Annotated in this window: 52 protein-coding genes and 9 pseudogenes (2 of these 61 cut by a window edge); 16 read left to right on the top strand and 45 right to left on the bottom strand. The window is 32.6% G+C overall.

The window, feature by feature from the left end; translation table 11 throughout:
* Positions 1-58, bottom strand: partial view of a luciferase domain-containing protein gene (locus JFU23_RS27665; protein ID WP_002085572.1) — the start only. It extends 248 nt beyond the left edge of the window; 58 of the gene's 306 nt are visible here — the first part of the coding sequence; its start codon is at positions 56-58; its stop codon lies off the left edge, out of view.
* Positions 59-263: 205 nt separating this feature from the next.
* Here JFU23_RS27665 and JFU23_RS27660 point away from each other — a divergent pair, with 205 nt between their 5' ends.
* Together JFU23_RS27660 and JFU23_RS27655 are read left to right on the top strand one after the other, a co-directional pair.
* Positions 264-1,652 carry an HD domain-containing protein gene (locus tag JFU23_RS27660; protein WP_201033233.1) on the top strand — a complete coding sequence of 463 codons (1,389 nt, stop codon included), beginning with the start codon at positions 264-266 and terminating at the stop codon, positions 1,650-1,652.
* Between the two features lie 293 nt (positions 1,653-1,945).
* Positions 1,946-2,578: a cupin domain-containing protein gene (locus JFU23_RS27655; protein WP_063219359.1), complete on the top strand. Its 633-nt coding sequence runs from the start codon at positions 1,946-1,948 to the stop codon at positions 2,576-2,578.
* Positions 2,579-3,197: 619 nt separating this feature from the next.
* Here JFU23_RS27655 and JFU23_RS27650 read toward each other — a convergent pair.
* Entirely contained in the window at positions 3,198-4,499 is a 1,302-nt protein-coding gene (locus JFU23_RS27650; RefSeq protein WP_201033232.1) for an exosporium glycoprotein BclB-related protein, read from the bottom strand.
* Positions 4,500-4,988: 489 nt separating this feature from the next.
* Between JFU23_RS27650 and JFU23_RS27645 the strand changes: the two genes are divergently transcribed.
* Complete coding sequence (locus JFU23_RS27645; RefSeq protein WP_201033230.1) at positions 4,989-5,285, top strand: DUF4183 domain-containing protein; 297 nt, start codon at positions 4,989-4,991, stop codon at positions 5,283-5,285.
* A gap of 62 nt (positions 5,286-5,347) precedes the next feature.
* Here JFU23_RS27645 and JFU23_RS27640 read toward each other — a convergent pair whose 3' ends face one another.
* Positions 5,348-6,628, bottom strand: coding sequence for a DUF4183 domain-containing protein (locus JFU23_RS27640; protein ID WP_201033228.1), 1,281 nt, complete (start codon positions 6,626-6,628; stop codon positions 5,348-5,350).
* 323 nt (positions 6,629-6,951) lie between these two features.
* On the opposite strand from JFU23_RS27640, the pseudogene JFU23_RS27635 reads away from it, so the two are divergent.
* Positions 6,952-7,386 (top strand): annotated as a pseudogene (locus JFU23_RS27635) (BclA C-terminal domain-containing protein).
* Between the two features lie 322 nt (positions 7,387-7,708).
* Here the strand turns inward: JFU23_RS27635 and JFU23_RS27630 are convergent.
* A pseudogene (locus tag JFU23_RS27630) lies at positions 7,709-8,324 on the bottom strand (helix-turn-helix domain-containing protein).
* Between the two features lie 59 nt (positions 8,325-8,383).
* Between JFU23_RS27630 and JFU23_RS27625 the strand changes: the two are divergent.
* From JFU23_RS27625 to JFU23_RS27610, 4 genes are all read left to right on the top strand, one after another.
* A complete protein-coding gene (locus tag JFU23_RS27625) occupies positions 8,384-8,968 on the top strand; it encodes a LysE family translocator (protein WP_002141751.1) in 585 nt (194 codons plus the stop codon).
* A gap of 142 nt (positions 8,969-9,110) precedes the next feature.
* Entirely contained in the window at positions 9,111-9,872 is a 762-nt protein-coding gene (locus JFU23_RS27620) for a glycosyltransferase family 2 protein (RefSeq protein ID WP_201033226.1), read from the top strand.
* Positions 9,873-10,053: 181 nt separating this feature from the next.
* Positions 10,054-10,914 (top strand): exosporium protein D, encoded by an 861-nt coding sequence (locus tag JFU23_RS27615; protein WP_201033225.1) that lies wholly within the window; start codon positions 10,054-10,056, stop codon positions 10,912-10,914.
* Between the two features lie 1,182 nt (positions 10,915-12,096).
* On the top strand, positions 12,097-12,552 hold the full coding sequence (locus tag JFU23_RS27610; protein WP_201031127.1) for a TspO/MBR family protein: 456 nt from the start codon (positions 12,097-12,099) through the stop codon (positions 12,550-12,552).
* Positions 12,553-12,671: 119 nt separating this feature from the next.
* Here the strand turns inward: JFU23_RS27610 and JFU23_RS27605 are convergent.
* Positions 12,672-13,048, bottom strand: a pseudogene (locus JFU23_RS27605) (carboxymuconolactone decarboxylase family protein).
* A 272-nt stretch (positions 13,049-13,320) separates the two neighbouring features.
* On the opposite strand from JFU23_RS27605, the gene JFU23_RS30690 reads away from it, so the two are divergent.
* The 3 genes from JFU23_RS30690 (at position 13,321) to splB (ending at position 14,957) form a co-directional block, all read left to right on the top strand.
* Positions 13,321-13,494, top strand: coding sequence for a hypothetical protein (locus JFU23_RS30690; RefSeq protein ID WP_000354585.1), 174 nt, complete (start codon positions 13,321-13,323; stop codon positions 13,492-13,494).
* A gap of 174 nt (positions 13,495-13,668) precedes the next feature.
* Entirely contained in the window at positions 13,669-13,932 is a 264-nt protein-coding gene (locus tag JFU23_RS27595) for a transcriptional regulator SplA domain-containing protein (protein ID WP_201031128.1), read from the top strand.
* Complete coding sequence (splB, locus tag JFU23_RS27590) at positions 13,929-14,957, top strand: spore photoproduct lyase (RefSeq protein WP_201033223.1); 1,029 nt, start codon at positions 13,929-13,931, stop codon at positions 14,955-14,957. Before JFU23_RS27595 ends, splB begins: the two co-directional genes overlap by 4 nt.
* Before the next feature lie 334 nt (positions 14,958-15,291).
* On the opposite strand, the pseudogene JFU23_RS27585 reads toward splB, so the two are convergent.
* The 12 genes and pseudogenes from JFU23_RS27585 to gabT form a co-directional block, all read right to left on the bottom strand.
* Positions 15,292-15,504 (bottom strand): annotated as a pseudogene (locus JFU23_RS27585) (spore coat protein); the annotation flags it as partial.
* Positions 15,505-15,554: 50 nt separating this feature from the next.
* Positions 15,555-15,795 (bottom strand): annotated as a pseudogene (locus JFU23_RS27580) (holin).
* A 32-nt stretch (positions 15,796-15,827) separates the two neighbouring features.
* Positions 15,828-15,977, bottom strand: a pseudogene (locus JFU23_RS27575) (hemolysin XhlA family protein); the annotation flags it as partial.
* A 37-nt stretch (positions 15,978-16,014) separates the two neighbouring features.
* Positions 16,015-16,251 carry a hypothetical protein gene (locus JFU23_RS27570; RefSeq protein WP_207200020.1) on the bottom strand — a complete coding sequence of 79 codons (237 nt, stop codon included), beginning with the start codon at positions 16,249-16,251 and terminating at the stop codon, positions 16,015-16,017.
* A gap of 62 nt (positions 16,252-16,313) precedes the next feature.
* Positions 16,314-16,796: an ArpU family phage packaging/lysis transcriptional regulator gene (locus JFU23_RS27565; RefSeq protein ID WP_201033215.1), complete on the bottom strand. Its 483-nt coding sequence runs from the start codon at positions 16,794-16,796 to the stop codon at positions 16,314-16,316.
* Positions 16,797-16,823: 27 nt separating this feature from the next.
* Positions 16,824-16,994 (bottom strand): hypothetical protein, encoded by a 171-nt coding sequence (locus JFU23_RS27560; protein WP_170972783.1) that lies wholly within the window; start codon positions 16,992-16,994, stop codon positions 16,824-16,826.
* A 115-nt stretch (positions 16,995-17,109) separates the two neighbouring features.
* Entirely contained in the window at positions 17,110-17,190 is an 81-nt protein-coding gene (locus JFU23_RS31265) for a DUF3983 domain-containing protein (protein ID WP_137059908.1), read from the bottom strand.
* A gap of 99 nt (positions 17,191-17,289) precedes the next feature.
* Entirely contained in the window at positions 17,290-19,086 is a 1,797-nt protein-coding gene (locus tag JFU23_RS27550; RefSeq protein ID WP_201033213.1) for an ABC transporter ATP-binding protein, read from the bottom strand.
* Entirely contained in the window at positions 19,079-20,833 is a 1,755-nt protein-coding gene (locus tag JFU23_RS27545) for an ABC transporter ATP-binding protein (protein WP_016092610.1), read from the bottom strand. The genes JFU23_RS27550 and JFU23_RS27545 overlap by 8 nt, the downstream gene beginning before the upstream one ends.
* A gap of 344 nt (positions 20,834-21,177) precedes the next feature.
* Entirely contained in the window at positions 21,178-22,062 is an 885-nt protein-coding gene (locus tag JFU23_RS27540; protein ID WP_201033211.1) for a GNAT family N-acetyltransferase, read from the bottom strand.
* Between the two features lie 262 nt (positions 22,063-22,324).
* A complete protein-coding gene (locus JFU23_RS27535) occupies positions 22,325-23,017 on the bottom strand; it encodes an MOSC domain-containing protein (RefSeq protein WP_201033209.1) in 693 nt (230 codons plus the stop codon).
* An 11-nt stretch (positions 23,018-23,028) separates the two neighbouring features.
* Positions 23,029-24,354 carry a 4-aminobutyrate--2-oxoglutarate transaminase gene (gabT, locus tag JFU23_RS27530; protein ID WP_201033207.1) on the bottom strand — a complete coding sequence of 442 codons (1,326 nt, stop codon included), beginning with the start codon at positions 24,352-24,354 and terminating at the stop codon, positions 23,029-23,031.
* A gap of 129 nt (positions 24,355-24,483) precedes the next feature.
* Here gabT and JFU23_RS27525 point away from each other — a divergent pair, with 129 nt between their 5' ends.
* A complete protein-coding gene (locus tag JFU23_RS27525; RefSeq protein ID WP_201033321.1) occupies positions 24,484-25,386 on the top strand; it encodes a LysR family transcriptional regulator in 903 nt (300 codons plus the stop codon).
* A gap of 101 nt (positions 25,387-25,487) precedes the next feature.
* On the opposite strand, the gene JFU23_RS27520 is transcribed toward JFU23_RS27525, so the two are convergent.
* The 4 genes from JFU23_RS27520 to JFU23_RS27505 all read right to left on the bottom strand — a co-directional run bounded on the left by JFU23_RS27520 (position 25,488) and on the right by JFU23_RS27505 (position 28,456).
* On the bottom strand, positions 25,488-25,751 hold the full coding sequence (locus tag JFU23_RS27520; RefSeq protein ID WP_201033205.1) for a hypothetical protein: 264 nt from the start codon (positions 25,749-25,751) through the stop codon (positions 25,488-25,490).
* 275 nt (positions 25,752-26,026) lie between these two features.
* Positions 26,027-26,632: a PRK06770 family protein gene (locus JFU23_RS27515; protein ID WP_002085644.1), complete on the bottom strand. Its 606-nt coding sequence runs from the start codon at positions 26,630-26,632 to the stop codon at positions 26,027-26,029.
* A gap of 256 nt (positions 26,633-26,888) precedes the next feature.
* Complete coding sequence (locus JFU23_RS27510) at positions 26,889-27,530, bottom strand: AAA family ATPase (RefSeq protein WP_201033203.1); 642 nt, start codon at positions 27,528-27,530, stop codon at positions 26,889-26,891.
* A gap of 17 nt (positions 27,531-27,547) precedes the next feature.
* Entirely contained in the window at positions 27,548-28,456 is a 909-nt protein-coding gene (locus JFU23_RS27505) for a CPBP family intramembrane glutamic endopeptidase (protein ID WP_201033202.1), read from the bottom strand.
* Between the two features lie 384 nt (positions 28,457-28,840).
* Here JFU23_RS27505 and cspD point away from each other — a divergent pair, with 384 nt between their 5' ends.
* Positions 28,841-29,044: a cold-shock protein CspD gene (gene cspD, locus JFU23_RS27500; RefSeq protein WP_002012849.1), complete on the top strand. Its 204-nt coding sequence runs from the start codon at positions 28,841-28,843 to the stop codon at positions 29,042-29,044.
* Between the two features lie 86 nt (positions 29,045-29,130).
* The gene (locus JFU23_RS27495; protein ID WP_000286202.1) at positions 29,131-29,316 is read left to right on the top strand and encodes a cold-shock protein; all 186 of its coding nucleotides are present in this window, start codon (positions 29,131-29,133) and stop codon (positions 29,314-29,316) included.
* Between the two features lie 43 nt (positions 29,317-29,359).
* On the opposite strand, the gene JFU23_RS27490 is transcribed toward JFU23_RS27495, so the two are convergent.
* On the bottom strand, positions 29,360-29,911 hold the full coding sequence (locus JFU23_RS27490) for a GNAT family N-acetyltransferase (RefSeq protein WP_002031946.1): 552 nt from the start codon (positions 29,909-29,911) through the stop codon (positions 29,360-29,362).
* A gap of 230 nt (positions 29,912-30,141) precedes the next feature.
* On the opposite strand from JFU23_RS27490, the gene JFU23_RS27485 reads away from it, so the two are divergent.
* Complete coding sequence (locus JFU23_RS27485) at positions 30,142-30,690, top strand: hypothetical protein (protein WP_016102030.1); 549 nt, start codon at positions 30,142-30,144, stop codon at positions 30,688-30,690.
* Between the two features lie 65 nt (positions 30,691-30,755).
* Here the strand turns inward: JFU23_RS27485 and JFU23_RS27480 are convergent, their stop codons facing one another.
* The 4 genes from JFU23_RS27480 to JFU23_RS27465 form a co-directional block, all read right to left on the bottom strand.
* A complete protein-coding gene (locus JFU23_RS27480) occupies positions 30,756-32,156 on the bottom strand; it encodes a protoporphyrinogen oxidase (protein WP_201033200.1) in 1,401 nt (466 codons plus the stop codon).
* Between the two features lie 158 nt (positions 32,157-32,314).
* Positions 32,315-32,464 carry an aspartyl-phosphate phosphatase Spo0E family protein gene (locus JFU23_RS27475; protein WP_002012842.1) on the bottom strand — a complete coding sequence of 50 codons (150 nt, stop codon included), beginning with the start codon at positions 32,462-32,464 and terminating at the stop codon, positions 32,315-32,317.
* Positions 32,465-32,704: 240 nt separating this feature from the next.
* Positions 32,705-33,655, bottom strand: a complete 951-nt coding sequence (locus JFU23_RS27470) for a hypothetical protein (protein ID WP_002031955.1) — start codon at positions 33,653-33,655, stop codon at positions 32,705-32,707.
* 459 nt (positions 33,656-34,114) lie between these two features.
* Positions 34,115-34,732, bottom strand: coding sequence for an XRE family transcriptional regulator (locus JFU23_RS27465; protein ID WP_201033320.1), 618 nt, complete (start codon positions 34,730-34,732; stop codon positions 34,115-34,117).
* Between the two features lie 114 nt (positions 34,733-34,846).
* Here JFU23_RS27465 and JFU23_RS27460 point away from each other — a divergent pair, with 114 nt between their 5' ends.
* Positions 34,847-35,737, top strand: coding sequence for a DMT family transporter (locus tag JFU23_RS27460; protein ID WP_201033198.1), 891 nt, complete (start codon positions 34,847-34,849; stop codon positions 35,735-35,737).
* 201 nt (positions 35,738-35,938) lie between these two features.
* Here the strand turns inward: JFU23_RS27460 and JFU23_RS27455 are convergent, their stop codons facing one another.
* From JFU23_RS27455 to JFU23_RS27380, 19 genes and pseudogenes are all read right to left on the bottom strand, one after another.
* Entirely contained in the window at positions 35,939-36,844 is a 906-nt protein-coding gene (locus tag JFU23_RS27455; protein WP_002141730.1) for a DUF2935 domain-containing protein, read from the bottom strand.
* 59 nt (positions 36,845-36,903) lie between these two features.
* Entirely contained in the window at positions 36,904-37,107 is a 204-nt protein-coding gene (locus tag JFU23_RS30310; RefSeq protein ID WP_003189162.1) for a hypothetical protein, read from the bottom strand.
* 294 nt (positions 37,108-37,401) lie between these two features.
* Positions 37,402-37,638, bottom strand: a complete 237-nt coding sequence (locus JFU23_RS30685; RefSeq protein WP_242483541.1) for a hypothetical protein — start codon at positions 37,636-37,638, stop codon at positions 37,402-37,404.
* Positions 37,613-39,151 (bottom strand): TnsD family Tn7-like transposition protein, encoded by a 1,539-nt coding sequence (locus JFU23_RS27450; protein WP_242483540.1) that lies wholly within the window; start codon positions 39,149-39,151, stop codon positions 37,613-37,615. The genes JFU23_RS30685 and JFU23_RS27450 overlap by 26 nt, the downstream gene beginning before the upstream one ends.
* Before the next feature lie 161 nt (positions 39,152-39,312).
* A complete protein-coding gene (locus JFU23_RS27445; protein ID WP_201033197.1) occupies positions 39,313-40,953 on the bottom strand; it encodes an ATP-binding protein in 1,641 nt (546 codons plus the stop codon).
* Positions 40,946-43,099 carry a Mu transposase C-terminal domain-containing protein gene (locus tag JFU23_RS27440; protein ID WP_207200018.1) on the bottom strand — a complete coding sequence of 718 codons (2,154 nt, stop codon included), beginning with the start codon at positions 43,097-43,099 and terminating at the stop codon, positions 40,946-40,948. The genes JFU23_RS27445 and JFU23_RS27440 overlap by 8 nt, the downstream gene beginning before the upstream one ends.
* Positions 43,071-43,910 (bottom strand): annotated as a pseudogene (locus JFU23_RS27435) (TnsA endonuclease N-terminal domain-containing protein). Before JFU23_RS27435 ends, JFU23_RS27440 begins: the two are co-directional and overlap by 29 nt.
* A gap of 233 nt (positions 43,911-44,143) precedes the next feature.
* A complete protein-coding gene (locus JFU23_RS27430) occupies positions 44,144-45,349 on the bottom strand; it encodes a macrolide family glycosyltransferase (RefSeq protein WP_201033190.1) in 1,206 nt (401 codons plus the stop codon).
* Positions 45,350-45,624: 275 nt separating this feature from the next.
* A complete protein-coding gene (locus JFU23_RS27425) occupies positions 45,625-46,464 on the bottom strand; it encodes a YitT family protein (RefSeq protein WP_374101396.1) in 840 nt (279 codons plus the stop codon).
* A gap of 122 nt (positions 46,465-46,586) precedes the next feature.
* Positions 46,587-47,198: a GTP pyrophosphokinase gene (locus tag JFU23_RS27420; protein WP_201033319.1), complete on the bottom strand. Its 612-nt coding sequence runs from the start codon at positions 47,196-47,198 to the stop codon at positions 46,587-46,589.
* 35 nt (positions 47,199-47,233) lie between these two features.
* Positions 47,234-47,855 (bottom strand): annotated as a pseudogene (locus JFU23_RS27415) (TetR/AcrR family transcriptional regulator).
* Between the two features lie 179 nt (positions 47,856-48,034).
* Positions 48,035-49,882 carry an ABC transporter ATP-binding protein/permease gene (locus JFU23_RS27410; RefSeq protein WP_307838479.1) on the bottom strand — a complete coding sequence of 616 codons (1,848 nt, stop codon included), beginning with the start codon at positions 49,880-49,882 and terminating at the stop codon, positions 48,035-48,037.
* A 749-nt stretch (positions 49,883-50,631) separates the two neighbouring features.
* Positions 50,632-52,488 carry an ABC transporter ATP-binding protein gene (locus JFU23_RS27405; RefSeq protein WP_201033187.1) on the bottom strand — a complete coding sequence of 619 codons (1,857 nt, stop codon included), beginning with the start codon at positions 52,486-52,488 and terminating at the stop codon, positions 50,632-50,634.
* A complete protein-coding gene (locus tag JFU23_RS27400; RefSeq protein ID WP_201033185.1) occupies positions 52,475-54,244 on the bottom strand; it encodes an ABC transporter ATP-binding protein in 1,770 nt (589 codons plus the stop codon). Before JFU23_RS27400 ends, JFU23_RS27405 begins: the two co-directional genes overlap by 14 nt.
* 132 nt (positions 54,245-54,376) lie before the next feature.
* Complete coding sequence (locus JFU23_RS27395) at positions 54,377-54,787, bottom strand: MarR family winged helix-turn-helix transcriptional regulator (RefSeq protein WP_201033183.1); 411 nt, start codon at positions 54,785-54,787, stop codon at positions 54,377-54,379.
* A gap of 392 nt (positions 54,788-55,179) precedes the next feature.
* Positions 55,180-55,395 (bottom strand): hypothetical protein, encoded by a 216-nt coding sequence (locus tag JFU23_RS30680; RefSeq protein ID WP_242483539.1) that lies wholly within the window; start codon positions 55,393-55,395, stop codon positions 55,180-55,182.
* A gap of 541 nt (positions 55,396-55,936) precedes the next feature.
* Positions 55,937-56,449, bottom strand: a complete 513-nt coding sequence (locus JFU23_RS27390; protein ID WP_060751767.1) for a GNAT family N-acetyltransferase — start codon at positions 56,447-56,449, stop codon at positions 55,937-55,939.
* A gap of 186 nt (positions 56,450-56,635) precedes the next feature.
* Positions 56,636-57,532, bottom strand: a complete 897-nt coding sequence (locus JFU23_RS27385; protein ID WP_201033178.1) for a GNAT family N-acetyltransferase — start codon at positions 57,530-57,532, stop codon at positions 56,636-56,638.
* Between the two features lie 54 nt (positions 57,533-57,586).
* A pseudogene (locus JFU23_RS27380) lies at positions 57,587-57,671 on the bottom strand (GNAT family N-acetyltransferase); its annotated part runs 14 nt beyond the window's last position; the annotation flags it as partial.

Below are 57,671 nucleotides of genomic sequence, written 5' to 3'. Positions count from 1 at the left end.
TTTCAGAAACACCTGCCCAGCCAAGTACTTCATTTCTAATCATTTCACTAAATGACATGAACCTTCACCCCTTTTTAATGATTGATGTAATATTAAATTAACACGTTCATTACTTTTTTCCATCAATCCAAAGTATGAATGGATATACGAATATAGTTTAATCTCAATATCTTTATTTTTTTACACACTTAAAACAATTTCAAAGGGTATTTATTCTATTATATAGAATTATTATTAAAAATAAATTTAAGGGATGGATATATATGAGCAAGGTATTATTACAAAAGGCAAATTATCTACGATCTGATGAATTAAAGCTTTTGAAAAAAGCTATACATTTTGCAGAGCAAGCACATGATGGACAATACCGTCAAACTGGAGAACCATATATTATTCACCCTTTCGCGATTACAGAAATACTGCTAAATTATAAAGCTGACATTACAACATTGATTGCTGCTTTATTACACGATGTTGTAGAAGATACCGAATACTCTCTAGAAGAAATTGAATCACATTTTGGTGCGACTATTCAATATATTGTAAATGGATTAACAAAAGGAAAAAAACTACAAGATCAAAATAAAGTATTATACGAAGCAATTAATTTTAAAAAATTACTAGTATCCTCTCAACAAGATATACGTGTTGGCATTATTAAAGTTATAGATCGCCTTCACAATATAAAAACATTGAGTGTTAAAAAACCCGCAAAACAAGTAGCTTATGCGAATGAAACATTAACACTATTTGCGCCACTTGCAAAGCGATTAGGGTTATATACAATCCAGCATGAATTAGAAAATCTTGCTTTTCAATATCTACATAAAGAAAGATATACTGAAGTACATAAATTTTTAACCGAATATGTGCCACACCTTCAAAAAAATATAACTCATTTAAAAAAAGGGATACATTCTTTTTCTAATACAAACCTTTCATTTGAAATAAACTATGAGTTTCCCCCAGTATATACTGCATACTCACAATTACAAGAAATACAAAATGTATCAGGTATTTCACAAATTTGTATTACAACTACAAGTGTACTAGATTGCTATAAAATTCTTGGAATAATACATCAATTATATAAACCAACTATAAACTATTTCGAGGATAATATAGCACTTGAAAATAGCCATTTTAATAACAACTTAAAAACTAAAGTCAATATGAATGATGCTGAACAAACAATTATCATTCAAACACAAATAGCAAAAACGTTGAAAGATAACGGTATTTTTTCTTTATTGAATGATAGAACTGCAAATATTCAAGCAATATCTTATAAAATAATGGATGATACAATTGTGAATAACAATTTATTAACTACAGATCCAATCACTTTCCGTAGTTTAGTATCGTATGAACTATTTGAAAATACTATTACAGCTTATACTACAGATTTACTACCAGTTTATTTACCTGATGGTGCTACAATCATTGATTTTTCTTTCTCTGCATTTCCAAAAATTGCACATAGCATGAAAAAAGTAAAAGTAAATGGGATGCCTGTTCCACTTAAAACAAAGATATCTCATTTTGACGTAATTGAAATCCATTTTGATTCAAAACAAAACTTGGTAATAGAATGGCTAAATTACGCCAATACTGCTAAAGCACAATTAATGATTCATCAAAAACTATCTTAAATAAAAGGCCAATTCCTTTCTATAAGGCATTGGTCTTTTCATATAACGTAACCATTAAAATATACGAAATAAATTTCAATATTTTTACTCCTAACCTAACATCAATAATTCCGACTTTCATTAGTTCGCTCTAATTTTTATCCGTATTTACATTATGAGAAATAAGAAGCACAACCTATATTCTTTATAAAACAGGTGAATTTATTATGATACAGACAAATGCACATAACTAACACTAGGTACATATCCTAAAGTTGTATCCATACTTACCTATAGAAAGGCGGGTAATACAATTGACTTCTAATATCGACTACACTTCCCCCTCAACTAATTTCACTCATGATTTAAGTAAAAGTAATTTTTTTAAGAAAGATGCCCAAAATTATATAAATGTACTTGGCATAAAACAATTAAACACTTTAGAAAATACTTCTTTATTAGATATTTATTTAAGTACAGGCAACGTTGTAGAACCACATATTCATCAAAATGCAGCTGAACTTGTTTACTGTATTTCAGGATCTGCTGTTGTTTCTTTACTTAATCCATTTACGAATCAAATATTAAACTTACCGATAAAACCAGGGCAAGTTGCCAACATTCCACAAGCGTGGTGGCATTATGAAATTGCTTCAGCAGATAATACTCATTTATTAGCTATATTCGACGCCCCAACCCCAGAAGTTGTTTTTGGTTCTGATATTTTAAGATTAACTCCCGCTAATATGATGGCTCATACTTATTGCCTCAATGAACAACAATGGAAACAAGCCGTATCCCCAATTCAATCCACTACGGTAATTGGTCCTCCCGGAAACTGTAATCAAAACCGCGACATGATAAATCAGTCAACTCAGCCCCCTACTCAACAACAAAATCTATATTACCAAGATTCTTATTACTTCCCTCTATACTGGGGGTATTAATTAGTATCATTTTAATAGAACCACCATTTATCTCCTCGGAAAATATCGAGGAGATTTTTTATCGTAACAATTAATAGAGTACATACATATAATATTTATATATTTAATTGGAGGTGATAGTACTATGAGTAATTATAACTATCGAAAAAACTACTCTAATAATAAAAATAGTAGCTCTTCAGCATCCTCTCAATCTTCGAACTCTCAATCTTCCGATTCCCAGTCACAAAGAGATTTAGCCGAGCAAGGCTATGTAAAGAAAAAAGGATGTAACTGTAATAAAAATAAATAGTTTATTACTAATTTGAGCAATGACATTTCACCGCTCATGATTAACAATTTAACCCACTAGTATATAGTTTATTTAATGGATGAATTCTGTTTTTAATAGAATTCATCTTTTTTGTTTATATGTAATTTTTCAAACCATATAACTTATTCCATAAACAATAAAGTCTAAATCATAAATTTTGATTTTTCTTATATGCCAACTTAACAAAGAGTAACTTTTCAATTGATTTATTTCTAATTTCCCACAAAAGATATAGCCCCACCTAATAAAATTAGGTGGGGCTATATACAAATGCCTGTTTAAATTTCAAACAAACATTGTAACAAGTTAGACGATATTAATACCTGCACTTACAAATCCAGCAACTGCAGCTATTGGACTAGCAGCTGTTAATGAAACATATAATAATACTTTATCCCCAGCGGCTACCGGAATTGCTTCAGGTATGATACCTGATGCTGTAGCACCAATCGCTATTACAGCAAATGCTGGTGCTAATAATAAAGGTGCGCCCTGTACTGTAAACGTATTACTTGCTGCTGGTGCAGTTAATATTTGTATCTGCACTTGAACAGGTGTTAATGGAGCTAATGCAGCTGTTGCACTAAAGAAACCTGCTAATGACGTAATAGTCCCTGCACGTGGTGCTACAAATGCATAATCACCTATCCCTAACGCTAATGTGATACTTGTTCCACCCGTTAAAGCTATGCCAGGCTGACTAAATCCAAATCCAAGAAGAGTTCCTGTATTAGCTATTAACGCGTTAACTAACGCAGATGGTGTTGTACCTGAAGCAAACGGAATAATAGCTCCGCCACCAGTTGCTCCTGTTGCTCCTGTTGCTCCTGTTGCTCCTGTTGCTCCTGTTGCTCCTGTCGCTCCTGTCGCTCCTGTTGCTCCTGTTGCTCCTGTTGCTCCTGTCGCTCCTGTTGCTCCTGTTGCTCCTGTTGCTCCTGTCGCTCCTGTCGCTCCTGTCGCTCCTGTTGCTCCTGTTGCTCCTGTTGCTCCGCCTCCTGTTGCTCCTGTTGCTCCTGTTGCTCCTGTCGCTCCTGTTGCTCCTGTTGCTCCTGTTGCTCCTGTTGCTCCTGTTGCTCCTGTTGCTCCCGTTGCTCCGCCTCCTGTTGGACCTGTTGGACCTGTTGGACCTGTCGCCCCTGGAGTAGCATTGATTAATTGAATTAATAAACCAAAAAGAACTTGTAAAGTTGCAGGATCGATATTTGAGTTGCAGGATATAGGGATAAGATCTAGAGCGAAGAAGAATTGTGCAAGAGCGCTATAAAATTGTTGCAATAATGTTGACAATTGTCCTAAATTAGGTGCTGGAGATTGTAATAAAACTATAATACTTTGAGTTAATTGTTTCAAAAAATTAACTTCTGGGGAAGGTAATAAGGAATTTAAGAAAATTAAAAATTGATTAAATAAATCGAGTAACGCTAATCTGTTTGCATTACTTGGATTTGCAAAAAATGCTGCAATAGCTGATATTAATGAATTTAGTAAAGTTATTAATTGACTTAATTGTTGGCTAGTAATAGGAACTGACTGTGGATTTTTACAACAATCTGCTGAAAAAACAATCGGATTGCAGTTATTATGACCAAAACAATTATTTTGTGACATTTATTTCCTCCTTACTTTTCTTATAGTTGAGTGTTTTCCTATTCTAAGAACTATAAAAGATGCGATTGTAAAAAGTAGTTGAGTTATATGTTTCTCTTAAAATAGGAAACATGAATTATAATCAAACTTGAAAACGTAATTTAATTATGTTCATGACTCACATATTAATTATATGTTTTTAATAATTGAGTGCTTAGATTAAACACCTAAACTTAAGAGTTTATTTTATTTTTCCACGTTTATCTCCCAAATTCAATTGCCTATCAATTTAATTATCCATAGTAATCACTAAAACAATTAACAACATATGTTTCACTTATAATGACATCACTTTTTCCATACTAGAATAATTAGTATTTTACCTATACAAAAATTGTGTTGAAACTATAATCAAGATGCCGTTTCTAATATAGAAAATTCTCATATTATATAGTGGACAAGTTATTCTAAACTTCGTTCCAATAAATTTAGAATAGGAGTGAGAATTAAATGCCTATCATTCAACCATTTATGGCATCTAGAAGATTCACCTCTACACTAGGAGCTGGAACAGGAACAGGCACAGGTGCTGCTTTTGCAATTGCTGCCACAGCTTGTTTAAACGATGCAGGTACTACTGCAACTGCCTTCCCAACTTTTACGTATTACAATCTCTATATAAACGGTATTCTTCAGCCTAGTGTAAACTCCAGTGTTACTACTGGCCCTACTGGTGCTATTACAATTCCTAGCGGAGATGTATTAGACGGTGGAATTCCAATTACAATTGAATTTATCGTCACTTAATTTTAACTAACCAAATTTAGAACAAAAAGGACAGATTTCTCTTTATAGGAAATCTGTCCTTTTTAATTGATAATAATAAATTGTAGGATAATTGAAGATCCTTGTGAGGGTGGTTCAGCATCTAATAAAGTTAACTGACCAGCTGTAACTTCATAAAAAGGTTGTGGTTGAAGAATTCCATTTATAAATAGATTAATATAAGAAACTTCACTTGGTGATAAGATTTGTGTTGTACCGTATTGTGCTATACCATCTGCATTAGTATATATAAGTTTTTCCCCATCTGAAAAAGTAAAATATAATAGGTTTGTTGTTGGGATTGTTCCCGGTATTCCCGTTGGGCCGGTTATTCCTGTTGCTCCGGTTGCCCCTGTTGCTCCTGTTACTCCCGTTATTCCTGTTTCTCCCGTTTCTCCGGTTGGGCCTGTTTCTCCGGTTGCCCCTGTTTCTCCTGCTACTCCCGTTATTCCTGTTTCTCCGGTTGCCCCTGTTTCTCCTGTTACTCCCGTTATTCCTGTTTCTCCGGTTGCCCCTGTTTCTCCTGTTACTCCCGTTTCTCCGGTTGCTCCTATTGCCCCTGTTTCTCCTGTTGCTCCTGTTTCTCCGGTTGCTCCTGTTTCTCCCGTTATTCCTGTTTCTCCTGTTACTCCCGTTTCTCCGGTTGCTCCGGTTGCTCCTATTGCCCCTGTTTCTCCTGTTGCTCCTGTTTCCCCTGTTTCTCCTGTTACTCCGGTTGCTCCTGTTTCTCCTGTTGCTCCGGTTGCTCCTGTTGCCCCTGTTTCTCCTGTTACTCCGGTTGCCCCTGTTGCCCCTGTTTCTCCTGTTACTCCGGTTGCTCCTGTTGCCCCTGTTTCTCCTGTTACTCCGGTTGCCCCTGTTTCTCCTGTTACTCCGGTTGCCCCTGTTTCTCCGGTTGCCCCTGTTTCTCCTGTTATTCCTGTTGCTCCGGTTGCCCCTGTTTCTCCTGTTACTCCGGTTGCCCCTGTTTCTCCTGTTATTCCTGTTGCTCCGGTTTCTCCGGTTTCTCCTGTTGCTCCTGTTGCTCCGGTTTCTCCGGTTACTCCGGTTACTCCGGTTTCTCCGGTTTCTCCGGTTTCTCCGGTTGCTCCAGTTGCCCCTGTTTCTCCGGTTGCCCCTGTTTCTCCGGTTATTCCTGTTGCTCCGGTTGCTCCGGTTGCCCCTGTTGCTCCGGTTTCTCCGGTTGCTCCGGTTTCTCCGGTTTCTCCGGTTGCTCCGGTTGCTCCGGTTGGAAAATTAATAGACGGAAGAGGTGGAAATGTAGGACCGATATTTTTAGAATCCATAACTTCCTTAGACATTGGTAATTTGTCATATCGATTCAAATTTGCATCTCCCTTCTATAGTATTTATTAAATGTTAGATGTTCCGAAATGTTAAAAGAATTTTCTAAAAAAACACTATTAATCTCTCGATTAAAATCTTTGTACAAAATCAAATTTAATGTAACTTACTAAAAATGAATGTATTTTAAACAGCATGCCGTTACTATAAAAAATATTATTAATAGAATATATGAAAAGTATCTCCTTTATCATAAAAATGAGATGATTTTAATTAAAAATAAAGATAGAGAAAATCCCCAAAATAATGACGTACAATTATCTTTCCTTATAGACTAACTGGTCCTACTGGTAGTACTGGACCCATGAGTAATACCGGAACATAAACGTTACAACAAATTCTATATTTGCAAATAATACAGTGGATGGAACAGTTTCAGTTGTACTAGGGTGGTACTAACATACTACTTTCAAACAATCAAAGCCTTGATAGCTTTGCAGTCAATAGTGCGAATGATTTATTTACAGTGCCTGTAACGGGACGTTATTATCTTTCTTATCAAATTAATACTACAACTGCACTTCTTGCGGGTTCAAGACTACTTTTAAACGGATCTACATCGCTTCTGAGCTCAATTCTATCTCCTGCCTTATCTACTTCAAGTTATAATAATAATTTAATTACAATATTAAATGCAGGTAATACTATTTCTCTTCAATTATTCGGTCTCTTATCAATTGTCAATTTAGTCGGTGGTGGATCAACTGGCGCCTCTCTAACAATTATACGAGTTGATTAATAAATGATTCATTTTTTCTTCTTAGCTTTAAATGCCATTCCCCTATATAGATAGTAGAAACTATCTATACTAAATATTCCGGATAAACATTATCAATTTACTCTATACGCTATCAATGTTAAGTTATTTATGAAGACAGTTTCTCCTTTACTAATCATCTCAATATGTATTTGAGAAACATTCTCCAATCCTATACGCGAGAGAAATACTTTGTTGACACTCAAATGAGTGTCTTTTTTTGTAAATTGTAATAAATAAAACCATCTCTTATAGATGGTTTTATCAAAACATATCTCTTTATATTCTAAATAAAATAGCAAGTTTATGAAGCTGGATAATAAATGGTCATACTTAACCGAGTTAGCGTTCGTCCGGAATTATGATAAGAGTGCGGTCTATCCGCCTTAAAGCGAATTGAATCTCCGCTATTTAATGTATATTGACAATCATTTATTTCAATTGTCAATTCTCCCTCAAACACCGTTATAAATTCTTCGGTCCCTTCTTTATGGCCTTCCGAACTTAATTTTCCTTCCGTTTCAATTTCAACCGTATAGATTTCAAAGTTCCTATCATCTTGAAAAGGAAAAGAAGGATACACTTTATATCTCCCATTGTCTTCTGATAATACTTGAACATCGTTTCGTAAAACCACTTTCGTATCAGGCTGTGGATTATTAATTAAAGACGTAAAAGACACTTTTAAACCATTCGCTATCTTCCATATTGTTGTTAGTGTCGGGCTTGAATCTCCTCTTTCAATTTGTCCAATCATCGTTTTACTCACACCTGTTAATTGGGAAACCTTTTCTAAACTTAATTTTTCTTTCTCACGTATTGCCTTTATATTTTTCGCCAAAATAAGTTGAATTTCTTCCATAAAAAAACACCCCTACACTATATACAATATAACGACCGTTATGTATAATAAAAAGCACACGTTATATTGTTCTTTTCGGTCATTATAACACACGAAAAATACTTAGGGGGTTTTGAAATGCCTTTATTTTCTTTTTTATTATTTGTTTTTATTAGTAGCTTCACACCCGGTCCTAACAATTTTTTAGCTATGACATACGCAAATCAACTTGGTTTGAAAAGGAGCATGCAATTTTGCTTTGGAGTAGCTTTCGGTTTTTTCCTCCTCACTTCTTTATGTAGTTTCTTTAATATCGTACTAATTAATATTTTACCCAAAATCGAATTACCTTTAAAAATTTTAGGAGTAGCATACATGCTATATCTAGCTATTAAAATACTCATTAGTAAAGGCAGTACAGATCCCGATGAAAAAGATAATAAAAACTTATTTACAGTGGGGATTTTTCTTCAGTTTGTTAACCCTAAAGGGATATTATTCGGACTGACTGTAGTTTCTACTTTTATTCTCCCTTATTACAATTCATATTCTAGTTACCTTCTTTTTTCATTATTTTTAGGAGTAGTCGGTTTAATGAGTACATTTAGTTGGAGCCTATTCGGTTCAATGTTCCAAAAACTTTTATTAAAACATAACCAATTCTTTAACATTATTATGGCAGTTTTATTAATTTTTAGCGCTATTTCAATTGTTATCAACTAACTCCATAACCATCCCAATTCTTAATTTAACAGTCAATCCGAAATAAATAATTATCCTTACACCTATCATCTTTGTTTTTCTAGTTTTAAGGTGGGAACCTTCTAGCGATAAGATTCCCACCTTATCGTACTAAATAAGAAGTGTGTTATATAAGGAGGAGGTTTTCATTAAGACTACTTTAAGTTCTCATTTTTACAATGAAGAATATTTACTTCCATGGTGGTTAATGCATCCTACAAAACTATTTGATCACGGTATTCTAATTAACCGAGGATCTACTGACCGTTCAGTGGAAATATGTAAGTTATTTGCACCTCATTGGGAAATTCGCAATTCAAAAGTAGTAGAATTTGATGCCTATCTAGTTGATCAAGAAGTTATGGAAATTGAAAACGAAGTTACTGGATGGAAAATGGTATTAAATACGACAGAGTTTCTTTGGTGTTTTAATAAAGAACAATTCTTCACTTCACTTAACTCTAATGGAGGGAACAGGTTTTCCATTAGAGTTATAAAGATGATCGATGAACGTTATCACGGTATTTTAATCCACCCCAGTCCCAATCTGCTTTATCCCAACGGTAGATTACTTCACAATATTTTTCATGGTGACTACAGAGTCGGCAGACATGGCTCACATTATCCATATAGCATTTACATGCAGCCTGCTTTCGTTTTAAATTTTTTTTATAGTCCATGGAACGAGGCTATGAAAAAAAGAAAATTACAAATTGGACCCACTCTTTCTAAACATAGTGTACAGCGTGGTTTAGGTTCTCATCATTTAACAACACTTGAAAAATCAGAAAAAAACTATACGCACTATGCGACCTTAACTACTGATCTTCGGTTAATCCCAGAATACCAAACTGTATTTCCCGATTTATGCTTTCCTAACTATTAATATCGTAAAAAGGTTAGCTATACATTTCTTATATTTTGGTTAACTGAAACAAATTCTACAGAACATACATCTAAATTTTTTCTCTTATTCTCCTAAATAGAACTTTTTTCTACCTTGTACAAACATTTCTTACTTTTATTAAATACTATATATAGACAAATAAAAGATAGGAGATTAAAGAATGGCTGACTATTTTTATAAACATGGAAAAAAGTACTATAAAAACTATTCTTATTCTCACCACAAAAAAGAGAACTGTTTCATTGAAACGCATACGATTGCCGGTTCAAATATACCTCTAGATATTGTCGTACCAGCTAACACTTCAAGAATAGTTTTCGAAGATTCTACTAATAATCACAACAAAACATTACTTCAGTTTCATGTTCCTGGCACCTCTGCACCGATTGTAATAACTATTCGTACAAGAAATGCTCGTAGACCAATTACTGCTACAATAGCTACAGGTGAAACAAGGATTTTTCAAGTAGAAAATTTTGAAAGCCTCACTGTCACAAATAATACCAATACAAGTAGCGATATTGGTATTTTTATTCAAAAAACGTTTTGCATCTGCTGTGATGACCAAAATGATTACTATGCAGAACAATCACATTCTCTTAACCAAAAGAGTAACTGTTTTATTGAGACTCATACCATAGCCGGTTCGGGAACTTCCTCAACTGGAAATGTACCTCTAGATATTATCGTACCCCCTAACTCTTCAAGAGTGGTTTTTGAAGATCTTACTATTAATCACAACAAAACATTACTTCAAATATCTGTTCCTAACGATTCCGGTCCCATTGAAGTAACTATTCGAACAAGGATTTCTAACACACCAATTATCGCTACGATAGTTCCTAATGAAACAAGGATTTTTCAAGTAGAAGATTTCCAAGAACTTACCCTCACAAATAATTCCGATTCCTTTGATTTTATTGATATATTTATCAATAAAACGTTTTGTATTTGCTGCAACGATCAGAACAGCCCTTGCGATGAATGTTGCAATGAATACGACAATGATTATGATTGCTAGAATAACCGAAAAAAATCTCTCCTTTTACATTTCCCCATTAATACAAGAGGATGCAGTTAAAACATTTAACGAAAGACTATTGAATAGCAATGTTTGCAAATACAAAAAATGCGGTTTCTCTTATCACGAGAAACCGCATTATATCAATATTTTTGTTAAATTTTAAACTGACTTGTATACAAATCAAAGTTGTAGCCTCTCATTATTAAATAGTTTAATTTTGCGCTATTTCATTAGGTAATCCCATTTTCAAATGGATATATCAGCGATATTTTATATCTATTTCGTATAGGTGTTAGCAAGTTCGTTTGCAAACTTGTTAGCACTTTTTTATATTTCTTTTATTACATATTCCCTCACAAATATATCATACTTAGCTGCTAACTCTTCCAGTTTCTTCTCTCTGTATTTTGGAACTGCAAAAAATGAACTACTGCTATTTTTTCGTTATACTTTTGTGCGGAAAATATACCTTCGTTTTATATAGTTTCATTTCGTTTCACGTGTTGCATTAAATGTACGTATATCTGATAACGTTTTTCTATGATATCACTACTTGTTTTTAATTCGTGGCTGTTTTGTAGTGGATAATGTGGCTGTTTTTAATGAACCGTATGAAAATTTCACCATAAGATATAGGGGGGAATGTAAAATTCACTTGGTATTCTAGAAATAAGAGAGAAAACAGTTATATTTCTCTTTCGTTTCATAATCTATTCGTCTATAGGGAGATTGGTGGCACGCCTCTACATAGACTACTGTAGAGGTAAAAGCTGTTTCCTCATCCAAGGAATGACCGTATTCTGTTTTTGGGGTAATAATATGTCTGATATCACGAATGATTTTATGAGTATTTCGTATTAGTGTTTTTTAATTGATTAAACCTATTTTTAAATGTGACATATCTGTGCAGTGACAATAAGGTTGTTTCATTGAATTAATTGATGGAGAAGCTCTAATTAACATGTTAAATTCATAAAAATATAAAACCACCATTTTAAATAGGTAGTTTTTCATTTTAAATCTCTCGAAAAGAACGTAGTAAATATAAAGTTGTTAATTAATGATGAATTAAAAATGTGAGAATACCTATGTACATATTGAATATAATAATTTTATTTGTTGAAAGGACATACTATTGTATAGAGTTCTGTAATCTTCTATAAAATAAGGAGAATGTTTATGAAAAAATCTAGTATCATGGTATTCTTACTCACATATGGTTTGTTTTATCTTTCCAGTATTTTATTCCCTATCGATCGTGTTTGGTATAATGCCCTGCAAAAACCAACTTGGACACCTTCTGGTATGATAATCGGAATTATTTGGGCTGTATTATATGGACTCATTGCATTATCAGTTACAATTATTTATAACAGGTATGGGTTTAAGCAAAAACTATTTTGGTCCCTATTCCTTTTAAATTATATCTGTAATCAAGCATTCAGTTATTTTCAATTTAGCCAAAAGAATTTACTTTTCGCAACAATAGATTGTTTTTTAGTCACTATTACCACGTTGTTACTAATTGTATTTTCTTTAAAATCATCTAAGATATCAGCTTATTTGTTCATCCCATATTTTTTATGGTCTGCATTTGCTACATACTTATCCTGGACGATTTTTAGTATGAATTAATATTGTATAAAAACTTGAGCATAATCAAAAATGCTCAAGTTTTTTCATGTTTGCTAATTAATAAATAGACATTTTGGAAATAAAAAAGCTACACTTTCATGCAAGCAATCCTATTCTAATTAATTCATGTTCTTTAATTCTTCTATACTTTTTTGAACAAGTGTGACTGCTTGACTCATGGTAGGGCCACAGCCAAATGCTGCCGTTACACCAATGCTTTCTAGGATTTCTTGTTCAGAAGCTCCTTGATCAATACATCCCTTTGTATGATAAATAATACAATACTCATCCTGAGAATAAAGACTAATGCCTAATGCCTAATGCCTAATGCAATCAATTGTTTTTGCTTTTTTGATAGTGCACCATCTTTAAAGCATTCTTCCGTAAATGAATTGAATTGTTCAGTAAGTTTCGGCATCTTCCCAGCAAATACTCCCAAACCATATTTATACTGAAGTAGTGCATCTTCTGTTGAATTTCTACCTTTATGCTCCATTTTACATTCAACTCCATATCTATTATGTATTAAACACAGATTAGTATGGGCCGAAACAGTTTTGATTACTCATAATTGGTAAAATGAAACAGGCTAAAAAGAAAATTGAATGATAGTTTTCCTCAATCTCTATTGCTGTAATGACTCCTAAATATTTATTGATGAAAACTCCACATAATTTTACTAAAAAGAAAAATACTAATACTTGTTTCAATGCTTTACTTCAAAGCATTGAAACAAATTTACTAACTACGATACAAGGAGGCATCACTGTGGACATTCGTGAAGGATTAATTCCAACAGCTCTAGGTACAGCAGTGACAGCAGCAGGTTATGCTCTTAAACAAACCCGTGGAACTAATAAAATGATTGCAAATACAGTATTTGGTTTTGGTTTAGCTCACGTCGTTTTAGGTGTAATTGATCTTGTTGAACATCGTCGTTAGAACGAAAGGCAAGCATTGATATATGCTTGCCTTTTTGTTAGTGCAATTATTATTCATATTTCAAAGTATATTTGTATGACGTAATCTTATCAATGAAATTAAATAGTTACACTACAGGAAAATTATAAAGTAAAGCTTTGCGCATTGAATTATATGAAATGAGATGGTGATAGAATGGAATTTTCTTCTGAAAGTAACACGTATCATGCTGGTGACATTGTCTATATTTTTTATCGAAATCCCCACACGCAGGACGTAGCTAATATACAAGCTGCAGCAGTTGTAAATAATCCTGAAAGCCCTAATGAATTAGCACTATTTCTTTACGAAACATATTATCCACTAACAAATGAGATGGCTGTATATGCTACAGAAGATGAGGCAAACCAAGCGTACTCTTACTATTATGGTGATATTTCAGAGGGGATGTTGGAATGAATAAGCCATTTATGCCTAAGCTTGTATATTTTGAGCCTAAAGCATTAGATTATCCTTTGGGGAAAGAGCTTTTTGAGAAGTTTTCAAAGATGGATGTTGAAATTCGACATACTACTTCCCATAATCAAGTAAGAGATTTGCCAGGCGATAACGATTTTCAAAAGTATCGAGTAGCCAAATCTACGCTTGTTGTTGGTGTTAGAAAAACATTAAAATTCGATACTTCCAAGCCTTCAGCGGAGTACGCAATTCCTTTTGCAACGGGCTGTATGGGCCATTGTCATTATTGTTATTTACAAACAACGATGGGTAGTAAGCCTTATATACGAACGTATGTAAATGTTGAAGAAATTTTAGATGCTGCTGACAAATACATGAAGGAGCGCGCACCCGAATTAACAAGATTTGAAGCGTCGTGTACTTCAGATATTGTAGGAATCGATTATTTAACGCATACCCTTAAACGGGCCATCGAGCATTTTGGAGAATCTGAATATGGGAAATTGAGGTTTGTTACGAAATTCCACCATGTAGATCATTTACTTGATGCTAAACATAATGGAAAAACAAGATTTCGCTTTAGTGTAAACGCTGATTATGTGATTAAAAACTTTGAACCCGGAACTTCTCCCTTAGCAAAACGAATTGAGGCAGCAGGAAAAGTAGCTAGAGCAGGATATCCACTTGGTTTCATTGTAGCGCCTATTTATCTTCATGAAGGCTGGCAGGATGGGTACTATCATATGTTTGAACGCTTGAATGCTGAATTACCTCTTGACGCACGGGATGATATTACATTTGAGTTTATTCAACATCGTTTTACAAAGCCAGCTAAGAGAGTGATTGAAAAAAACTACCCGATGACAAAATTAGAATTAGATGAAGAGAAAAGAAGATATAAATGGGGGAAATATGGAATCGGAAAATACATTTATCAAAAAGAAGAAGAAGAGGATATAAAAAATCATCTGTATTCCTATATGAAACAGTTCTTTCCTAATGCGAAGTTAGAATATTTTACATAAAAAGAAAAGAAGAACGTTCTTTTCTTCACTAATCTTAGAAATTACTCACCCCAAAAAAGACAAAATATGGTGCTAATGCACCCTTTAGAAACATTGGAAATTCAAATTTCTATAAACAAAAACTTACTTATTAAAATAATGAAATAAAACAAATAAAAAGATAAATCGTCCTTCTAAAGGCGATTTATCTTTATTAAAAAGAAATTTACATTAATACTTCGACATTGTTGATTCTTAATCTAGTCATGATAAATATCCATAGCTTGTACTACAATTAAAACAGTGGATATTCACATATAAAGAACCACTACATTTAGAGAACAGGATAAACATTCTATAAAATGTTCAATTTAACTAGTAAAGCTAATAAAATTTGGAGAAGAATTTGAACATTTACCGCTATATCTGTATCAGTAGTCGTAACTGAAACATTTCTAGAATTTCTAATAACAGTTTCTTGTTTATTAATTTGTTTAATAGATGATTTTTGAAACAAATCTTGTGCTACGCGATCAGCTTTCTCACTGTCTGCTATAGAAATACTTAACAGGAGCAATAACGTCATAAATACAGAGGAAGCTAGTTTAATTGTCTTTTTCATTTAGCATCAACATCCTTTTTTATAATTTTTATGTAGTCAAGTAATCCACTTGCTGATAGTCCAATGATGATTCCTTGAAATAACATTTGTTTTTATATCTCCGTCCATAAATAAAACGCCTAGCACAATGCCAAGCGTTAAATTCAATAACGGAACATATTTTGTTTGCAATCCAATTGTTTTTGCCATTTGTGAAAGACCTACTACAATTCCAATCATTACAGCTAAACTAACCATTACATACCACCTACAATAAGTCGGAAAATCTAGGTAGTATTGGCGCTAATTTTATCTAACTGTTTGTTAATATTGATAATGTCTTTTTCGTTACCTGTTGTTCGCATCTCTAAACTTTTAATTTCTAAACGAATGTCCTTGATTTCTTGAACATCACTTCTTACTTCTTGTAATCCTTCCACAATGACCACCCCTTTTAGGCAACAAAAAAAGACCAGCTTATGGCTGCTCTGGTTTATCGTTTATTAATTTTTGAACTAACTTTTTTAGTGCATCTATTTCACTGTACAATTGTTTATTATCATCTGCATGTTGCTGTTTGATTTCGGCTATTTCTTTATTATGTTTTACTTCTAATTCTTGAATGGCCTGAATAGAAATAGAAACCGATTTATATAGACTAATAGCAGTTTTATTTTCGTCAGTGAATACTGAATCCGTGTCGTCAGCTATCATTCCGTAATAGGTAACTAACTTGCTCAACTCTTCTGGATCACATATCGGCTGAACAAAGTTCATTATTCATTACCTCCAGTCTCTTCTGTCTCGTAAACTTCTAATCCAAGTGCAAAAGCAAGTTTATAAAACGATTTAGACTTCCAACGTCGATAAGTACGCTCTGACATTCCGATTTCGTTATAAACCATGTAATCACACATATCCTCTTCTTCTAAATAACGTTTACAAATAATATCCCTTTGGATACTTCCTGCACGTCCGTTTCCTAATCGATTTAGAAACTGATCAATACGTAATGACATCCTTTCAAGCCATTCTTCTCGTTTACTTTGTTGAATATTTGCTATAGCAACATCTTCTAATGGCTTTCCAACTGCATGTGTAGGACCGTGCTCACGCATTTCATAAGAAGGAGTGACTTTCATTTCTTTACGCATCATCCCAAATTGCCTATGTATACGTACGCTTGCCAACACGCCTTCTAATTCCTCCTGTGTTGCTGTTCTATCGATTTTTGATAAGAAAGATAATTGTTTAGTCATGTAAGACCACTCCTTTTTATTTTTTAATTACTTTTGTCTTAAAGCTCCACTTCTACGTTCATAACGCGGCCCACGAATTCCAATTAAACCTTCAATGTCACGATTGCTTAATTTTTCTTTTCGTTTTCTCTTGTTTTTCTTCTTTGCTTGTTTAGATTGCCTTTTCCATTCACGTAACTGATCTCTTAGTGCCTTCATTTCTCCATCTCCCTTTTCAAAATAAAAAGGACACCTATTCCTAAAACAGCTCTCATTGCTGCTTTAATGAATTGATGTCCTCTAGTTTTCTAGCCGGACGATATTTATTTTTCTTTCACTTTAAAATACCAGCTTGTACAAAAATGTTTTTCCAAGCGTTATTGACTTGTTTTACCGGAAATACAAGAGGATGCAGTTAAAACATTTAACGAAAGACTATTGAATAGCAATGTTTGCAAATACAAAAAATGCGGTTTCTCTTATTACGAGAAACCGCATTACATCAATATTTTTGTTAAATTTTAAACTGACTTGTATACAAATCAAAGTAGAATCCTTTCTCTTCCATAAGAGATTCGTGATTTCCTCTTTCAAAAATACTACCATCTTTAATTACAAGTATTTGATCTGCTTTTTCAATCGTTTTCAGCCGATGAGCGATTACAAAACTTGTTCGCCCTCTCATTAAATTATTTAATCCAGATTGAATTTGTAATTCTGTTCTCGTATCAATATTAGATGTTGCTTCGTCGAGAATTAATATATCTGCATCTGCTAAAATCGCTCGTGCAATCGCAAGGAGTTGTTTTTGTCCTTGACTTAAATTCGAACCTTCTGAAGCAATTTCCGTTTCATATTGATTCGGTAGATGTTTTATAAAAGAATGTGCTGATGCTGCTTTTGCTGCTGCAACTACTTCTTCATCACTTGCATCTAAACGTCCATATCGAATATTTTCCATAATCGTTCCTGCAAATAAATACGTATCCTGTAAAACAACCCCTATTTTACTCCGCAAAGAATTAATATCATAATCCTTTATATCTTTTTCATCAATGCTAATTTGCCCTTTTTGAATGTCATAAAAGCGAGTTAACAAATTAATAATTGTTGTTTTTCCTGATCCAGTTGGACCGACTAAAGCGATTGTCTCCCCAGGATTCGCCTCGAGACTCACATCTTTTAAAATCATGTTGTCCTGTGCGTATCCAAATGAAACTTTCTCAAGCCTAACATGTCCTTGTAAATTTTGTACAAGTACTGCATCTTTTTTATTTTGAATTTCTGGTACTTCATCCATAATTTCAAAGACACGTTCTCCTCCAGCAACTGCCGCTTGAATCGTATTCATTAAAGTTGCAAATTGACTAAGTGGTCTTGAAAATTGTCGAGAATAATTAATAAAAGCTGCAATGACACCTACTGTTGTCATTCCGTTTAATACCATTACCGATCCAGTTCCAATTACAAGCCCCATTCCTAAGTTATTAATAAAGTTCATACTTGGAAAAATAAATGCTGAAAACGTTTCAGCCTTCGTTGCTGAAATTCTTAGCTGTTCGTTAATTTCATTAAAGTTATGTACGGTTTCTTTTTCTTTTCCGTATAACGTAGTTACGTCTGCGCCTGTAATAGCTTCCTCAATAAATCCATTTAATTCTCCTAAATCCTTTTGACGCTTCGCAAAATTTTTCCCACTATAAGCAACTAGTTTTTTCGTAACGAAAAACATAATAGGTACTGTAATTAAAGTTACAATCGCTAAAATCCAATCTAATGAAAACATCGCAATTGTTACACCTATAAACGTTAACGCTGATGAAATGATTTGCACAACACTTTGTGTCAAAGCTTGATTTAAGTTATCAATATCATTTGTCACACGGCTCATTAAATCACCTTGAGAACGTACATCAAAGAATCGTAGAGAAAGTGTTTGGATTTTTTCAAAAATATCTTGTCGTATTTTTTGTATAGTCTTTAATGCAACATTAATCATTACAAATGTTTGTAACCATGTTAATAATACGGTTATCCCATATATTGCAATGAGTATCATGCACATTCTGGCTGTCCCGCTTAAATCCTTCGGTACAATGTATTCATCAATGATGACCCCCATATAATATGGCCCAAGTAAACCTAGTAATGTCGTGATAAATACAAGAATAATAACGAACATAAGAGATGCTTTTTGATACCCCATATAGTTCCATACTCGCATTATAGTTCCTTTAGTATTCTTAGTTTTTCCCGTTTTCGGATTGTTACGTCCACCTTTATTTCCAAATTGTCCTTGAAAATTACGCACGCTCTTCCCCTCCTTCTTGCTGCAGGCTACCACCTTGGGAAAGATAAATTTCCTGATACACTTCACAAGTTGCCAATAAATCCTCATGCGTACCATTTCCAACTAATTCACCGTTATTCAAAACGAGGATTTTATCAGCATCTATAATAGAAGATATTTTTGATGCAATTAAAAATGTCGTTGTGCCACTATATCTTGTCCTTAACGCTTCCTGTATTACAGCTTCTGACTTCGCATCAACTGCCGATGTAGAATCGTCTAATACAAGAATAGATGGCTTTCTCACTAGGGCTCTTGCAATAGATATACGTTGTTTTTGACCACCAGATAGATTGGTTGCACCTTGTGTTAAGTTATATTCATAAGAGTCTTCCAGCTTATTGATAAACTCAGTCGCACAAGCAGATGAAGATGCTAATTCCAATTCATCATAAGTTGCATCTTCTTTGCCATAACGTAAATTCTCTTCTATACTGCCTGAAAAAAGAAGTGCCTTTTGTGGAACGAAGCCAATGGAAGCACGAAGTTTTTGCAAATCGTATGCTTTCACATTAACATCATCTATACATATTTCACCTTGATCAACATCGTAAAGTCGTGGCAATAGTTTCGCCAATGTAGATTTACCACTTCCGGTCGATCCAATAATCCCTATTTTTTCACCTTTACGTACAGTAAAGGAAATATCTTTTAAAACATATTCATTATTTTTCGTATAACTATAGCTAACATTTTTAAACTCTACATTACCACCCACTTGTTTTGGTTCATATACGTCGCCTTCAGTTGTAATATCAACTTCAGTATGTAAGACTTGTTGTACACGATCAGCTGATGGAAAAGCACGGGCAATTTGAATAAATACCATACTAATAGACATAAGTGACATTAAAATGATATTTAAATAGTTAATAAAAGCTAAAATGGCCCCTACTTGGAGTGTACCGTTAAAAACTTTCTCGCCACCAATCCATAAAGTTGCTACAATTCCGCTATTTACAACTAGCATAATAATTGGCATCATCAATGAAATAATTTGTATTGCACGAATATTTATTTCAGTTAAACTTGTATTAACTTTCTCAAACTGTGCGATTTCATATTTTTGTCTTACATATGCTTTTATAACACGTACACCGGATAAATTTTCTTGTAGCTTTGTGTTTACTTTATCTAATGCTTCTTGTACTCGCTTAAATGAACCGCTCGATTGACCTGCAATCAATACAATTGCAACTAATAATACGGGTACCACAACAAGTAAAATTGGAAATAGGTCTCTCGCTGTTACAAAGACTATAATGATACTTCCAATAAATAATAACGGTCCACGGACAAGTACACGTAACGTCATCGTCATTGCCGATTGAATAGATGTAATATCATTTGTCACGATTGTTAATAATTTACCTGTTCCAAATGAATCACGATTTTTGCTAGAAAATGTTTCTATTTTCGCAAACACATCTTTTCGTATGTCTGTAGCGAAATTAACAGCAGCTTTTGTAGAATACATCATACAACCAAGTCCTCCAACTAAACCGATTGCTGCTGCTCCTATCATAAGAAGCCCCATTTTTATTACATAATTCAAATCCCGGTTTGCAATTCCAACATCAATAATATGTTGCATTATTGTCGGTTGAATTAAGTCCATCGCAACCTCAAGTACCATAAATAGCGGTCCAATAATAGCGAAGAACATGTATGGTTTTAAATACTGTAACAACTTGCGAAATGATTTCATACATAATCTCCTTTTTTTATGAAATTACCATTGAATAATTCATATTCCTCCTTATTTAAGCGATATAGTCTGTAATTTCTTCATTAGTCCTATTATATTATGTAAATTAATATTTAACATTATTAAATGATAAGCATTTATAACTTTCCGGTCAATAAATGTGCTTTATCTTACGTAAATACAAAAACCACATTCTTAATAGAAAGAATGCGGTTTTTTATTTATATTTGTTCAATTGTAAAATTCAATCGCGAATCATTATTTTCAGATGGTTTTCACGTGTAAAAACTTATTTTAATAGGATTATTACCTTTATTCTCCATCAAAAGCATCTATATAAATATTTAAAACTCCGTTAAAACTGGGAATTTATATCCTCTAAAATCTAATTCTCTATTACTCCGAACCATCAAATACTTACTGGACTGTAATTCTGTATATTGTACATCATCAATCCCTAATTGATCTGGGCAAAAATAAAATTCAATCTTTGTAAATGATTCAGAGATTTCCTCACATAATTCATCTAAAATCGGAAGTACTGGAGCAAATACTCCATATAACTTTAGCTTTTCATTTTCTACTTCATAAACAATCATCGCATCTAGTTTCTTAGAATAATACAGTTTCTCATTCCATTTTAAGTCATACATTTTCAAATAAAACGAAGATCGATAATTTATTGTCGAAAACATATTAGAAAGCCTTTGACTATTTTCAATGATTTCATTTATTAAATTTCTATCCTCTTCATTATAAAAATCTAACTTTCTAAGTATAGAATCTTTATTAATCTTATTATCATACTGTATAGTCATCAGATATTCCTGCACAATTTGAAATCCAAATGATTTATATAGTTCAGGTGTTTCAGTAAACAAGAAAGCACATTCAAATTGCTTATCAATTTCTTTTATCATCTTATTAAGCAATCGTGTCATTAGTCCTTGTTTGCGAAAATTCAGATGTGTCATTACTGATTGAATACCCGCTGCATTTATTTTTTCACCATTAATTAGTAACGGAAGTGAAAATGCCGCAACATTTGCAATCACTTTATCATCTTCTATAAATGATAAAGCTTTATATGTATAATCCCAATATCCTTTCTCTGAAAAATCATTCAATATTTGACTCGTAATCCCAAACACTTCTTCAAATAAAGGAAATAACTGCTCTCTTTTCGGTTCTTCCATTAGAATATTTGCAAATTTTTCAACATTCCCCATGTTGTCCCTCCATATGTCGATTCCATAAAATTAGATATGGTTATATGACCTACTCTTAAAATAATAGATCTTACAAATCAATATACTATCATAAAATATAAAAAAATAGTCCAATTAATTTTATGTTTTCACCATTTGAAAACAAGTCGAATAAAACAATATTAAGATTTTTGCATATTAATAAGGTTATTATATAAAAATAGTGCTTTCTATTTAGTTTTTACTAATAGAAATGCACCATTTATAAAAAATATTTATTTATTTATTTTTTTATTCCTTCAAGCCTCTCCTTCGTATTAATTTCTTCTCCCCTCAGTCGCTTTTCAAATGTCTTTCTCCAACTAGTAGAAAGTGCATGTACTTCTAATATTCTCTTTATCCCTTCTATATTTTGTTTTTCCTTATGCATAATACGATTAGCAAACGCTACTGTAACACTTATTGGATCAGACTTCAGCAACTTTAACGTATCAACTGGTGATACCCACCCTTCTTTTAATACACGAAAATAAAATCCTGTATATCCCGTGTCTTGAAAATACAGTGGTAACTTGGGAATATTGTATTTCTTAGCTAACTTAAAACAAGGTTGTCTTGGTTGCGTTACTTGTACAATCGCTTCTCCGAGCTCAAACGTATCACCGATACAAACATCCTCTTCACGTATACCGCTCACTGTTATATTTTCTCCGAACGCTCCATATTCAAGGTCTTGATTCAATGTCTCTTCCCAATAACTATAATGTTCGCTCGAATACACACAAACTGCTTTATCCACACCACCATGATGAACTAAATCCGCCTGACCATCACCTTTAAATTTTAGAAATGATAAATATATAGGTTCCTTTGTTTTCGCTTTATTTATACCCGTATGAATTAATTTTCCTCCATACATAACTTCTTTTGGGAATCCTATATTTAGTGATAGTACCTCATATAATTTATTCATCATAATTGCCTCTCTCACTTTCCGCACAATTTTTTAAAAGATTGGTTTATTATTTCAAAACCCTTATCAATTTCTTCATTTGAAATGACAAGAGGCGGTAAAAAACGTAGTACATTATCAAATATCCCTGCCCCAATACTTATAAGCCCATTCTTCCAGAATTCATCAATTAATTGTACTGTTAGTTCTTTTGCTGGTTCTTTTATTATACGATCCGTTACAAGTTCCATTGCAACCATTGCACCGATTCCACGAACATCACCAATCACTTCGTACTTTAATTGCATTTGATGTAGATGTGACATTATTCTATTTCCAATTTGCTGAGCCCTTTCAACTAGATTTTCTTCTTCCATTATTTCAAATACAGCAAGACCGGCTGCACATGATAACGGACTCCCGGCAAAAGTTCCACCAATTTGTCCTCTCCCAGGAATGTCCATCAACTCCGCACGACCGACAATAGCACTTAATGGTAAACCGCCAGCAATTGATTTTGACAAAGTCATTATGTCAGGTTCTATATAAAAATGTTCCGTCGCAAACCATTTCCCTGTTCGGCCAAATCCAGTTTGCACTTCATCCATTATCATTAAAATACCGTATTGATTACAAATTTCTCGTAATCGTTTTACAAATGAAATAGAAGGAATAATAAACCCACCTTCTCCTTGTACTGGTTCCATTACGATTGCTGCTACTTGTTCAGGTGATACTTCTTCTAAAAACTTTTCAAACTGATAGATGACTTGAGAATCCACCTCTTCAGGAGAAACTCCTTCTTCAGCTCTGTAATAGTACGGATACGGCAATATATGCATGTCTGAAACGAACGGACCAAATCCTGCTTTATATGGATTTTCTTTGGTCGATAAAGACATTGTCATTAATGTTCTCCCATGAAATCCTCGTTCAAACGAAATTACTTTTCTCCTCCCTGTTACTTTACGTGCGATTTTTACAGCATTTTCAATCGCTTCCGCACCACTATTGGCAAACATCGTTTTTTTCTTGCTTGTACCTGGCACTTTCTCATTAATTTTCTCCGCTAAAGTAATATAATTTTCATATGGAGTTACATGAAAACAAGGATGTATAAATGATTCTGCTTGTTTTTGTACCGCTCTTACAACTTTCGGATGACAATGTCCAACATTTTGCATACCAATTCCACCAGCAAAATCAATAAACTGATTTCCATCTACATCTGTTATTATCGCTCCCCTTGCTTCTTTTACATATAAAGGCATTAAATGATATATTCCTTTCGGTACAGCCTCCTCATACCTTTTTTGAAGTACTTGTGAATAACTGCCCGGTAATACACTTGATTGCAACAATTCTTCTTCACCTCATTTAATTTTTTAATCAATCCATTTCTGATAAAGTGATTATATATCCCACAAAACCATTGTTCAATTCAATTATCTATATAATAATGATAGGTATATCCTATGATTAAACTTGAGGTGATTTCAATCGAATTACGACAATTAGAATACTTTTTAGCTGTTTCGAAAGAATTACATTTTACAAAAGCAGCTGAGAAATTAAACATTTCACAACCTTCACTAAGTCAACAAATACGTGCATTAGAACATGAAGTAGGCATGCCACTTTTCGATCGAATTGGTAAAAAAATATCTTTAACTGAAGCAGGAAGAGTTTTATTATCGCACAGTAAAACAATCTTTCACGAAGTCGAACAAGCCCGTTCTGCCATTCAAGATTTAAACGGATTACAGCACGGATCCTTAACAATCGGCTCATTGTTAACCGTCGTAAATTATTTACTACCACCAGCTATTTTAAATTTTAATAATTCATATCCAAATATTGAGCTTTCTGTACTAGGTCTTCGTACAGGAGAAATTCGTGAAAAATTATTACAAAATGAATTAGATATTGGTATTACATTTCTCCCGGTGCAAGATAAAGAGATTGTTTCTATCCCACTATATAAAAGTGAACTTACATTAGTTGTGCCAACCAGCCATTCTTTAACTGAACGTAAGTATGTATCTATTGAAGAGTTACAGGACTATCCTTTAATTCTTCTACCTAAAAATTTCTATTTAACAGAACTAATTACATCTCATTGCCAAAACTTTAACTTTAAACCAAAGCCAATTTTAGAAATTAGTACAATGGAATCTTTAATTCAAATGGTCGCACAAGGTATGGGGATTACCGTGTTACCAAAACCGTATATAGACTTTTTGCAAAGTGAGCACATACAAGCTATTAAAATTGAAAAACCCACTCCAACAATAGAGATAGGACTTATTTATAGAAGAGATAAATATATGTGCGCTTCTACCCGGAAATTTATTGAGCAACTCAAAATAACAGTACATTCTTTACAAAAATAAGTATAAAAAGAGATTATCCAATGAAGCCGCTGCACAACGACCCCATAGAATAATCTCTTTTCATTATGAAATAAAACCGATACGTATAAATTCATGTAATTTTAGTGTACCTTTTTTGAGATTGGAATATATTTTGTAAAATATGCCCCTACTAGCAACAATACAATTGAGACTAGCCAAGTAAAAACACCGCCAAAATGAAGCCAATATGCAAACAAATTTAAGATTGCAATTAAAAAGCAACAAATAGAAGTTAATGCACTTTTTAATCCTTTTATCCCTGCTTTTTTTCTTTTTTGATATGTTATATACATCGAAACGACTAGAAAAAGGATTAGAACAATTGGTAACATAGCTTGTAGCAATGGCAATCCCTCCTGTCTATTTCCGCTCCTTCAACTTTACCACATTATCCCTTTTTAATCTTTAGGAATCAACTCACTTTTCTCTTCTTTCCAAAAATCAGTATATTCACTATTTTCAAAGTTCACATTCACTTGAGAAAACGTAAGGATTAGAGAAACTAGAAAAGTAAGCGAGTAATAACAAAAATGAGTAACTGCTCTAAAAAGCAATTACTCATTTTTATTAAAACATTTGTGTTCATAACAATACAGGTGTTTCAAAATCAATATGTATATTATTTATTAGCTTGTACCTCACCTGCAATTAATTTACTACCTGAATATGTACCTTTTTGTATAAAAACTTGATTAATTAATTCTTTTTGCTCCTTTTCTGACATTACTCCTTTCCCTTCTCCTAAATTCCCACTTTGTAATTTCCAAATCTTGTTGTGGTCTACATCAACCTTTTCATATTTTCCTTGTTTCCATCGTTCTAAAATATCCACATATGTACTTTTTTGTGCAACATCATTACTATTTATAATTTCGAGTAAACTTTCAATACGTTCTTGTGTAATAAAAATATAGCCCCATTTTTGATCAGCTTTCGTTTTTTGATGTGCCATTTCATGTAGTGCTGTCTGTATGTTCTCATCTGTCCACTTAAAATTTTTATTAAAACCACTATTCGGTAATGAATGATTGCCATTTTCTAAAAGCTTTGCATCTTCAGCTTTTACATTACTATCAGCTAGCACTTCTACTGCCGGAGCGGCTGGTGATGCCTTTTTCGCAGCTGGTTTACTATTATTCAGATAATACAGCATACCATACGTTACACCTACCCCGATTACCGCCATACCAGCTATAATTCCTATGATTTTAAATAATGTTTTCATCTTGCTTGTTTCCTCCCAAATATCTCTGTTCTTACTACCTCATTATTTCTTATATAAAATAGTTCCTTCATTCAAAATAGTTCATCCCATCCCCTATCATATTATTTATATATATTTCCTTATATTGTATTTCTTTTTTCGTGAAATTGAAAGATTATTCTGTTAAAAAATAAAGATATTCTACAAAATTTCCCTTTATATTTATATGGAAACAAAAAAACAACGAGCGCCTTCTAAAACACTCGTTGTTTTTACTTTATGCACGATTTTCTTTTAACCACTTCGTAATAACATCTAACCTCGAAACATCAAAACGTCTTTCTTCACATACTTTTAAGCTGTTTAAACTTTTCACAATTTCTAATTCATTCGACTTTATACTTTTTGCTTCAATCAATTTACAGCACCCGTCTGTGACGGTATTGAGATTTTCATAATAACGCTGAAATGCTTTAGATATATGTAAATGTTTTTCAAAGTTTCTTCTTTTTTTCGTCCCATCAGACTCTTTCCGTTTTCTAAGCTCTTCATCACTTGTATATAAATAAAAATATTGATCTGGAAAACCAATTTCTCTATTTATCATCTTTTCTTTATAAAAGTTTTCTATTAAAGATAACGGCTGATTAAATATATCAAAATGAAAACACCAATTATAACTAAGTGGCTGATATATATCCCCATCGAGTATTACTAATTCATATTGCTGCGACTTCTGCACTGCTATATTCCAGCGCTCTACTTGTTTTTCAAAATACCATGTTCTATGTTCATGTTTTGGTCTTTCAAATAAAAAATTCACTTCAGGTATAATGAATGCTCCATAATTGTTTTCTAGTTCACGGCATGTGCTACTCTTACCAACAGCACTCGCTCCCTCAAACGCTATAATCCCCATAGTTTCTCCCACTTTCCTTAACTAAAATCTCGTTGTTTCACTCTTCTCCCCCATAACTGTCTCCATAACTGTCTCCATAAAACAATTAAAGCGATAGAAAGCATTATTGTTGTAATAATACTACCTTCAATCCCAAATGAGCCTCCATGAAGAACTTCTGACCCCTTTGTTACAGGTTTAAATAGTGGTGTTGAATATATCGTCATGCCACTAACTGCAAAACCATAGACATTATATTGTGCCCAATTCCAAATGGAATGCCATGCACAAATCCCCCAAAGACTACTGTCCTTTAATACGTAAAAAGCTGCAAATACACCAACTAATATTATATTCGATATTGAAAGGATTGTAATACCAGGATTAAGTAAATGCAGAAAACCAAATAAAAAGGACGTCACTATAATCCCAACCCATATACGACTTCTAACAGAAATAACTGGAAATAACCAGCCTCGTACAATAATTTCTTCCGTTGCACCTTGTATTAAAAAAGCAATTAAAGATCCTACAATACCAAATATGGCGGTTGCCGTAATTTGTTGCATTTGTAGTTTTACAATCCCTGTTAATATAAGCACAATTACTGGTATTGAAATGAAGACAAATCCTATTAACGCACCTCTCAAATACGTTCTCATCCATTGCACTTTCCAAAAACCAATGGATGAAAATGACCTTTTTTCTACAAACCTAATCCATAAAAAAATAAAAAATATAGCCCCACCAAACGTTAATATCATCTCAATATTATTATAAATTGCCTTTACAAATGATGTATCCGCTTTCGGTAAAAACAGCATAAACAACATGAAAAATTCACCTAAAGTTAAAAATACAATTGCAAGTATAACAGCGAAAATAGGATGAACTTTTCTTCTTCCTTCTTTTGCTGCTTCAATTATTTTAAATTGTTTATTTAGCAATATTCTATCCTCCTTATTATTGTAATCATCTGTATTTTTAAAATATATATATCGTTTCCATTAAACATATTTTTTAAAATAAATGATTTCCGTTTGGAATAAATTCAGATTAGGAATAATATATAAATAAAAGAGATGTCTTCGCGCCTTTTACCAGTATCACCCAATTCATTCACTGATATTACCAGCACTTGCTATTTCCCACCATTTGTTGTAGGATAGTAATTAAGGTCAATTTAGCACTATATTTTCTTTGCATATTATCAAGTATCAATCAGGAATGTTTTGTACTCCTTATGGATTTTTGATAATATGTGAACTTTTATTTTCAATCGAATAAGGCCGATCATATTGTAATCTTTTTAAATTTTAGGAGGCATTACCATGACATTAACAGGTAAAGTAAAATGGTTTAACAGCGAAAAAGGTTTCGGTTTCATCGAAGTTGCAGACGGTAGCGACGTATTCGTTCACTTCTCAGCTATCACTGGCGACGGCTTCAAATCTCTTGACGAAGGTCAAGAAGTTAGCTTCGAAGTTGAAGACGGTAACCGTGGACCTCAAGCTAAAAACGTTGTAAAGCTATAATTCAATCAATAAAAAGGTTGTTACCAGCTCGGTTAACAACCTTTTTAATATATAACTAAAAATTTTTACATAAAAGGAGTGGTTACATGTATCGCAATCGAAAGAACGATGTAGCAGAAGTACCACCAGAACAAACCCCTGTTTGGGAATGTGAATCAGAGGATTGTTTAGGATGGATGAGAAAGAACTTTTCATTTGAAGAAGAGCCTAAATGCCCTTTATGTAAAAGTAGTATGAAAAGCGGAGAACGTTTATTACCTAAAATAGGTTGATTTTTACAAGCCCCTCTTATTTTAAATAAGAGGGGCTTTTTTATTAATAATGAATATCCTCTACATCTGTTCGTACAATAGAATACATTAATGCATCGTGTTGTTTATTTCCTTGATGAATGTATCCACGTAACAGCCCTTCTTGTTGAAAACCTAATTTAGATAACATATTACACGAAGTTATATTTTCAGGATATGTAATAGCTCCAATTCTAAATAAGCCTAAATCTCGAAATCCATAAGTAATAATTTCTCGAGCAGCTTCAGAAGCATAACCATTCCCCCAATAACGAGGATGCAAATCATATCCAATCTCTGAGCGTTTACTCCAAAGTTGTAAATTATTTAATCCAATTGTTCCTACTAAATTATTTGTGTCTTTTAATACAATCCCCCAACGCATTGCCTTTTTCTCAAAGTAATTTTTTGAAAAAGATTCAATCATACGTGAAGCTTGTCCAAACTCAGTAAAAGAATTCATACCGTAATAACACGTTACCTCATCTAATGAGAATATTTCATATATTTTTTGACAATAAGATTGTTCTATTTCAACTAAGCGCAAGCGTTCTGTTTCTAACATAGGAAATACCATAGGATCACTCCTTTCTCTCTACTCATTTATTATAGCAGAAAAAATATTTATAATTAGGAAAGTCCTTAATGTCCCACAAATCAAATATTTCTAGCGATGTTTATCCTATTAATAATATATAACTTCGTTGTATTTATTAATTCCCCTCTAAAAACCACCCCTAATTTACACCTTCTCATGTTAAAATATAGAAAAACAGTAAATATTTCTTACGGAGGTGCTTAAACTTTATGTATATTTTCATTGGCTTATCCCTCTTGCTCATTTTACTCATTTTTTTATTCGCAAAAAAATTCACACCAAATTCATTTATGATGACAAGTTTTAAAGGAAATAGCTTTAAGACATTTTCAGTTGGTATATTAATCGCTGCCACACTCTCTCTTTCATACGGAATGTATCACGCAGCAACATATCAACCTAGATATTTAGATATTAAATTGCAAAATCAAAATTTCACTGTTTTTGGTAATGTTGGTGAGTTTGGTTATTTCTCAGAAGAATTACTAAAAAAAGATGCAGAAGTTGAACTGTATTTTGTCTCTTGGGAAACAATACAATTAAATAATCCAGAAATAATAGTAGACTACCCTTCAGGCAAACAGGAAACATGGAAGCCTAATATAACATTAATTCCTACAAATAAATTAAAAGAAAAACATAGTATTAAAGAACTTTATCGGCTCTCACCGTATTCATTTGAAGAATCTGGAAAAACAACATTAACTATTAAAGAGAATAAAGCCAATCATAAAAAGATTGTAATTAATGTTAAATAATCATAAATAAAATGTCCCTCCATTATGTTGGAGGGACATTTTATTTACATATGTATTCAATATTATTATTTTGACTGTTCATTCAATGTCGTAATTATTTCATTGGCAGTATTCTTTCCGTTTCCAATACAAGCACCAATTCCTACACCGTAATATGAAGCACCAGCTAAGTATACATTAGGATAAAGCACGGCCAATTTTTCTTGTAATGATTGAACAGCTTGATTATGTTCTAAATGATATTTCGGCATTAAATCTTTCCAATTTGTAACTTCAATTACTTCCGGTTCGCCTTTAATTCCGAGGCTCTTTTCAATATCATATAAAGCAACTCGTACTAATTCTTCTTCACTATAACTTTTGATCGTTTCATATACTGGATTAGTGCTCTTATAAAACATTCTTACTAATAGCTTTTGTTTACCAGATGTATGTTTCCACTTCCTGCTTGTCCATGTGCAAGCATCACAATGTAAATCACTGTTTTCCGTTACGATAAAACCTGTGCCGTCAGCCGGTAGTTGTTCATCTAGTATGTCAAAACCTAAGTAAATACTTATAAGCGATGAATTTTTAAATTTATTAAAATGCTCATTTAACTCATTAGACTGTAATAACGTTTGTGCGATATCATGTGGAGCTGCTAAAACGACATAATCAGCTTGTATTGTCTCATGATTTGCAAAAGAAACCTCATACCGATCCCCTTTTTTACTTATCACTGTTGTTACAACACCTTTATTAATGACAGTCTCAGTCAGCACTTCTTCTAAGCGATTAATAATCGTAGATAGTCCACTTTTAAATGATACAAACTTTTTATTTCCTGCTGACTGAAATTGTTTTTTATTCTCTTCAAAACCTTTAATAATACTTCCATATTTATTTTTATACTCAAGTAAATACGGTAACGTAGATGCCATTGTAAGCTCATTCAATTTACCAGAATATACACCTGAAAGCACAGGTGCAATTTGTCTTTCCACTAATTCTTTCCCTAAAAAGCTTTCTAAAAATACAGCAAGTGATGTATCCTTTGTAAACTCCTTATTTTTCGTAATAAAATCTTTTAAAGCAACGATTTTCCCTTTTTTTGAGACTAGCGTACTGCTAAATAATGATTCAACACTCATAGGAATCCCAAATATAGTGTCAGCAGGAATTGGATGTAATATGTTATCAGAGTATATGTAAGAAATACCTGTTTCGTTATATACCATTTCATTTTCTAAATTTAAATCTTTTACAAGCGGCAAAACATGTTCATTACGAGCTACAATAGAATCTGCTCCAGATTCCATAATAAAATCATTTTCTTCCACACTGTGGATTTTACCACCTAAATACTCTTCTTTCTCAATAAGGATTAAATTTAAATCTATATTATAATCCTTCTTTAATTTTTCTAAATAAAACATAGTAGAAAGTCCAGTAATACCTCCACCGATGACAACGACTGTTTTCATATTTGCTGCGCCCCTAACCGATACAATTAATAATTCCTTTATTATTATAACCAAAAATTATCATAGTCGACTAGCAGCTTTCGCATTCTGTAAGAAATTAGACAATATATATGAATAAAAAAGAACTATAACATATTCAACTCACGTCATAGTTCTTTCTATTTTAAAAACATAAACCAGTTTATTAATTTGTCAATTTCTTGGCTGAGTGCTATTACTTTTTCATGTTGAAGTCCATAATTTGAGACTAGATTCAATAATTCTTCTTTTTTCAATTCAATTATTTTTTCTAACTTCACTAATTCCATGTCGTCTTTATTCGCTCCAATTTCAAAATATATGTATTTTAGTATAGCCTACTTACATAATAAGTAAAAGTCTCATGCTAATGTAAAATCTTACATATTTGAAAAAACAATATACTACTAACAAAAAAGAGACTTAAACTAAGCCTATTATTACAGGTCATTATAATTTTCTACCATTTTTTATAAATATGTTAGTTTATGAATGTGTACCATTTACTATTAATTTAAAGTTAGACACTTTTACTCATTAATAATACAACAGAATTTCTCAAATGTTTTATCTTTATATTCTGGAACCCTTGTTAAGTGATCAAAATAACTATATGAAAATTTAAATATGTGTCCAAAATCCCAATTAAATTCGCTGTAGTCTTTAAGCCAGAATGCATTATCTAGCGGAAGTGTATCAACTTTTTTTGCTTTTGTAAGAGGTAAACGATCTACAGGAGAATTCAATATTATTTGGGCATTCGGCATTAAATTGCGACTTTTTCTAAGTACATAAACTAGCTTTAATAGTGGTTTTATTCCTCGTTGAAATAATTCTATATGCCCTAAGTCATATAATATATTAATCGCATGTGAGAAGGTAAGCATATGACCAATTAAATCGTGATGTGATTCTGCCTTATATATAACGTTAAATTCAGATAATTCACTTAAAATAAAATCAGATAATTGCTTCGGGTTTTTAATTTCGCTTTGAATCTCCTCATTATTTATAATTAGTTGCTTTACTTCTTTAGTTGTAAAACCAATCCAAGATCTACCGGGAATTGTTTTTTGAAACGATAATATAAGGTTTGCTATATTATTAATATCTTGCTCACTCCCCCAATGACTTAACTCCTTAATGGCTAGTAAACTTAAAGAAGCGTAAATTACATTATGACCAACCCAATGGAGTTCATCAATCGTTTGTTCCAAAGATTTAATTATCGTTTCTTCAGCACTTTGATAATCGACACCTTGTTTATTATCAATTGTTTCGCCTAACCTTTGCTTATGGAGCATCATTTTCGCTTGAGAATAAATGTTACAGGCAGTTTTTTCATCAATGTTATTGTTTTTCGTAAAAAAATAACTAGCAATGGCAGCTGCTCCGAAATGTGCATGCCAAATATCATTTGTTTCTTTTTTACATTGAGATATAATTGAAAGCCCATCTTTTAATACACTTATATTTTCCATCTCTCTTATCCCCTCTAAACCCTAATAAAAATGGTTTTTTAGCATCTACAAAGTCGGCAAAAAGCCAGGTGAAAACTCTTGAAAAGTTTCCTCCTTTACAGTTATAAATTAAAATTGTCCCTGTCGCTCAACAAGAATTAAATTTGCTTCTAATAATATTTTGAGATGATACTTATTCATCCCTAATGCAGTCTCAACCTTCCATAATTGTGTTTGTTTTGATTATGAAATAAATAACGAACAATCTCTCGTTTTACTCCTTGTTTATCTGAATTATTTGGTTTGATAGTCATGGAACTATCTTATTTTTTTGTCAAATCTCTCATCTTCTTAAACATACAAAGTGAAAATCAAATGTGTATGCATTTATAGATAGTTGTTTTATTATACACGCGAATCTTTATGTAATTGATACTTTCTATTATGTTACCACTTAGTATGTATCCTTAAGCTACTTCCTTAGCTTAACGAAGGTGTTAATACAAATAAGATGTGATTCATTTCATTACTCTTATTCAAAAATCTATGTTTCACGTTCGGTGGAATACGCACAACATCTCCTTCTTCTAAAAAATATTCATTCCCTTCCAATTCCACATACACTTCCCCTTTCATTACAACTGCAATTTCTTCCTTATCTTCGTGGGAATAGTGACTTTCTGTTGTATTTGCATATCCGTTTAAATCCATCATTAACATTTCAATGCGAGCTTTCATAAAATCTGGTGTTAACACATCATAAACAATATGATCATTATTTTCTCGATATACTTTTTTCCGATCTTTCTTCTTAGAAATAAGTGAGTCTGTATCAATATCATTAATAAAAAGAGTAAACAGCGGTACATTTAATGCTTTCGCTATTAATTCCAATACATTTAAAGAAGGATTGGCATGTCCTCTTTCAATTTGACTAATAAGTGAAGTACTGATTCCTGCATAATCAGCAAATTCACGAATTGTCATATTATTTTTCTTACGATAACTTAAAACAGTTTGACCTAGCCGATAATGAATCATTGTTACAACTTCCTTTCGTCCATCATAATACATCTTTTGTCCCTTTTGTGCTGACATACTAAACAGTGGCAATTAATCCTTCCTTATTTCATCTTAGGCTTATATACTAACTTTTGTACATTATATTATATACAGTTCATTATAATAAACAACCAATCGGAGGGACAAACTTTGAAATCACCTATTCTTTCATATTTCATCTTATTTTTTGGCGTGTTCGCCTTATCTACTTCAGCTATCTTCGTAAAAATAGCCGATGCCCCTGCAGCAATCACTGCTTTTTATCGATTATTGTTTGCTACGGTAATTCTTTTACCGTTTCTAATATTTAATACAAACAATCGAAGCGAACTTCGCTCATTATCAAAAAAGCAATGGGGATTTGGACTCTTATCTGGATTATTTCTATCAGCTCATTATGTACTATGGTTTGAATCATTACAGTATACTTCCATAGCAAGTTCTACAGTTATCGTAACGTTGCAACCTTTATTTTCAATGGTCGGTGGTTATTTTTTATTTAAGGAACGGTTTACGAAAGGTGCGATTATAGGCTGCCTTATTGCAATTTCAGGAAGTATCGTGATTGGGTGGCAAGATTTTCAAATTAGTGGCGAGGCTTTATACGGCGATATTTTAGCTTTTATTGCTGCTGGCGTCATAACAGCTTACTTTTTCATTAGTCAATATGTTCGTAAAGACCTATCCCTAATACCGTACTCGGTAATTAGTTATGGCAGTAGTTCACTCTTTCTCGGTATATTTGCTTACACACAGCAGTCATCTTTCTTCAATTACACTGCACAAACATGGTGGTCCTTTATAGGTCTTGCATTCATTGCAACGATTTTAGGACAAACAATTTTTAAATGGTTATTAAAATGGATGAGCGCTACTGTTATCTCGATGAGTATTTTAGGAGAGACAATTGGAACTTGTATTTTAGCCTATTTCATTTTAGATGAAACAATTTCTTTACAGCAAGGACTAGGAATTCTACTTATTTTCATTGGATTAGCAATATTTTTATTACAACCGAAACAATCAAATCACAATTTATAAAGTGAAACTTTAATCAGTGGGGGTTTTGTTCATCCCCCGCTGATTATTAGCCTTCACCAATCGGGTGTTTACGGGCAGCCCGACTCCCACATAACTTCTTTGCTCCAGCCAAATTTTGAGGTGGGAGTTTTACTGCCCACAAATAGCGGGATAAACAAGAAAAGCATGACATTAGTTTGCCATGTTTTTCTTGTTTATTTATTATTGCGGAGATTGTTCCACTTGCTTTTGCTTTAGCCTTTGCTCCAATACATGAATCATGAAGAGGAAATGCTCTGCCTCTCTTGTAACATGATCAGCAAGCAATGGATTTATGACATTTCGGATTTGACATGTTTGAATTAACTCTAATCCTGCTTTTTTGAAATCCCTTAACTCAACAGTGGCATTTTCACTATCTTTATTCATTTTTCCTATAATCGGATATGTCGGTTCTTTTTGATATAACATCGATTCAACATCTCTAGCTTGGTTAAGCAAAATTTCGAAATCATCACCGAATTTCAACGCTGTATGAACAAGATTTCTTTCCGATTGATCCAGTAATGATCCAATAAAACGTGAGTGTTCCATCATAATTCGTAACCAGAAAACATTCTCGCTAATAATCGCATCTTGAATAGGATCCATCTTGCCTTCATTAAACTTTTGAAGTGTCCGCATAAAATATTCCGCTTCTCGTGCAACATGATCCACTAAAAGTGGAAAATTAAACCCTTTCACTTTACAATTGATGATTAAAATTAGTAAGTTTCTTTTATAATTACGAAAAGCATACACTAACTGAATGCTCTCTTCATTTAATTGCCTTACCGCTTGAACAGTTTGTGGAATAGTAAATGCTTTTTGCAGCTGTCTATCAAACTGATTATAAAACTGTTCTACTTGCTGAATTAAATTTTTATCGTTACGATTAAACCCCTCACCAAGAAACAAAGCATGCTCTTTCATAATACGTAACCAAAATCTATTTTCAGTTATAGATCGTTCAATAAATAATTGTTCTGTTAATGATTCAGATGGAGCTGCTTTCAATTCCGGTGGCAACAGCATAGCTCGCTGTGGGTCCATAATAAAATGTCCAGGAATAGGTTGGTCTGTCGACATTACAATCACTCCTTGTTCCTTGAATGCTCAATTATACTATGTATGAAAATAAATAAAATTTAAATATACTTATGCAATCGTTTTTTCAAGGTTTTTGAAATTTCCACATATGCATTCCCCTTGCACATAGAAATAGATTCTATTAAGTCATATGCTTTCCGGATTGAGATGATTCCTAATGCTTCATCCTTTAAAACATCCTTTAAATAAAAATTGTTCTTTATTTTTAATAAACTGAAAAAAGCATGGCGTCCTTTTGCCATACTTTTTTCAAAACAAATCGATATTTCTGTTCAATTTACACCCCTATTGTTATGTTAAAACAAAGTTGTACATTAAAATGGCTGTATAACCTACTGATTAATGATCCTTTTAAATGACATTAAAACATGGTTGTACATTAACAACTTTAATTCCAAATTAAAATTTGTTTTCTTCTTAAAAGAAAGTTGCGCAATACAAATTTCCGAACTATTCGTTTATAAATAAAAAGCAATGTACCATACATTTATATTAGATGTGTAGTACATTGCTTTTTTTCACATTTCCAAAAATAATTATATATTTCTGTATCTTTTCATTAAGATTGATTGGTTGTGCTCCTTTATCAACCGTTTTATATATTCTTTTATATCCCCTTCTCCTTTTCTTACTGCTACTTTTACACTCGCTGCATCATTTACTTCAGATAAACTAACTACTACATCTTTGAACCTATGTTCAAGTATATATCGAACCCTTCTTTTTTGAAAATCTTGTAAAGATTCTTCAATTGTCGCAATATAATCTTTCAACAGTGGATGATTCTTTTTTCGAACACTTTTTATATACTCCTAATATCTTCGTAACAGCTGAGTACGTTTTTCTAATTAACTTACCTCTAACCTTTTCATATTCTTCCCAATCATTAACTATTTTTTGGGCATTTTCTATATGTACTAAATCTTCTTTATAGTAACTTTCTTTACTTTTTTTCATTGAATTTTTACCCAAAACTTTGGACGGTAAATGGCTTTCTAGCCATATTCTCTCATATTTACTCAACCAAGCATACGCTGCTCGATTTAAATGAGCCAATTCTACTCTTGTATAGGTTGGATAGTTACATCTTAATTGTATCCATTTTTCTTTATAATCCAGTGTTCTCTTTTCTCGCGAAATCTGTAAAGTTTCTTTACTGTCTAGTTTTTTTATTATTTTTTTACGATCCCTTAATATTTTTCGTATAGTAGGTGGTGTAAGTCCTGTTTTCATTGCGATTTCTTTCTGAGTACATCCACTTGATAAAAGCTTATTAAATTCCCTCTCCCATACATTTCCTTTTTCAACAATTCTATTGCTCCAATAAAGGATATTTAGGGAATCTTGTTCTCTTTCTCTAAGTCTATATATGAAACCACAATTACATGTGAAATCTCCTTGTACTTCTCGATTTAATCCATGAACACTAATTTCCACCTTTTTAACGTTTTTTTGCAAATAATGATTAGCTAAAGGATTCATGCATATCCATGGTCCCTTTCCAAAAGGTTCATATATAAATTCATTTTCAAAAAAGTTTTTTACAGAACCACACAAACAACGCATAATCAATATATGTCTAATTGGATGACAAAATCGGATACTACCTTGACCAAAAATATCATTTACCCATGATGATCTTTCATTTATTTGAAATGAAGATTCCAGCATACATAATAGATTTTGCGAATAATGATCTTGAAGTAATTCACTTAAGCGTTGAGTTCTTTTTAACATAGGATATCCGATACCTTTAATCTTCAGGAGTGTCTCATACTTCTCAACATAATAATCTTTCTCAAAAGACGAGAAATTTTCACTTAACAAATACTTTACATCTTCTGCAATCCCTATTAATTCATCCATAAGTTTATTTTCAAAAAACGATTCATTATCTATCCTATCCCTTAGTTTAGGATAGATAAATTTATATGTATACAAGTGTGTGATGTTAGTTGGATGCTTAATTAGAGGTATTTGATGTTTTATACAAACAAAAACTCCTGGAACCTGATGTACTCTATTCCAATAAGCTTCACCATAAAGCTCATATTGTTCCTTTATACATGCTGAACAACAGTATAAATGCTCTTTGGATTTTATATTCCCTTTTTTTAAACTGAATTGATTATGATAAACTTTTGAACCTATTCCTTCATTTAATTGCTCGTACCACTCTTCTGTTTTAAATGGTCTAATCAGTGGTATCAGTGAATGCCTTTCTATAAAATATTTTATAGTATACATATCTGAAAACACTTGTAGATTATCCACTAAATGTTTCAATACACCAACGGATTGGATTCCTAAAAAAAACTACTTTTATCAAATAACTTCTCAAGAGTTTTCCTTTTAGATAAATCTGGACTTCGCATATGATATCTTGAAACTATACTATAAAACAATTCATCTTCATACGGAACAGGAAAATGCTCAAGCAATTAACATCACCTTAATTCTTTATAATTAAATTCTTTTAAAGGATTCTTAATATATCCCTCATTATTTAGGATTTCATATGCAGATTGTTTTTTCTGCTTACCGCCATCAATGAAACCCTTTAATATATTTTTATCCTTCACTATTTCTTTTCTTTTTTTATTTTCTTTCTCTTTCATATACTGCAAAGCATCTTTCATCAACTCATTAATATTAGCGTTAGGTGATTTATTTATTACATATTTTATTGCTATTTCTGCATCTTTTTCATTAATATCTAAGTTTATAAGAGCAAAAATTAACTTCTCTACTTTAGTTGGTTCTTTTTTCAAACGCTCTTGTGCCATTTTTTCTTTTTTATCTTGGAGCCTAGCTCTCATATCGATTACTGGTAGTTTATTTAGAATATAGTCTTGCATATCTAACGATACTATATCTTCATACCCCGCTATCTCAGTTTCACAACCCGATTTAAGAGCTTTAAGCATTGGTTGAACAAGCCTTAAATCTTCCTTACCAACTTTTCTAATTAGCCCTGATGAAATTTTTTCTATCCCCGTTTCAATCGCTCGCCCCTGCGCTAGTAAAAATAGCTTTATAGCGATATCAGTAATCCCCTGGCTCTCTTCGTAAATAACATCCAATAAACCTTGATCAAGTTCTACATATTGCTTTGTCCACTGATAATCCCACATACTTGTAATTAAAACTTCCCAATCTTCCTTATTGCTCATTTGTTGCCAAACCATATCTCCTTGTCCACTACCACGACGTGCTTGCCTAAAATCTTTTTGTAAAAGGCTTCTAGCTCTCATAGTCCCAATTATCATTACCGGTATACCAATTTCATTAATAAGGGTAACGAAAAAATTCATCATTTTCTCTGACGCATCCCCAGTAGCCGCCAACAGATGTTGAATTTCATCTATGATTAATGCACCAACACAATGTAATCTAGAAATTTGTCCCATTCTAGTTACCATTGAGCTTATAGAATTAGAGGACTTACCATAACTTTCAAGGTAGTTTGTTCCAATTAATTTATCTATCTTTTCAAAGAAGCTTTGACATAATGATTTTAACGATCCATCATGCGGACAATTTAATTTTAACCAAACAATTTGAAGCGTATTGAGGGGGTATCTATGCATAATTAGTTGAGGATATAATGAAAGGATTCGTTCTATAGCTGTTGATTTTCCAATACCTGAGAAACCCATTAAGGTAAAACTAGATGCAGTAGTACGTATATCTGCTGACAAATTTAAATTATTTCTTTCTACTAATTGATTATGTAATTCATTTAGCACTTGAATATGTTGTTTTTGGAGAGTGTTCCGGTTCACATATCCATATCGTAAAAATCTTGAAAAACGTCTTTCTAAGTCTAATGTTTGAGCAATTGGTTGAAAAAAACGAGTTAAACGTAATAATGCATGAAATCGATGATGATCTGATAAATTTCTTTCTTTTTCATGATAATTAGGTAAAAAACTAAGTTGATTAAAAGCCTCTTCATATGACAATATACTAGGTAAAGCTTCTATTAAAGGATTCCCCTGATAATCAACTAATTCCTGTGACTGATATTGTGCTATTAAAGCGTATGTCCCATTATCTAACTTAACTTCCCTTAGAGCATCACTCATTTTTACGCCCCCTTCTTTTATTAAATAATTCTTTAACTGAGCGGCGCTTGAATTCATTTTCTTGTTGATCGTCTAAATAAATTCCTTCTGTTAAAGTTTTTTCCTCATTTTTATCTATTTTAAACACTTCATCAGTTCTTCGTACATTCCTCTCCAATTTAGTATGATGACTAATATCTTTAATTTTCTTTACTTTCGTTACATTCTTTGTTTGCTTTTCACTTGTTTCTTTAATCGCTTCTTTAACAATAGATTGAATATTATCAAAAAAGTTAATTTCACTTTGTAATAAACTATGTTCTCTCTCTTTATAATCTTTATTTTCTATAGCGTTTAACTGTTTAACTTCTTCTAAAGTTTTATTTTGATATCGTTCTTGATGCTTTAACAGATAACATTTCTCAAAAATCTCTTCATTCCCTGTATGAATATAAATATGATTCATATTGCGTGGATCATATGAGAAATCTACTTTCCAACTTTTCTTTGTTCTTGCTGTAGAAAACCATGATTGCTGAATTGCTGTATCACAGCTATACAACATTTTTTCAAATCTGATTCCTTTTGCAGTTACCGTAGCACACCCCCTAGGCATTAAGTAAAATTTCATAATATCAGGATGGACGACTCTTAATTTCCCCGCACGATTTTTTACGCCCCATTTCCATAATTCAATCGGTGTGGGTTTTACGTTATCAACTATCATATCTTTATCACGTATGTAATTCTTCATATAGAAATTTTTATTGTAATGCAAAATAAAATTGATAATAATTTTTGTATATTGTTCTATATCGAGTTTCGCCCCTAAACGTGGGTCTTTTGTGCCCCATTTCCCCCAATCTTTTGAAACATACCCAGGTAAAAATGGCCGTATTTTTTCTTGAGATGTATCAAATAGTTTTTCAACAATTCCTTTCCAATCTGGGCGAAAAGATGGATTGTTTTCAATAGTAATATTAAGTCCTTCTATCAAATGATTTACATTATATCTTTCTAATTCTCCTCGATCACCTAAGATGATTTCTGGTAAATGTGCCGCTGGCCAACAATCATCTGTAATAGATATATTATAATTCGCACAAAAATCCTTCTTATTGACAGTAGAATTCAAAAGTGCCATCATCATTCCAATCCATGAAGGTCCTTCTAACCCAACATAAAAACCAGTAATCAAATGCGTAAAGACATCTGTTACGTAGTAAATCGTCGGTCGCTTCAATACCCAGTCAGCATTGTAGCGAGAAACTAAATATACATTAGCAATAGTTGCATCAATTTGATACCTAGATCCTGGTCCAAAAACCTCAAAAGAAGAAGAACCCAAAACAGCCCTATAATCTCTTTCAAATTTCTTTCTTCCATACTTAGCAATTGTAACTTCTTGTATGCGATATTCTTTATTAAACCAATAATAAAACTGTCCCAAAGTAGGTATATTTCCCTCATCCAAAATCTTAATATATTTGGTATTATTTTGATAATATACACTCGACTGAAAGTTATCCCTAATCATCATTTTATAAGCATATGCTAGTGTATTTTCCTGATTTGAAAAATAATAAGACTGTACAGCCCTCTTAAATATTTCTTTTATTTCAGATGTAACATTAACTCCCGTGCTGTTTGTAATTCTAGGTCTACCAGTTTTGTTTCCGTTCCAGTTCTTTTGTTCTCCCTTATTCCCACAATTTTTATAATCCGGAAGTAAACTATCTTTGACTTTCCCTCTTTGCCAATACCTTTTTAAATATTTATAAATAGTCTTATTCGTACAGCCAAATTTTTCTGTTGCTTGCGAAATGAGCTTGCCTCTCCCATTTTTTTTGAAGATATTAGGTTCTTTACTTACTAAATCTTGTATAACCCCCCATGCTTTATCCCTAATTAATTTATCTTTTTCTTTTAATTCTTCATGATTTACAATTGGAAATAGTTCGTTTGTACTTAATTTTATGTACTGTCCATTTGCAAAACCTTCATGAAGATTTCTAACTGTATCTACAAAAGGCATAGCTTTTTCATCATAAACATCAATTAAATATGTAATAACATTACCTTCATCTATCCAGAGCAATCTGTATACCTTTGAATCATCAATTGACTTAAATGTTTCATTAACTGATAATAGAATCACAATTTTCATCACCTCTTTTACTAAAAACTACATCATTTACACTTAAACTTCGTACATTTAATTTTTGAGAACTGATATCTACAAAAAACAACTTCCTAGCTAACAAATGTTTAAAATATTTAATTGACGAACCTTGTTCCAAATTGTACTGTTCCTCAAACTCGTTGCATATTTCCATAAGATTCTTATCGATATTTTGAAACCTCATTAAGTAACTAAAGAAGACTTTTACAAACGTTTCATCTTCAATTTCATCAAGATAATAAGACTTATGAATCCATGAAATATTCTGGGTTATAATGATAGGAATATCCTTTTCTGTTACAATCCCCCAATTAATCCCTTTTCTTTCCTAATATTCTCTTTCTATCTCAAACTTCTCAATTATCCTTTCATTTTCTAATTCACTACTAGGCTTGATAGTTCTAGCTAGATATTTTATGCCATTTCCCTCTCTAACTGTAAGGAAAAAATCTGTTGTTAGTACAATTAACGTTTCATTTTTTGTACAAATAGGATGACAAATTCCTTTTTCCTTAGCAATTTTATATGTAATTTCCCGATTTAACGGAAATTGTTCACGAATATCGATAATTTCTTCTATCCATTCCATTATAAAAAAATAATTTCGCTCTAAATCAGACAATAACTCATGTCTTCTATTTGTTTTCCATCCTTTCAAACGAGAACTATTCCCTATTGAAGAAACATTTCGAATTGTTAACCAGGGTTTATAGTTATTTAATTCCCCTTGTCCTCTACCTTCTTTTATATATTTCTCTATTTTCTTTTCTGTCCAATCATTTTTACGCTTTGCCATTTTTCATCCCCTCTAAAAAAAATTTTATCATTCCCAGTATTGGATATTTTTATGCGTATAATACATATCCTCGTTTATAAAAAAACGGATATTTTTATAAAAATATCCGTTTTCAGACTGTGGAGAAACTCTTCTCCACAGCCTGAAGGGAACTTTCTATATATAGAAAGTTCCCTTCTAGTCTATACAATTCATTAGATTTGTTTCATTATTCATTATTCATTATTTATTATTTATTTCTTATAGTTTGTTTTTGAAAGCACGTGCAGAATTTCATCCACTGCTTTTTTATATCCCCCTGCCATTTGGAAAGAGTCCCTAATTTTACAACTATTTTCTTTGAATTCTTTTCTATATAGTACTGCTTCTGTCTCTTCCCGTAATATTTCTGGGGTTAAGCTCGTTTTGTCTAAATGAACACCCGCTCCTAATTCAGTTACTCTTTTAGCAACTAAGGGTTGATCTCCTGAAATAGGTATTACAACTAATGGTACCCCATAATATAGTGCTTCACTCGAACTATTCATTCCTCCATGTGTAATGAATACATCTGTATGCTTTAATACTTCTAATTGTGGAACATATTTATATAGAATAAAATTCGGAGGAACATTTTTAAATTGCTCTATATCTGTTTTTTTACCAACTGCCAATACAATTGTTGCAGGTATGTCTTTAAAGGCTTCAAAACATTTTTCATATAAAGTTTGTTGTTGATTGAGTATAGTTCCCATAGAGATGAAAATCACTTTTTTATCTTTTAAATCTTCTATAGGAAAATCTCCCACATCATGACGCGGTGTGATAGAAGGTCCGACAAATATAAAAGAATCACCAAATTCATTTGCATACGGTTGGTACTCTTTCGAAGTATATACAATAGTAATATCTCCTGGATTACTTAAAATGTCACGTAAGCTATCGTACATGACTCCGTATTGTTCTTTCCATTTGTTAATAATGTCTATACAATTTTTATTTAAAGGAGATTTTCCGCCTGAATGTTCTGAATTACCTATTTTGAATAACGAAATAGAATCATTAAAAGCAAATGTTGTACATGAAGAAATCTTTGGTAATTGTAAAGCAGATGCTATAATATATCCCACCGCAAAATGATGATCATAAATTACATAATCAAATTGTTCACCTTCGATTTCGGATAAAATATCTTTTATTATTCTATCCATGGCAGAAATCATGTTAAATAACATATCTAACTGATTAGCTTTTTGTTTAACATCCTTATTAATATCTGTTCTTGGGAGAAAGTTTTCATATGTTCGAAATTCGGCACCTGTCTTTTCAATTTTATCTCTATAATCTTCAATACAATAATAGACAACTTGTTCGCCTCGTTGTATCAACTCACTTACAATTCCAATTGTCGGATTCACATGACCTTCTCCGGGGAAATTAATAAAAAGTACTTTTGACATAATAAACACTCCTCATTTATATAACATCATTTATAATTAGCTTAATTAAATATTAAAGTGAAATTATTATTTTTTAGGAATAGAATTACTTACGCAAAGAATAGTAGCGGAAAATTATTAAATATATGATAAGTGAATCGTTTGGGTATTTATGGTAATGGATATATTTTTTATAATTACCGTGGAGAAATATCTTTATATATTAGTTACAAGCGATTGATAGCCGCCTAAATCAATTTAAATAGTAAGCGGCATATATTGTGATATTTTTAACACTAGTGTATATCTCGTTTTTTAAATCGTCCTCCACGTACTTCTGTAATATCTGCTACGGCTAAGAAAGCAGCTGGATCTAGTTCTTCAATTAAAGATTTTAATTTAGCCTCTTCAAGTCGGTTAATAATGCAAAAAATAACCTTTTTGTTATCCCCCGTATAAGCACCTTCGCCGTGAAGATATGTGACCCCACGACCTAATTGTGAATTAATTGCTTCACCAAGTTCTTCCTGCTGTTCACTGATGATCCATACAGATTTCGATTGTTCAAAACCATTAACTACGGTATCAATTGCCTTCGATGCAATGACATAAGCTAAAATGGAATACATTGCGCGATCCCAACTGAATACGAATCCTGCGGCTCCTAAAATAAAAACATTAAAAAACATAACAATTTCCCCTACAGAAAAAGGAATTTTTTTATTAATTAGAATTGCCAGGATTTCTGTACCATCTAATGCCCCGCCATATCTAATGACTAGACCAACCCCAACACCAAGTGCCATGCCTCCAAAAATAGTAGCAAGAAGAATATCATCTGTAAATGCAGGAATTGAGTGAAAAAGTGTAGTTAAAATTGATAAAGTTAAAATACCAAAAACAGTAGAAAACGCGAAGGTTTTTCCAATTTGTTTATGGCCCATAAAAACAAAAGGAAGGTTTAATATAAATAGGAAGATACCTAAATTTAATCCGGTGAGGTGAGAAAGCATAATCGAGATTCCGGTAATGCCTCCATCAATAACTTGATTAGGAATTAAGAAAATTTCGAGTCCTGTGGCCATTAATAGCGCTCCAATGATTATAGCTATAGCCCGCTTAATAATTTGAAACATAGGCAATCGTTGATGTTGTAGTTTTCTTTGTGCAGTTTCAGCCAAACGCATGCATCTCCCTCAAAAATTTTTTATTTCTATACTTAAAGATTCTTTTCCTTGCCTGGGTTCCATATCATTGTTTAACAATTTAAACCTTTTACTTTTTTATGGATATCTTTCATTTTTTCATCCAGAGATTTTACCGTTTCCGCTGCCTCTTTAAGTTCTTTTTCAAGGTAGCAAGGGATTTCTTTATCATACTTATAATAAATTTTATGTTCTAGGCTAGCCCAAAAATCCATTGCTAAGGTACGAAGCTGAATTTCAACATAAACCTTCTCTACACTTTTGGATAGTGTCACAGGAATCTGAACAATTACATGTAAACTTTGATATCCATTTGGTTTTGGGTTTGTAATATAATCTTTCACTTGTACAATCTCAATATCATTCCGGTTAGATAATTGCGAATAGATATCATAGATATCACTTACAAAAGGACAAATAATTCTCATCCCAGCAATATCATACAAATGTTCTTTCGTATTTAACAGGGAAGGAGCAATTTTCTTTCTATCAAGTTTTGATTGAATACTTTCTAAAGATTTGAGTCTGGTCTTAATATGTTCAATTTGATTGTGATTATTTAAATATTTTGCTTCCTCAGCTATAATAGTGATTTTTGTTTTCATTTCGTCTAAAGCAAACTTATAAGGTAATAAAAACTGACCCCATTTTTGCATATCTTCCATTTGGAATTCCCTCATTTCTTTGACTTCTAAAACTTTCATTTATTTGCCCCTTTATAAAGCCCCTTTTTAAGCAAAGAAAGTTCTAAAGCATAATTTTTCACAGACTCATCGAAAGGGATTTCCTTTGCAAAATTTTGAATAAGATTTTGAAATGTCACCGCCATGATAATCTTCATGATATGGAATATTTCTCGTTCTTCTATAATGTTCAATTTTTCTGTATTTATCAAAATCATGATTTCTGATAATCGACTCTTATAGTTTTCCTCGTTCACATTTCGGGTCAATGTATTTTCAACTTTATGATTCATATTCAAAAAGGCATTTCTAAAAAAATTTCTATTTTCTAGGTTTTGAAATTTCGTTAGCATATATTGGTATAACTCAATGTATGCGTCAAATAAATCCCCATCCTTTTCTTTTAATATCGAAATGAATTTTTCATTGTCTCTTTTGGAATATTCATCTAATAAAAAGAAGAAAACATCTTCTTTACCCTCAAAGTATTGATAAAAGCTCCCCCTCGGTATTCCAGCATCTTTGATGATATTGGAAATCGATGCTTCGAATAATGGAACTCTTGAAAATTCTTTCATTGCTGCCTGAATTAATGCTTCTTTTTTCACTTGCTAAATTAAAAAATGTTTGTTTAGGCATTTTTTCCTCCGATCGAATGAATGACAATGTGTCATTCCCATTTATAAATATGGATCTTTTTCATTATTAATATTCTATAAAGCGAAAGAGTTCATTTAAGTCCTGTTAATGGAGACTCTTCATTATCCTAAGGTTAACACAAATTATATTTGTGTTAACCTTAGATACAAAAGACTATTCTATTCGAACCTAAGTGATTCCATTGGATCCAGCTTTGCAGCTTTGGACGCTGGCATAATTCCTGCTATTACACTTACAACTATACTTACCGCTATACCCAGTAACATATTTTGAGCTGTTAGATTGATAAGCTCTGCACCAAAGCTATTTGATAAAAGGGTATTCCCAATCAAACTAATTACACTGGCACCTGTCACAGCTATTAAACCACTAAATAAACCAAGCAACGCGGATTCTGAGAAGAAAATTCGTTTTATGTCTTTCTTTCTCGCTCCTACAGCGCGCAATATTCCTATTTCTTTTGTTCTTTCAACTACACTGATATATAAAACGACTAAAATCATAATACCTGAAACAATTAGAGAGATTCCCGAAATTCCTGCTAAGAGTGCAGTAGCCATATCTAAATAGGATGTAACTTGTTTAAGCATTTCAGCCATTTGGGAACTTTCAAATCCATAGTTGCCTAATTCAGTTTTAATTTCTTCTACCTGTTCTTGTTTTTCAGCAAAAGCATTGATTTGAGTAGGGCTTAAAGTCAATCCTTGCTTTGCATATGTTTTTTCTAACGTTTCATATTGTACATACGCCATAGTTGTTCCTTGTGGTCCCATACTTTCAGCTTTATATATACCGGATACTTTTAATTTATTTTCGATAGTAACTGGTTTGTTGCCCTGTCCTATTTCGTTCACATAGACACTTATTTCTTTGCCAATTAATGACTTGTAGTCTTCCCCATTGCTTAATGATTTTGCTAGTGCTGGTGTTAAAAGAACTTCATTTTCGCTAGGAAGACTCCCTTTTTCTAAATTTTCTTTTTTTATAGAATCGGTCATTGTTGAAAATTTCATAATATCTGAACGCTTATCTCCATATAATGCACTACTTTTCATGTCAAAAGATGATACTTTTTCGATACTCTTAACATGCTCGATATTTTTAATTTTTTCAATATCTTCTTCCTTTAAAGGATCTTTTGCCGCTAGCATGGACATGGAATTGTCAGCCTTATCTTCTTTTCCTTTTGTAACTTCAACCATTAAAGGGTTCATGCTGGAGTTGATTTCATCATTGATATACTTTGTAACACCGCTACCTAAAGACAACATCAAAATAACACTTAATATACCGATGGAACCACCTAAAGCAACTAGTATGTTTCTTTTTGCATTCAATTTCATATTTTTTAACGCAAGTTTGAGTGAAGAAGTTAGACTTAGACTTTTGGATTTCGCTTGTTTAGTCTTTTTGTTAGATGGATAACTCTCCTTCAGGTTTATATCTTCGATAATTCTACCGTCATCGATTTTCACAATCCTACTACCAGAATCGGCAACCTTTTGAGAGTGAGTTACAGTAATTACGAGCCTTCCTTTCTTTGCAATATTATCTAATAGTTCTAGTATTTGTTGACTTGTTTCTTTGTCCAAAGCTCCTGTTGGCTCATCAGCCAAGAGGATGTCTGGTTCGTTTGCTAATGCACGTGCGATTGCTACACGTTGTTTTTGCCCTCCAGAAAGTTGATTTGGCTTTTTCATCATATGTTCTTTTAAGCCAACTTCAGCTAAAAGTTCTTTTGCTCTTTCGTTTCGTTCTTTTTCGCTTTTACTTGCCATCTGCATCGCAATCGTTACGTTCTCTAACACGCTCAAGTGAGGAATTAAATTAAAACTTTGGAAAACAAATCCAATTTTACTTTTTCGATAATCATCAATTTCATATTCCTTCATGGTCTTTAGGTTCTTTCCTTCTACAAGAACCTCTCCCTTAAAGTCAGAATCCATACCGCCAATGATATTCATTAATGTTGATTTTCCACATCCTGATTCACCAAGTATAGACACGAACTCCCCTTATTAAAGGTTAAATTTATATCATGGAGAATTGTTGACTTTTCTTTTTTATATATGGTGTATGATTTATTAATATTTTTAACTTCTAATAAATTCATTTATGCTCCTCCTAATAAAGTTGATTTTTTTATGATTTAGAAAAACTCTTATTGTTCCGCTTGAGATATTCTTCTAATAAAATGAGGGAAATATCTGTAATCAAAATACTGATAAATCAACAAAGTCTTGTTTAAGAATACTATTACGCTCCAATCCAACCAACATATGACAATGTGTCACAACTGGGTATAAATCAATACTACATGACAACGTGTCATACGTCAAAGGAAAAATATGACACGTTGTCATATTGGTTTAACCAAAACTTATTAGGAAGTGAATCGACTTTTGGACTTCTAGATGCATGGAGATGATATCCATCCGCAAAATGTGCCACCTGACACTTTGAAGATTTAATGTATAAAAAAAGTAAGCTCCATTTTTAATTTAATGGAGCTTTACATATTTGCTAATTTTTTTGACCTTTGGCACAACTGAATAGTATGCCAAACATAAGATATTTAAATTACATGAGCAATAATCTCAAAACTCGTCTTTGTTCAACCAACCCCATCCAGTAAATTAATTTTATAGTCTGGAAAGAGTCTATATCTATTTCTAGCCCTACCTACTAAACCTTCATACTTCATTCACCAGCTTTTAGCCTCAAGGATCCTGAGAAAGAAGTTAGTAATCAATACTTAAGAGACTGATTCAAATTGACTATTATACAGATCCGCATAGAATCCACCTTTCGCTAGTAACTCCTCATGGTTTCCTGTTTCTAAAATGTCTCCCTCTTTCATAACTAAGATCAAGTCAGCATTTTTTATCGTCGAAAGACGGTGTGCAATGACAAAGGATGTTTTCCCAACTGTTAAACGATCCATTGCTTTTTGAATTAATAATTCCGTACGTGTATCAACTGAGCTCGTAGCCTCATCTAGAATTAATAATGGGGCATTTTCAATCATCGCACGGGCAATCGTAATTAATTGTTTTTGTCCAGCTGATAAATTCGCTTTATCATTTAATAAGGTATCATAACCTTTAGATAAGTTTTTAATCGTATTATGCAGCCCAACTGCTTTGCATGTTGCTATGATTTCTTCATCTGAAACATTTTCCTTGGAATAGACAATATTGTCGCGAATCGTCCCTTCGAATAGCCATGTTTCCTGAAGTACCATACAGAATAGATCATGCACATATTCACGAGTTAATTGATTTATAGGAACACCATCAATAGTAATTTCTCCACTGTTGAGTTCATAGAATCGCATTAATAAATTGACTAATGTCGTTTTTCCAGCGCCCGTTGGACCTACGATAGCTACTTTTTGTCCTGCATTCACTTTAGCAGAGAAGTCTTTTATGATTAGACGATCTTTATCATAGCCAAATTTAACATTATTAAATTCCACATCCCCTTTGACATTGTCTAATCTCATTGTTTTTTCACTTTCATCTGACAATTCTTCTTCTGCTAAAAATTCAAATACACGTTCACTTGCTGCTGCTGTAGATTGCAGATTCGTTGCAGCTTGTGCTAATTGTGATAAAGGCTGTGTGAACAAACGAATATAGACCATAAAGGCAACGATTGTTCCAATTGTAATTACACCATTTGTCACAAGTAATGCACCAACAATACAAACTGCTACATACCCAAAGTTCCCGATAAATTGCATGATAGGCATCATAATCCCAGACATAAACTGTGATTTCCAAGCATTATCAAAAAGACGATCATTGATTGTATGGAATAATTCTTTTGCTTCCTTTTCGCCGTTATATGCTTTTACGATATGGTGACCTGCATACATTTCTTCAATATGTCCATTAATTTTCCCAAGTTCAGCCTGCTGCTGTACGAAGTATTTTTGAGAACGCTTCATAATCAATGTCATTAGAATAAATCCAATTAAGGTTGCAACAATTCCTGTTATAGCCATAATCCAGTTTGTATAGAACATCATTATCAATGCGCCGACAAAAGTTGCGATTGCCGTTACTAATTGTCCTAGGCTGTTATTTAGCGTTTGGCCAATTGTATCAACATCATTTGTTACACGACTTAATATATTTCCATAACTCGTTTTATCAAAGTAACTTAAAGGGATTCGATTCATTTTTTGCGATAATTCTGTACGCATTTTTTTTGTGATTTTTTGTGTTACCGTTGCCATTATAAACCCTTGTATATAATTAAATACCAAACCTAATCCGTAGAGAACCACTAAAATGATTCCAATATTTTTGATTGCACCTAAATCAATGTCACCCCTAATCCCTTCTTGGATAATGTCGGTCATTTCACTTAATTTTTCTGGGCCATATACATTAAATGCAGAACCGACAAAAGCTAATATTAAGGCGAAAATAACAATGGGTACATAAGACTTACAGTAGGAAATCAGCTGTTGAATCGTTTTTTTGAAATTGTTTACTTTTTGTCCTTGGGCCCTGCCACCCATTGGACTATGCCCTCCGCCCATCTGTCTCTCATTTTTTGAGTTTTTTTCATGATCTCCAATGGTATAATCATTTTTGGCCATCAGTCAATTCCTCCTTCGAAAGCTGAGAATATGCAATCTCTTGATACGTCTCGCAGTTATCCATTAATTGTTCATGTGTTCCATTCCCAACTACTTCTCCCTCTTCAAGGACAATAATGCGGTCTGCATCTTTAATTGTTCCGATGCGCTGTGCAACAATTAAGGTAGTGGCATCCTTCGTTTCTTTTCTTAAAGCAGAACGTAGAACCCTGTCTGTTTTGTAGTCTAATGCCGAAAACGAGTCATCGAATATATATATTTCAGGTTTTCGATAAATTGCACGAGCAATGGATATACGCTGTTTTTGTCCCCCAGATACGTTTGTACCACCTTGTGATATCTGCCCTTCATATTGTCCTTCAAGTTTTTCCACGAATTCTTTCCCTTGTGCAATTTCCAATGCTTCTTTGACAGCATTTAGTGACGAATCCATATGTCCAGATTCTCCATAGGAAACGTTCGAAGTTACAGTACCACTGAATAACACAGACGATTGTGAAACATAACCAATTTTATCGTGTAGAGTTTCTTGTCTGTAATTCTTTACATTTATGCCATCAACCAATACTTCCCCTTCAGAAACATCATTGAAACGAGGAATTAAATTTACCAAACTTGTTTTTCCACTCCCCGTGGATCCAATAAAAGCTACCGTTTCTCCTTTTTTTGCAGTAAAGCTAATATTACGAAGAATATGGTTCTCTGAATCTGGATATTTAAAGCTAACATTGCGGAACTCAATCTCTCCCACAATACCTGGTTTTCCTTCTGTAACTGTACCCTCTTTAATTTTCGCTTCTGTTTCAAGTACTTCCATAATACGTTTTGCTGATACCGTAGCACGAGGTAACATAATAAAAATCATACTTACCATCATAAACGCCATTACAACTTGCATGGCATACGCTGAGAAAACAACTATATCCGAGAAAACTGTAATTCGATTTATCATCTGTGCTTCGTTAATCAAATAAGCACCAATCCAATAAATTGCAACACTTAAACCAGACATAATCGCAGTCATTCCTGGTCCAATAATTGCCATTAAACGATTGGTAAAAAGATTTGTTTTTGTTAATTCCATATTAGCTTTTTCAAATTTATTTTCTTCATAGCCCTTAGCGTTATAGGCACGTACGACGCGCATCCCTGTTAAGTTCTCACGAGTTACACGGTTTAAATTATCAGTAAGAGTTTGGATGATTTTGAACTTTGGTATTGCAAATAGAATAATCACAGCTAACATCATGCATAAAACGACAACTGCTATACCTGTCGCTGTTGTCAATTGCCAGCTCTTTCCTGAAATTTTCATGATTGCCCAAACAGCTAGAATTGGTGCTTTTACAATTATCTGTAATCCCATTGCCACAATAAATTGAATTTGCGTAACATCATTAGTTGAACGAGTAATCAAGCTTGCTATCGAAAAACGATTAATTTCTTCCAACGAAAAAGATAAAGTTTTATCAAAAACTAATCCGCGTAGACGCTTTGATAATCCCGCTGCAACCTTAGCAGCAAAGTATCCTACGATAACGGCAGTAACCATACTTCCTACTGCACAGAGTAGCATATATGCTCCAGGTCCAATAATTTGAGAAAAGTTCGTACCTTCCATTTGGATTAATGTCGTGATTTCAGCCATATAGTCCGGTAGCTTTAAATCCAGCCAAACCTGTACCGTAATGAATGCTATACTTAATAGAACAAGTATCCATTCATTCCTTTTCAAATATTTAAATATTTTCAACATATCAATTCCCCTTTTATCTTACAGTGTAAGATATATAATAAATTTTTATGCAGTCCAGTGTTGAACTGCAAATTTAATAATACTCATGAAAACTGCCTATTTTTCAAAATCTATAAGGTGTTTTATATATTATTATGAGAACAAACGTTTTGAAAGCTCTACAAACTTCTGCGCGTCTTCTTTCCCAAGCTTTTGCAGTCTCATTTCCATTTTCTTAATTCCTTGCTCGTGTTTCTCTAAGATGATTTGTTTACCAGCCTCCATAATATATACATTGACTCTACGCTTATCCGTAGAATCCGTACGGCGCTCAATTAAATTCTTTTTTTCAAGACCTTTAAGAGCGGTAGCAATTCGGCCAGTACTTACAAATAAAGCCTCACTTAATTGTCCAGAGGTTACTCCATCCTTTTTAAACGTTAAATACACCAAAATCCCCATTTCGCCACGAGAAAATTCTTGCGGATCAAGTGGTCCCATCGATCTATTTTGTGCTTTTACCATAAATTCAAAAAACTCTGCTGCCAACTTTTTATAAAACATTGAGTCCCCCCCCTTTTTTTATTATCTTATAGTGTAAGATAATATCCTTTTATATTTAGATTGTCAAATAATTTTTTAATCCCTATATCAAACTTTTTAATACATAATCGGAAGTAGACAGCAATTTCTCTCACTTTATTTTTAGTGCCTTAAGATAAGTTAAATTGTTATAAGAACTGTGTAAAGATAAATTTTTTCTTTTTAGGGTACCTTAAAATTTCCTGTATTTAATCGTTGCGTGTGGTGTGTAAGGAATAGCTTGTTAAATGTTATTTTTAAAGATAGGTTATTGGGTATGTATGTTAACCCCTAAACATAAAAATTTGAAGCATAAGTTTGCCGCAAATAAAAAGAACCATAACCTTGCCAAGGTGGCAAATTTATGGTTCAAATCACAGAAAGGCGTTTATAAAGTGTGTACCATTAACTCCCCCTCCCATCTTACCATTCCATCCTTCCTCTCCTAAATCTTGTTCTTCATTCCCTGTCAATTTTGATGCTCTCTCAACTTTTTTCCCATATGTATATACAGATCTGACTATAAATTTACCTGAAGGTTCATGAATAGAGGACCTTATTCCATGAAGGTTAATCTCTTCTTCAGTCAATTCTGAAAATGTAGCATGGAAAGTTATTGGGGTAGAAGTATCATGCCTATAATATAAATTTTTATCCAGTTTTAAGTTACTTGACCCAAAGGTACATAAAGCTTCTAAAACTGTACTTTTACTGCAATTATTTGGTCCTATAATAATCTACATTTTTTCAATATCCAAACTTAATTCCTTTATACCTTTAAAATTCCTAATCATTAGTTTAGTTAATTTCACTATTTTTCCCTCCTCTATTATTAATATATTATCATTTTCTCTTATAAAAAATTTTAATTTTATAAATTTTCTTTCTTTTTTAAATGATGATTGGATGTGTAAATATTTTAATACTCTGAGCATAATAAAAAGCATGACCATTATATATCATGCTTTTTTTACTTTAATGTATTATTTTCTCTTAATTTTACAATAAGTATATAGTTATAAATCTTACACTCCTCATTTAATCAATCAAAAATGTATCTTTCAATGTACCACTTTCTTTTAAAATGTATAACTTTGTTTTAAATTGTACTACTTTCTTTTAATTTCACACCTATTTATTATGTACAATCAAACCATTTGGTCTAAAACGACTCATCATGATTTCGTTAACAAAATTCCCATGAGCCTTCAAATTCCCAACCTTTACACCCTCTTCGATAAATCCAAATTTTTCATATAATACTTTGGCTCTAGGATTCGTTTCTAATACACCAAGTTCCACTCGTTCTAACATTAGCCAATTATCAGCTAAATCAAGCATTTTTGTAAGAAGTGCTTTTCCAATTCCTTTATTGTGATACTCACTATCTACTCCGATGAATAAATCACCCGAGTGAGATCTTCGCCCTGGACTTTGGGTTAAACCGACAAATCCAACAACTTCTCCATCATATTCTGCTACAAATTCAAATTGATTCTGTGCTAAATTTCGAATTCTATTCTCCATTGCATCTACACGCATACTAGGTAAGAAAACCATATAAGGTAAAACATCATCTTGTATGCATATACGATGAATTGCTCTAGCATCTTGTGTTTCTACTGCTCTAACGTTAATCTCCATCTTTTTCCCCTCCATTCAAATATTCATATTCTAATATCCCATATTAAAATCCTGCCAACCCTTATTTCTTTGTGTTATTTTTATATAATTATTTCGATATAATATTTGCTTTTTGAACATCATCTCTTATATTCCCTCTCGTTCAAAATGAAAAAATCACTTAGAATATGCTAAGTGATTTTTCATTTAATTTTTCACCCTATTATACAACTCAAGCAGTTCTTCTGCTGAAATACCATTTATTTTCATACCGGTAATATCACAATTTTCTATTTCAATATTTTTCAGATTACTACTACGTATTGTAGTACTTTCCAAATCACATCTATCAAATGAAATAGGATCTTTATCCTCTCCAAGGCTTGTATCTCTAAATTGAACTCCACCTAAAGTCACAAAATTAAATTTACTGCCAGAAATATTTAACTCTGCATATGAGGAATTTCTAAAATTAATATTTCTAAAGGTTGATTGACTTACATTACTGCTAACATATGAACTATTTTTTAAATTTACTTGATAATACTCTGTATTTGCCAAATTACAGTTTTCGTATTGACCATTTTTCATATCTTTATTTTTAACTAAGTTTTCTTCGCTTAAAGCTATCTTTATTTTTTTCACATAACAATACTCATCTTCCGTTTCAAAAATTGTTTCATAGCCCATTTTTTTATAAAAATGATGATTATTAATCTGTCTACTAGACGTCTCAAGATCCCAAATTCTTACGCTTGGAAACTCTTCTTCTATAAAATCAATAACCTGTGCTCCAATTCCTATTCCTTGATGTTTAGGATCTACAAATATACGATCAATTCTACCGTAAGACTTACCAGAAATCGTAACTATAATTCCCCCGATAATTTCTTTATTCACTATCACTTTGAAAGATTCCAGTTCTTCAATCGAATATTTCATCATTTCAACTGATGAATATCCTGGTGGTTGAATGTTATAATCAATTACACCATCTTGATCATACAACCATTGTTTTGCTTCTTCATCGAATGTTCTTTTCATTATTTCTGTCAACTTTTCAGCATCTAAAATTGTAGCTTTTTCAATAGATATTATCGTCATTTTGTTTTCCCCTTAAATGTTACAAACCAATAACTTATATGTACAACAAAGCTATTAATTCACTTTTGTTTTTAATACTTTTCCCATTATTACATAAGGAACATCATCTTTACTTGGATGAAACGGTTCCAATACATTT

Source organism: Bacillus sp. TH50, assembly GCF_016650565.1.
GTDB classification, from domain to species: Bacteria; Bacillota; Bacilli; order Bacillales; family Bacillaceae_G; genus Bacillus_A; species Bacillus_A mycoides.
The sequence above is the reverse complement of the archived record's forward strand: the minus strand, read 5'-3'. Positions and strand labels throughout refer to the sequence as shown.

Bases quoted from the DNA above. Each gene is read 5' to 3' on its own strand.
- JFU23_RS27660 (WP_201033233.1), top strand. From the start codon at position 264: ATGAGCAAGGTATTATTACAAAAGGCAAATTATCTACGATCTGATGAA.
- JFU23_RS27650 (WP_201033232.1), bottom strand. From the start codon at position 4,499: ATGTCACAAAATAATTGTTTTGGTCATAATAACTGCAATCCGATTGTT.
- JFU23_RS27645 (WP_201033230.1), top strand. From the start codon at position 4,989: ATGCCTATCATTCAACCATTTATGGCATCTAGAAGATTCACCTCTACA.
- JFU23_RS27625 (WP_002141751.1), top strand. From the start codon at position 8,384: ATGCCTTTATTTTCTTTTTTATTATTTGTTTTTATTAGTAGCTTCACA.
- JFU23_RS27615 (WP_201033225.1), top strand. From the start codon at position 10,054: ATGGCTGACTATTTTTATAAACATGGAAAAAAGTACTATAAAAACTAT.
- JFU23_RS27610 (WP_201031127.1), top strand. From the start codon at position 12,097: ATGAAAAAATCTAGTATCATGGTATTCTTACTCACATATGGTTTGTTT.
- JFU23_RS27595 (WP_201031128.1), top strand. From the start codon at position 13,669: ATGGAATTTTCTTCTGAAAGTAACACGTATCATGCTGGTGACATTGTC.
- splB (WP_201033223.1), top strand. From the start codon at position 13,929: ATGAATAAGCCATTTATGCCTAAGCTTGTATATTTTGAGCCTAAAGCA.
- JFU23_RS27570 (WP_207200020.1), bottom strand. From the start codon at position 16,251: ATGATAGCTGACGACACGGATTCAGTATTCACTGACGAAAATAAAACT.
- JFU23_RS27565 (WP_201033215.1), bottom strand. From the start codon at position 16,796: ATGACTAAACAATTATCTTTCTTATCAAAAATCGATAGAACAGCAACA.
- JFU23_RS27560 (WP_170972783.1), bottom strand. From the start codon at position 16,994: ATGAAGGCACTAAGAGATCAGTTACGTGAATGGAAAAGGCAATCTAAA.
- JFU23_RS27545 (WP_016092610.1), bottom strand. From the start codon at position 20,833: ATGAAATCATTTCGCAAGTTGTTACAGTATTTAAAACCATACATGTTC.
- JFU23_RS27540 (WP_201033211.1), bottom strand. From the start codon at position 22,062: ATGGGGAATGTTGAAAAATTTGCAAATATTCTAATGGAAGAACCGAAA.
- JFU23_RS27535 (WP_201033209.1), bottom strand. From the start codon at position 23,017: ATGATGAATAAATTATATGAGGTACTATCACTAAATATAGGATTCCCA.
- JFU23_RS27515 (WP_002085644.1), bottom strand. From the start codon at position 26,632: ATGAAAACATTATTTAAAATCATAGGAATTATAGCTGGTATGGCGGTA.
- JFU23_RS27510 (WP_201033203.1), bottom strand. From the start codon at position 27,530: ATGGGGATTATAGCGTTTGAGGGAGCGAGTGCTGTTGGTAAGAGTAGC.
- cspD (WP_002012849.1), top strand. From the start codon at position 28,841: ATGACATTAACAGGTAAAGTAAAATGGTTTAACAGCGAAAAAGGTTTC.
- JFU23_RS27495 (WP_000286202.1), top strand. From the start codon at position 29,131: ATGTATCGCAATCGAAAGAACGATGTAGCAGAAGTACCACCAGAACAA.
- JFU23_RS27490 (WP_002031946.1), bottom strand. From the start codon at position 29,911: ATGGTATTTCCTATGTTAGAAACAGAACGCTTGCGCTTAGTTGAAATA.
- JFU23_RS27485 (WP_016102030.1), top strand. From the start codon at position 30,142: ATGTATATTTTCATTGGCTTATCCCTCTTGCTCATTTTACTCATTTTT.
- JFU23_RS27480 (WP_201033200.1), bottom strand. From the start codon at position 32,156: ATGAAAACAGTCGTTGTCATCGGTGGAGGTATTACTGGACTTTCTACT.
- JFU23_RS27475 (WP_002012842.1), bottom strand. From the start codon at position 32,464: ATGGAATTAGTGAAGTTAGAAAAAATAATTGAATTGAAAAAAGAAGAA.
- JFU23_RS27470 (WP_002031955.1), bottom strand. From the start codon at position 33,655: ATGGAAAATATAAGTGTATTAAAAGATGGGCTTTCAATTATATCTCAA.
- JFU23_RS27465 (WP_201033320.1), bottom strand. From the start codon at position 34,732: ATGTCAGCACAAAAGGGACAAAAGATGTATTATGATGGACGAAAGGAA.
- JFU23_RS27455 (WP_002141730.1), bottom strand. From the start codon at position 36,844: ATGTCGACAGACCAACCTATTCCTGGACATTTTATTATGGACCCACAG.
- JFU23_RS30310 (WP_003189162.1), bottom strand. From the start codon at position 37,107: ATGGCAAAAGGACGCCATGCTTTTTTCAGTTTATTAAAAATAAAGAAC.
- JFU23_RS27445 (WP_201033197.1), bottom strand. From the start codon at position 40,953: ATGAGTGATGCTCTAAGGGAAGTTAAGTTAGATAATGGGACATACGCT.
- JFU23_RS27440 (WP_207200018.1), bottom strand. From the start codon at position 43,099: ATGAAAATTGTGATTCTATTATCAGTTAATGAAACATTTAAGTCAATT.
- JFU23_RS27430 (WP_201033190.1), bottom strand. From the start codon at position 45,349: ATGTCAAAAGTACTTTTTATTAATTTCCCCGGAGAAGGTCATGTGAAT.
- JFU23_RS27425 (WP_374101396.1), bottom strand. From the start codon at position 46,464: ATGTTTCAAATTATTAAGCGGGCTATAGCTATAATCATTGGAGCGCTA.
- JFU23_RS27420 (WP_201033319.1), bottom strand. From the start codon at position 47,198: ATGGAAGATATGCAAAAATGGGGTCAGTTTTTATTACCTTATAAGTTT.
- JFU23_RS27405 (WP_201033187.1), bottom strand. From the start codon at position 52,488: ATGGCCAAAAATGATTATACCATTGGAGATCATGAAAAAAACTCAAAA.
- JFU23_RS27400 (WP_201033185.1), bottom strand. From the start codon at position 54,244: ATGTTGAAAATATTTAAATATTTGAAAAGGAATGAATGGATACTTGTT.
- JFU23_RS27395 (WP_201033183.1), bottom strand. From the start codon at position 54,787: ATGTTTTATAAAAAGTTGGCAGCAGAGTTTTTTGAATTTATGGTAAAA.
- JFU23_RS27390 (WP_060751767.1), bottom strand. From the start codon at position 56,449: ATGGAGATTAACGTTAGAGCAGTAGAAACACAAGATGCTAGAGCAATT.
- JFU23_RS27385 (WP_201033178.1), bottom strand. From the start codon at position 57,532: ATGACGATAATATCTATTGAAAAAGCTACAATTTTAGATGCTGAAAAG.